The following is a 57,543-nucleotide window of genomic DNA, read 5'->3' as shown; positions in this document are numbered from 1 at the left end:
GAGACGTACGGCAGCTACCTGTCTGTGGCCTCAGCTCTGTATTGCATGGTGCCGATGCTGACTCTATTCCTGTTGACCACCAGCATTCACCCGATGATGGGAGCGTTGAAAAATGTCACACCTGATGCCCCAAACAATACCGGCCACGTCACACCAGACGTTTGGTCGGCGGGGAATGCGGGTAAACAGTCCTTTGGTGACCAGACACACACCGCAGCCACTACAACAGGTGGTGGCATGTCGTCAGGAGGGCTTCTGGATTCTCAGACCAGGATGATGCCAACTCTTGGGTTGGGTGCATCGCTGAGTGATACAGTCAGAGCATCAGGCCAGAACTCGATAGGGACCGACAGGACCTCCACTCTCAGCTCAAAACAGGCGTTAAATGAAGCCTGGGCCAGTGCAACACAAGGTAATCGAACACAAACAGCAGGTTCAACAAACCAGGGCGGAATGAAACTTGTCGATGATGTAGCGGCCGGGATGACCAGAAATCTCGGAAAAGATACTGGAGTATCATCAGATGCCCTTAAATCTATGGCGGCCTCTGCCATCCTTAGCGGAATGGCAGACTTAGGTTTAAATTTGGGTGGTAAAGGTGGTGCAGGGAAAGGCGGTGGCGAAGAGGGGGGAGCAGGTTTATCAGGAAAACTTTTAGGGCAGATAGCAGCACGAATTCAAGGAAACAGTCAATTATCTGACGGTGCGAAAAAAGCCCTCACTGACAATCTGATGAGTAGCATGAAAAATGGTGATGGTTTTTCTAAGGACATAGCTAAGCTGGAGTCCAATGTGATCCAGAATGGTTTCTCTGACTCTGACAGTTACCAAAAAACGGCACAGAAGATGCAGGAACACGCCCAGGCTGTCACTAATAAAGAGAGCAATGCATTCAGTAAAACAGGTGAACAGGCTTCACAACTTTCAATGAATAGCAGTCTGAACATTGACGGGGCCAAAGTGTCTGACACCCTGAGTAAACCAGCGACAGCGCAAACTGTAGGTGATTGGGCGCAGGCTTCAGGTTTAAATCGTGAAGCAGCAGTGGGTAAATGGAACGAAATGAAAGGGACATTAAATGGCAGTAACACGCTGGGAGACACGAGAAACGGCAACGATGCATTTGTTAAAATGATGTTTAACGAAGCCGAAAAACTATCTCGTATGGATTCTGGTGAGACTGTTGCTCATAATCTGGGCGATATTAAACAAGCCTCTCAAATGCTTAAAAATGCTGTCAGTATCATGGGTGCCAATGCCGGGATTATCTCGCCTGCGACAGAGAAACTGGATCAGTTTGTAGGGCTGGGTACTGGTGGCAACTATGCCAGCGGGCAGGAACAGGCACAAACAGCTCCGGACACGTCCGCAGTGCCTTCTGCAGGACAAGTTTCTGGTAATGTTTCTAATCAGCAGGGTGCTGTAACCGGTGGGCTCGCTCAGCGAGAACAGGCTGCGAAAGCACAACCAACAACGGAAGTTGGTGGAATGACAGCTGGCACACTTAATGAGGGCGATGGCAGAGCTCACGTAGCTAATACCAACGGGGAAAATAACGGACAAGTCCATACTCAGGCAGATTCGCAAAAACTTCAAAGGGTCGAAGATACGTTACCTTTGGGGAACGTCAATGAGACCATAGACAAGGCTAAACAGGCAGCGGATACCGATAGTCCATTACAATCCGTAGTTGCAGGCACACAAAGTACAGTTCTGGGTGATGCAGAAACAAGTGATATCAATGCCTCGACTCAGCAAACGATGAGAGACATGCAAACGCATGATATGCCGAGAAGTGCGGAGACTTTCAGCCCGTCCGGGAACAAAGAGAAAGACTCCAAAAACGCCTTAAGCCAGGCGGCGTTACACTCCGAAGTTGCCCGCAATCAGACTGGTGAGGCCAGAGAAAACAGCCTTAAAGAAGCTGAAGCATGGCGTTCTACATTCAACCAGCTATCAGGTCAAAATTATTCATCATCCGATGTTGACCGTGTTTCCCGGTTAGCTATGAACGGGAAAAATAATGGTTATGAAAATGGGCTTTCGGATGTTGTGAATAATGCCGTCAACAATACCGGCACCACGGCCACCAGAGTACCGACTGGGTCCTCTGATTACGAGCTGGGCGGAGATATGCGCGACAGTAACAGTAGAAGCCCGAACCTGAGGGATAAAGGGCAGGCAGCCAGAGAACAGGTGTTTGATAGCAACCGAACAGTAGCAAAAACGTTTACTGGAGCCGGTTCAGACCGTTATGTCGGTGATTCAATGAAGCTAGAAAACGGTTCATCCGGTCAAACGCTCATCGGCAACATGAGCAACAATATGCAGTTAAGACAGGCCAGCAATTTAGCTGAAAACAAACCTGGTATGACGGACGATAAATTAACCCAGCTTCGGGACGCGCAGGACACAGCAATGAGGACTGTCCAGAATAAACTGGCTGAAAACCCAAGATATGGGCCAGAAGCAGCAGCCGCTTACCCTGCATTTATCGCAAGCTTACCGGAAAGCATCGGAACCACACAAGGCCAGGATTTTGCGAAAGAGTTCTTGGATAAGCATCGAAAAAACTAATTAAAAGGCCCGTTTAAAAGCGCTGATCCCCATCACACACTCAGCGCTAATAAACACCATATTTCGGTTGATTTTGGCGAGGTGATTTGAACGGTGCTGAGCACCGTTCGTTTTAATATTAGCGAAGTATGGCGTAAACACGCTCCACTACAGGGCATACTGAAAGACTCGTTTTTACTCTGGCGAATGATTTATCTGATGTAGACAGGGAAAATGTTAAGAGAAAAAATGGCTATTTATAACGATTTGCGAAGACTCTTTGTTCTTAAGTACAAAACTGTCCAACAATATCAAGGCTAGTCATCATGTCTCTGATTTTGTTCTTGTTCATAACACCAATATTCAGTCGAACGTAAATCTGTAATATCATGTTGATCATATTCAACCGGATTACGATAAGTATTGTTTGACGATTCCGAGACAACCCTATCGGTATCTTTCTCACGGGTACCGAAGAGCGGGTATTTGCGTCCTACAGTGATGTAACGATATACAAGCACTGCTAGGCAAAAGACATAGAAGAGCCCTTTGAAGTCGGAAAGTTCAAATCCAAACAGTTCGTACATCATTGGGTAGCCCTCTGTTATCTCTCATTTGATTAGATTATAAACTATTTAAACTCTCCTCCAACCCACTATTTTCATCAAGTCCGGATGCCGCCTTATCTCAAAAGGGGGCTTTACAGCCCATATCCTATGGTGTATCCGTTGATACAGAACCGTTTTTATCCATTAAGGGCAGGGGTAACCTGGCATAGCCCCGGAAAGTTACTTTTCAGCCAGAATGCGTGAGGGCGGGTTGAGTTAATGCGGTATATAGCTGCTTTATGACACAGGGATCGCGTCCCTACATAAGCCTGGACAGATGAATGAGGTTTCAGTGAAGGAAAGCTTACAAAAGGTGCAACATGTCTTCCGCTTCTGGAAAGCTATTGAGGCACTGACGCCACAAAGTATTGATAAAGAAAATGCTCGTGACATAGATAATCCAGCGTACATGGTGACATTCGACGGGCTGCTTCCCTGGACGGATACAGAGCATGTTCGAAAACCCGTCCCCTCAGGCAAGGTCTGGCGTTACTCCGCTCAATGCGGGATCTACAATATTTCGGTCGTAGCCGATCAGCTTGAAGAAAAGCTTGGTGCCCATGATGACGTCGCTGAAAGTCGGAACACTGGCAAAAGCCGGTTGTTCGATGTCAGTTTCAGCAATAAAGGTATCCCCCAGGCCACATCATTCATGTTGTCAATGCCCGCATGGGCTGCTTCACAGGTGTTAAATCATGACCAGGGTGTGAAAGCGTTGAAAACACCCGTCAGTCCGGACTTGACGGGGCTTCCCGCGCTGTCAGATACACTCCCGATGATGGACAGCGGATTCCCTGAATTTGATCAGCTGACCCTGCATATTATGCAATGGATTGATGCTGAAGCTGTCCGTTTACAGCGTGACGAGCTGGCAGCTGATGTTTCCTGGATTAAGACGCTTGGCGAACTGGTACTGGAGAAGACCGGTTTCCCTTATGAGGCAATGGAGCAGCATGCTATCTGCCTTGTTAAGTGCGCCACAGTCAGGATCTCACAGAATAGCCATGAGGTGAATCTCTCCGTTGAGAGTACCAAAACGAACTCAGCCAGCAGCAGAACAGAGGGGAAAGGAAAGGAAAAAACCAAAAGTGCTGTACCGGATGATCTGATAAACAGCTTTTACATTCATGAGATGGAGGCGCTCGAAGGACACTGGAAAAAGAAAAATGTTGGCAGAGGTTTCTTTGACTACATGACGTCCGTGTCCCGGGAGAACAGGCAGGTAACGGATGTTCGAACCGGGGAGGGGTTAGATGCTGCATTTGACAGACTGCGTCCCACGCAACCGCCGGTCGGCACATGGCCCTCTCTATATCCGTTAGCGTTCAGCCAGCAGTTAGCCGTTAATGAGCTGTGGCGTAAAAATGCTGAGACACCCGGTATTTTTGCTGTCAATGGGCCACCCGGCACAGGAAAGACAACACTCCTTCGTGATGTGGTGGCCGCAGTCGTCACCGCGCGTGCCGGTAAACTGATTGAGCACAAGAACAGGGTTTTCTTAAACAAAGGCACTTTTACATGCGATAAGAAAACCATCCCCTTCTTTCCGCTTCACGATTCCATTGCAGGGACATCCATCATCGTTGCCTCTGCCAATAACGGCGCAGTAGAAAACATCTCGCTCGAACTCCCGGGTATTGACGCTGTACCTGAATGGGTACCAAAACAGTCAGATTATTTCAGCGAACTGGCTTCGCACCTGATGGGTAAACCAGCATGGGGGCTTCTGGCCGCAAAACTGGGTAATAAAGAAAACCGGGAAAATTTCCTGAATACTTTCTGGTGGAAAAAGCCCGATGAGCGGAATCAAAAACCGACAGTGCCTCCGGAGACATTCTCACCCGCCCGGGGTGAAGGGTTGCATTACCATCTTAATTTACTGAAGCCGACGCAGGGAGCCCGTAAACCCGCAATGTCCTGGTCAGAGGCTGTTATTCGTTATCAGAAAGCCACAGTCATCGAAGATGAAGCACGTCAGGAGCTCGTCAGGTATTCAGAACTTGAAGAACAGATAAAAAATCAGGAGCAGGCACTCATCCAGTGCGGGGAGAGCCGGGCCTCGATTAATGCCGCTCTGTCAGAACAGAACGGAATATACCTGGCGCTTTCCTCTGATGTTGCCGGACAGGAAGAAGCTGGTACCCGGTTACACCGGGAACTGGCGGAAGCCGATAAACGCGTCCACCAGCATGAGGCGAATAAACCAGGCATACTGATGGCGATTTTCTCACTGGGTAAAATACCGCGAGAGTGGTGGGGGCGTTATCAGCGACTGACCGATGAAATGGATTCACTGCGTACAACACTCGCCGAACATATTAAGGCGTTGACGAGCTCGCAAGCCCTCCGTGATGAAGCGCACAGTCAGACTGAGGCGCTTAAATCGGAGCTGGCGCTTTCTGTCAGCAGAGAGACAGCAATCAGGGAAAAGGTTGCCCGGGATATCTCGGAACTGGCAGAGGCCAGGACCATGATGGGGGATGCCTGGCCGGACCGTAACGCAACGGATGAACAAAGGGAACTGTCAGCACCATGGCTCAGTAAGAGATGGCGGGATACGCGGGAGAGGATGTTTCTTGCGGCACTGGATGTTCACCGCGCATTTATTGAATCTCACCCCGTTGAAATGTCAGCAAACCTGAATCTGGTGAGTGACTGGCTTAATGGTAAGGAGATACCAGATAAACAGGCAGCGCTTGCCCTTGATTCACTGAGTCTGGTTGTCCCCGTTATCTCCACAACGTTTGCGTCTGTTCCGCGCATGTTTAAAAAAATCGGCAAAGAAGCCATTGGGTGGTTACTGATTGATGAAGCAGGGCAGGCCCTTCCGCAGCAGGCAGCAGGAGCAGTATGGCGGGCAAAACGAACGGTTGTCGTGGGCGATCCAAAGCAACTGGAGCCGGTGAGTGGTATTCCTTCCTCTGTCGAAGGGGCACTTGCACAATCCTATGATATTCCAGCCAGCTGGTGGCCGGGTAAAATATCGGCACAGGTGCTTGCTGATCAAACGATGGAGCTGGGAACCTGGCTACCGGATGTTGAAAAAGGGCAGGTATGGGTAGGCTGTCCTTTACGAGTACACCGGCGTTGTGACGATCCCATGTTCAGTATCAGTAATAATATCGCCTACGGCGGGCTCATGGTGCATGGGAAAAAGCAAAGCACGTCGTGTTTGCCTGACAGTGGCTGGCTGGATGTTAAAGGTAAATCATGTGAAGGGAACTGGATCGCTGAGGAAGGTACTGCAGTAGAAAAGTTACTTTTGACACTGAAAGAGCAATACAGCATAGCACCTGACGACGTATTCCTGATTTCGCCATTTAAGGACTGCGCCATGAAGCTCAGAAAACTCGCTTCCCGGACCGGTTTCCGTTCCAACCGAACGGGGACCGTGCACACGACACAGGGTAAGGAAGCGGCCGTGGTCGTGCTTGTGCTGGGGGGAAACATTCAGAAAAATGGGGCAAAGTCCTGGGCGGCCAGCAAACCTAACCTCCTGAATGTGGCCGTGAGCAGGGCCAGACAGCGGCTGTATGTTATCGGGGAGCGTTCACTGTGGGAGAAACATGCCTACTTCTCATCCCTTTCACGAGAGTTAGGGCCACTGCAGGAAAAGATGCATAAGAATGCTGTGACAGAGCCCTGATTTGAACATTTAACGATGTCCATGAGGGAACCGGGCCCCCTGTTCTGGACTGAATGGGGCGTCCGGACATGGCGACACGCCGGTACCGGCACACCCTGCAACGGTGAGATAAAAGTGACTTTTACTGATTGCATCGTTCAGGGTTGTGGCGGTGAGTTGTTCGCGAGCTTACCCGATATCTCTGGCGTTTGTGGTTTTACGCGATCAAGCCCTGTCCATGCATTGAGTTGCATCATTTTCCCGTTACGCTGAAGACGCCGGTTATATCGTTCCATGAACTTGAAAATATAGTTGGCTCTGACGCGTGGGGTTCTGCTGTTATAGTCTGCAATTCCTTCAAAAACATTCCCCTTCCGGTCGATAATTTTCCGGTGCAGCCACCATGTACCCACCCAGAAAGAAGCACAGGGATCGTAAGCAAGCTCACGCCAGGTTATCGCGGGGAAGTGAGATTTTACCTCAGCCAGATTTGATGAATTGATCTGCATCGGGCCAATATCCCATGACCCATTGGTGTTGAGTACAAATGAACCAATCTTCCCACCTTCATTATCAAACAGAGTGAAAACCAGGTCACTGTCGATACCAAAAAAACGGGCTGCATCCGTTAAACACTGGTTCTTTACCGCCTCAGGTACGTTTTGGGGCCTCGGGCGATCCTGGGGCGGATTGAATGTGGTGCTGGCATTGACGGTGAATGTTGCGAACAACGCTGCGCCCAATAAAGATTTTGTCATCAACCCGCTCCTCAAAAGTAACTTTTACAGGTTACACGACCTCAAAAAGATTTTTTTCTCTCCCGGGGTAAAAACACCGCCTGGTCGGAAAAATATTTTTTCTTGTTTGGTACAGTAATTCAGGAGGTAGGAAATGATAAAACCTGTTGTTATTGCACTGACATTATTATCCATACCAGCGTATGCCGACGTTGAATTACCCGCTGAAGTTAAAGTAAAACTGGAAGCCCTCGGTATTGATGCTGTCACTGCTGAAAAATCACCGGTGGAGGGGATTTATTCGGTTTTCTCTAAAGAAGGTACCAGTTATGTCACTTCTGACGGTGCTTACATATTTACCGGTAATTTATTCCGGGTGAAAGGTGCTGATGTTGAAAACACAACTGACGAGTTTATCAGTAAAGGGATGAGAGCCTATATTGAAAAACTCGATACTATCACCTACAAAGCGCCTGATGAAAAATATGTCATAGGGATATTTACTGATATCACCTGTGGTTTTTGCCAGAAGCTACATAACGACCTGCAGTCCTATCTGGATAAAGGGATCACCATAAAATACATCGCATACCCTCGGGCCGGTATGAACTCCATGATTGCGCGGAACATGGCTTCAGTCTGGTGTACGGAAGATAAACCGGCCGCGTTGACTAAAGCAATGAAAGGGGATGGCCTGCCTGATAAGCAGCCAACAAAAGCCTGTATGGATTCGGTTCAGGACCAGTTCAATGCAGGGAACATGTTCAGACTTTCAGGCACGCCAGCGGGTTTAAGCCTGAAAGGGGAGCCTATGGTATTTGCGGGTTTACGAGACCCGGACCAAATGCTTAATAGCCTGAAAACGGCCAATCAGAAAAAATAACTCTCCGGGAGAGACGATGAAGAAATTTATGGCAATTGCAGCGGTCGTGGTTGTGTCATTTTCAGCACAGTCCAGTTTTTGTGATCAGAGCGGCTGCAAAGTTACTTTTGTTGATGTCGATGTCGACGGTACCGAAAAACCGATCATGCTGCTTGATGCTGCGGGAACTCCGACGAAGAGTTCTATGGGCCGGGTGTTTGATGATGTAAACACTACCGGTAAGAAAATACAGACCGAAATGAACTCATCAGTATCAGCATCAGCATCAGGGCATTCAGACAAATCGTCGCCAGTGCAAATTAACAGGGTGTTAAGCCCGATAACTATCTACAGCGCATAATACGGAGCCTGTCATGGGATTAATAAGAACTGTGGTTTATGTGGGTATCATCGGCGGTATCTTTGCCTATTCACAAACAAAAGACAGCCTTGAAAATATTTCATTCCCGGATGCGGAGTTACCTTCATCAATCACCAGCAATAACCTGATGAAATCATCAGGGCTGAGTGACCATTACGCCTCACTGAAAAACAGCGGCCTTCCTGAACGAATGTCCGCATTACTGGATGATGCGCCTGATATCCGGGGTTCAGTCAATGATGTCGTCATGACGGCCGGAAATATCGATATCCAGAAAGTTATTCAGGATGCCGTGGATGAACTTGAAAGCAGCAGCCGAAAGACCAGTAAATAAATTGTCTGTCGGATGCATCAGTTGCATCGCGTAAAATTAAATAACGCACAGAGATAAATCATGGAAAATAAACAAAGCTCTAAAAAACGTACTTTGATTAATATTGCCCTGGTGGTTGGTGGCTTTGTAGCCGGTTCGGTGATCTGGGGACCTGGCAGTAACCTGATGAAATCGAATGATCGTACTAATGAGTCTATCAATAAACAGTCTATTGAGCAGACTAATATGATCAATACTTCAGCACTTACAGAGCCTCAGGCGAATCAGCCAGCCGGTTTAGTCCTGACAGAACAGGACAAAGAGTTGATTGGAAAGACGGCGGCTCAATATTTGATCGACCATCCTGAAAACCTGGTTGAAGCAGGTAAACGCCTGGAGTCTAACCGCGATGGGGAGAAAATGTCTAATGTAGTGAATACAAAAGACGTTCTCCTGGAATCAACCTACACACCAAACTACGGTCCGGATAATGCGGATGTAGCCGTAATCGAGTTTTTTGATTACATGTGCCACTTCTGCCAGCAATCCAGCCCGGTTCTTGAGAAGGCCATTAGCGCGAACAAAAATGTGCGAACGTTCTTTAAAGATTTCACTATCTTTGCAGACCGTACTCCGATTTCAGGTATGGGCGCGAAAATTGGTCTTTATATTTTCCGGACATACGGTCAGGATAAATATTATGAGTTTCATAATAAATTAATGAACGAGACCGGAATAGCGCTTCAGGCCAGAAAGGATTACTCACCGAAAAATCTGGCAACGCTGGTTCATGGGCTGGGGTATAAAGATATTCTTGACGAACACGGTAACTTCCTTCTGGCTGCAGAGCTACGTGACCAGCTCCAGAATGTGCTTGATGCGAACATGATGCTGGCTGATAAGCTCAATTATAGTGGTACTCCGGTATTCATCGTCATGAACATTAAGAATCCGCAAAACAAAACGACCACAGTAATGCCTGGTGCTCCCGAACTTTACAGGCTTCAAAAAGCCATAGACCTTGCTGCCGGTAATTAAATTGTAAGGGTTCTGTTTTTGTTATTTTATACATGGCAATAATTTACAGGGTGGTTTTTATGTTCGAACAAAATAATATTTTCTACAGTATGTTACTTTTGATTATTTTCTTATCGTACATGCTTTATAAAAGCATTAAGTCAAAAAAAAGATTGCATAACCGGTATGAGGAAGTCTATAAGGCTTTTCATCTGGCTGATTCAGAGTACAACGGCGGCATGAAAGACGCTTACAGAAACTTATCTTTAAGCAATGCGCATTTGAAGTTTTTGGCAGATTACTTCAACCAGGAGACGGTTAAGTTTGATGGCAGAAGCATAATCTGTGAAAGAGAAGATGACGTTCAGTATGTTTTTTCACTTATGTCGGAAAGTCATTTTTGGTTGAATAAAGCCATGAAAGACATAGATACAGTAGTTAATAATACAGATGTAATCAAAGATATTAAATTATCAGTGCCTCCGTTTTCTTCATTGGGTGGGCTGAAATTAATAGCGGATGAATTTAATCTTGAAAGTAAAGAATTTGATGGATTTTCCACTCTTAAAATCAAGTATGAAGAGCAAAAGGGGGAGAGATGACAGGGGCTTTGTTTTCACTTTCTGCTGGTGGGGCGGTGTTTGCCGCCTCTGTGATTATTCTCATTCTCAGTGCTATGCTATACGACAGTTTAACTAGAAGTCGTGTTAAAAATACACAATTATATGAATTTACAGCTTCGCCTGAAGTAGCAATTGCCACTCATCCAGACGGAGCTGTTCTGCTCTATCTTGATTTTGACGGCGTCCTGCATCGAAGGATGAATGAGTCCTTTGAAAGAATGCCCCTGCTTGAAGAAATTTTAACTCAATGTCCAGAAATCCTCATCGTGGTCTCCAGCAGCTGGAGGGAAACGATGTCTTTAGAGGGGCTAAAGCATCTTTTCCCAGTATCATACCGGAACAGAATCATTGGCGTTACACCTTCACTTCAGAGTGTACCGGATAGTGAATATATCCGGTACAGGGAATGTCTTTCAAATTCCCAACATCTGGGTATCAGTAATTTTATTATTATTGATGATGAGTCGCACCGTTTTCCACCTGGGTGTGAAAATCTGGTGTCAACAAAATATAGAGAGGGGATGACTGACGAAACAGTATCCGAAGTCATCATGAAGTATCGTCAGTATTTCTCCTGAAGGCGCGCGTTTCATATTCTGAATATGATGAAATAAACGCCGATTATGAAACGCAGAAAGTTACACCAGGGGTAAGGAGCTGGCATCAACGGATTACCGGGAAGGTTTAACAGAAAAAACAGCAACACATATTGTCCAGCGATCCCCGTCCCCCCTAGAATAAACACTCTATTAGAGTCACCTGCTGATAAGGATGAACATACATGCCTGAAGAGTTTGCCATGAGAAGAGGAGGGGCAATATGTCGCTGATTACCATTGTTCTTGTATTCATGATAGCGATAGTTGTTACTGTGTTTATATCTCATTTGTTGCCCGTAAAAATTCCATTACCTTTGATCCAGATAGCTGCGGGGGCTGGTCTCGCTGCCGGAGGCTTCCAGGTTGATTTCGATCCGCATATCTTCCTGCTGTTGTTCATTCCCCCTCTGTTGTTTCTGGATGGCTGGCGAATACCAAAGGATGCGTTTTTCAGTGATCTGAAACCCATCCTGTCACTGGCGATTGGACTCGTTCTGGTCACCATTATTGGCATTGGCTGGTTTATTCACTGGCTTATCCCGGCGGTTACGGTGGCCGCCGGATTTGCGCTCGCTGCGATTCTGTCACCAACTGACCCGGTGGCCGTTTCTGCCATGACTGCAAACTCTCCGCTGCCCTCACGAATGGCGCATATCCTCGAAGGCGAATCCCTTCTAAACGATGCATCCGGCCTTGTGGCATTTAATTTTGCGATTGCTGCAGTGCTCACCGGTACCTTCTCCCCGGGAGAGGCGGTGACTAAATTCTTCCTGATGGCCTTCGGTGGCATTCTGAGCGGTCTTGTGGTCGTCTGGGTAACCGGTAAGTGCAATAATTTTCTGGTGAAACGGACACGCGAAGAACCGGCCATTCAGATACTGATTAGCCTTCTTATCCCGTTTGCGGCGTATATTCTCGCTGAGGCATTCCATGTCTCGGGGATCCTGGCTGCCGTAGCCGCAGGCATCGCTATGCACTATGAGCAGCTGTCGGGGCCTCGTTTACCGGCCACACGCATGAAAAGCAGTGCCGTGTGGAATATGCTTCAGACCACGCTAAACGGGATGATTTTCCTGATGCTGGGCGAGCAGTTGCCACGTATGTTACTGACCCTGCCAGATGTGGCACAACAGGCAGGCGCTTCATCCCCGTGGTACTTACTGCTGTATGCTGTGGTTATCACACTAGCCCTTGGCGTGATGCGTTTCATCTGGGTATGGCTGTCCATAACCCTGACGGTATTTCGTCAGAAACGACGGGGTAAGGTCACGACTGCGCGCCCCCGGTTCACTGCGATGGCCGTGATGGCTCTCGCGGGTGTGAAGGGTTCAGTCACTCTGGCGGGGATACTGACGCTTCCGGTCGTACTGGATGACGGGTCACCATTCCCGGGCAGAGAGTTGCTTATCTTTCTCTCAATGGCGGTGATCCTGTTATCACTTATTGTGGCAGCTGTAGGACTTCCCTTCATGACACGCTCTCTCGGAGAGGATTTGCCTCATGACGCCGGTAGCGGCAATATCGGTGCAGCATTGACTGAAGCGGCCATCAACCGACTGAGCGATTTGCTTAGCCAGCCTGTCGATGATCCCGATGAGCAGGCATTACGAGCTGATGCCGGAAATATGCTCCTTGAGACATACCAGCGGCGGCTTCACTACAACTACAGCGATGAACAAACCGACGTCGGACTGGAGTTGATGAAACGCACCAGGCTTGAGAAGTTTATGCAACGTGAGGCTATTATCGCGCAACGTAATGAGCTTTTCCGTATGCGAAAGGCCCGTACCATCAGCGATACCGAATTCCATCAGACGCTCAGGGCGATCGACCTCAAAGAAGAGAGTCTTCATTAACAGGTGTCCGTATCAGTCCTCTCTGTTCAGCGATGAGTGGGGAGGCTGAAGGCTTTGTTAATTCAACACTCATTATCAATTATTGTGCCTGGGGAATTATTCATGTCTGAAAATATTGTTTTATACCACTGTAACCATTGTTCGGGATCCGGGACATGTAGCAATGGAGCCAACGGGAATTCATGTGTGGTATGCGTAAAAAGAAGGCAAGGTATGGGAGAGATACCACGTTACTGGGGCTTCCAGCGAAAAAGGTATCTTGAATCATTCACCGGGCTGGCATGCGGTTGTTGTGGGGGGATCGGTAAGGCTGAAATCATGACCGCAAGAATAAATGGACGAATAACTTCGGTATTAGGGATCATAATGCCATTCTTTCTAATACTCCTGACATTTTTGTCCTCGGCCTCTGGAAATACAAGGCTGTTTGATGTTTTTTCAACACTGGCTTGTTCCGTCACCGGCACAGTTATTGGGTATTACTTCTCATCGAGTAAAAACAGTTCGTAATGGTGTTAATGGGTCAGGTGGTTCAGATACTGGGAGTTACGGAGAAAAGTTACTTTCAATGCTTGTTTCCGAGTGAAGAAGTATGGGGGGATTAAAGCGCTTTCCTGCGCCGGGGCTTCAGTCCGGGTTCTGACAGTTGCGGGACAATGGCCTAGTTTCGCAGGCTGGTTAGTCACTCGAATGCCCCGTAAGATAAAAATTTTAAAGCGAGTGAAGCAGGAGAATGTTTTATCCCGGGGCTGAGACAGTTTGTTAGCCCGCCTTGCTGATAAGTACAAATATTTAATTTTACAGAAGAGTTTTCCTGATACGAACTTCCTGGATGAAAAGGGTAATAGAAGCCACAATGATAATGGAAAAAAATACGATTTTAGGAATATCGTAATTGAACACGGTGGTGAACTTATCATTGTTATATAGATGGTTGTTCCTGTAAGAGAACGTTTCGTAGATATTCCCCCAAATTTCGAGGGCAGATCCGACAGATAAAACAATAAATAAAAATGAGCAGTTAACTCTTATGCTTTTTCGTTTCCTTCTTCTGTTGAAAAATAAGGCAGTAATAATTACCGGTACAGCAAAGGCGATTAAGTCCTTGAAGCTGAAAGTTGATAAAATTTCCATATCTGAAATCCTTTAATGTACTCCTGGAAAAGTAGGGCGGTTTTCGATCGTCACATCACAAAAACAGACCACGAAACCGCAAAGGTCAAAGTTCTCGCTAGGAGTACTACTGCTACCCATATACCGTTATACCTCTTTACGGCATATCGTCAACCCGCGTACTGTAGACTTATTGAGAATTTGCAGACCACCACGGCGAAGGTCGTCGGTGCCAGCTACGGGGAAAGGGGATCATCTTGTTCGTAAATATTGACTTCGACAATAAATCGGCAGTTGCCAGTATTTCGTTAGAAGGTTGGGCTCAGCCGCTTGTCGAATTCCTCGCACGGTATTTTACCATCCATAAAGACATGCTTCATCTGGACTACTCCCACCTATCAACTGAGAACTCTGGTGTTAGGGTTACGCATTGGCTATATGGTTCGCAAACTGAGCGTGAGCACTTTATTTACGAATTCGAGAACGCGGCACAGCACGGGCAGATAGCGCTGACCTTAAAAATTCTCGGACACGGACCCACGGGGATCGAGAAGTCGCGCTCTATCTTGGACCAAACTTCTTACCGGTGCGCCCAGGAGACCTTCAGTGATTGCATACTAAATGGCGATCCCTCGGCGTTACGCGAAACCATTGTAGCGAAAATCGAGCCGCGTGCTATTTGGGTTGAATGGTTGCTCGAAAACCGTTCATGTTCTCGGAATAAATATTTGGCCGATCATCAGATCATGAAGGCGTTGGTGGTCAATACTTCCGAGGAAGATTGCATCTATGTTCTTCAACTTGTCGCCCCTACTAACGGAGGGAATAATTGGGCTTTCGATCAACTGATCCTGCAGCATTGGCAGTGTGTATGTGACTACCTGGAAAAAAATATTGACAGGTCGTCGGACTATTCAAGCAACAGAAGGCCTGAGTTCGTCTTAACTCTATTTGAGAATTCGTCGAAGGTGCAGACGTCCCGGTGGGTCTGTGAACAGGTTTTTGAACGAGCCGCTCCGGCAGTCTTTCCTGAGCTAATCGAACATTGCTGTGCGATCTTGCCGGAGGATGTACGTAATTTGTTCCTGCGCTGGAACATCCATTCGAAGAAAGAGAAGTATGACTATATCAAGGGGTGCGTTGCCAAAGCCTTCTCGAGGCTTGCTACATTGTACGTGGACACCATACCCTCGGACCTCGCGCTTGCTGCGGCCTGGCACAAGTTTGGAGACCCAGCGCGATCTAGCCAGTAAAGCGTCGCTGCCAGCCTCAAAGAATTGCCATCTCGGTCGTGGGACCGAGAATCGCTGTGGACACAACTAGGCCCGGCCGCCCGCGAGGCCTGGCGACAGGATCTGTTCGAACAGGTGAATGAGGATCCAGAATTAGCCCAGGGGCTCCTCAATTTTGCTTGCCTTTGGCTCGAGCAGACGGCATTCGCCGAAGTTGAGCCAGTGCTTTTGCGATTGATGGATGACGAGGAACATCTGGCGTTTGCGAATCGGCTTGTCAGCACTGATGTAAGGCAACTGCAACTGAGGTGCAAGGGACTACTGCGGTCCAAGCAGGGTGCACTGGACCTAGAGGGGCCGGTAGGACGAGGCGAGGGAGCCACAGAGTTGCCTAGCGTAGGAGCCCAAACTTGGCTGAGCGATCCTTCTGTGGAGCAAGTCATCTATAGGGCGCTTAGCCAGATTGAGGAAGAATTTTGTCGCGAATATTCGGAGACCTGGGGAGAGGACGAGGAGGCCCATACGGCGCGCCTCCTGACTCTGACGATGGAGGCGATCGGCAATGTGAGCAACCAGTTGCGCCAACTCTCAATTACGACGCGGGGGAGGTATCCGAGCTTAACAGTGAAGGTGCGTCAACCCAGCAAGCGGGAGGAAGGGGCGAATACACCAGCCGGTGCTCCGCTGGGGGCAGACGTGCTGTTCCTGAGCCGTATCGTGGAAAAGGGGGAAACAGTTATTCAGCGTGCGACCCTTATGCAGGTAAAAAAGCGCAGAGGCACTGATTCGGGACGGGGGTTCAGTTCGAGGGTAGGCATCAACCTGAAGCAGTGCGAGGACATACTCAAGCAGTCAGAACACGCCTACTATCTGTTCGCGACTCCGGCCTCGCCTCGCCCGGTTCTCTGGGTTGCCCCAGCGCGGCTCGTTAGGAATTTGACTCAGTTGCACACGAGCAAAACCTCGGTTTCGGCGTTGCAGGTGCGGGACGCCAGCTGCTCCTACGCGGATTTTTTTCTGCACGAGCTTATTGGCCTGTGGGCTGGCGACGAGCATGAGGACATCATCGCCGTCGCCAATGGCGATCCTCGGCTTGGGCGAACACCTCGCCACATTGTTGATATCGAGGTTCGCCGCCAATCTGATCAATCATAGTGTGTCTGGCATGATCCCCATATCATGGATCAGCATGCCAGCATGCTTTATGTTCAGAGTCGTCATGTTCGAATTAAGGTCTTTCATCATCAGGATTCCACCGTATCGCACATACTCCCTTAATCTGCCGTTGTAGGAAGCGCTGGAAGCGATTTTAAGCTGTTCTCTTGGACAGGTGAGATAAGCCATTCCTTTAAGAAGATCGTCCTCTACAGCGTTCAGATAGACGGGAGAGGCGGCGATGACAAAGCTATCATGCCGGTACAAACTTAACAGCTCCGCAAGAGAAGTTACTTTTCCCGGCAGAACAGGGTCGGAGGTCAGCATTCCCCAGATGCTGGCGCTCTTTTTTCCAGGCTGAGAAAACGTCGCTTCATAAGGGATTGCGGGGTCAGAACTGTGCCGCAGGCCCAGACCTGCAGAAATAACCCAGAGGCAGATACGAGAATGTGAGGCTGCAATAGACTTAGCCGTATTCCAGTGAGCGCCACGGTATATATTTTGGGTTTCAGTAATTTCATCTTTACCCGAAGTGTATCTGGACTGCACAAGACATTTCCATTGCTGGTACGCATTCCATATATCCGGAATATTGTAGGGAAATACAGTATCCAGAACCGGGCCGTTTTTACTTTTCGCACATGTAGTAATGAGATGTATTTTCGACATATTTATCAAGGATTTTTTACACAGGTTAAGTCACTTAAATTTACTGAATGTGCAAGAGCGGTAAGTTCAGTATGGTTAATTTTTCCGTAAAAATCATCACTCATAAAGTTCAATAAATTAAAGTCAAGCTCTGCTGGTGGGCAAAGGGTACCAGAAGCGTATTGATACTCAAGCCCTCGAACATGGAATATCCCGTGAGGGGCATCCTCTGCTAGTTTTTCACCGGAATAATACCCAACCCACATCCTGAGTCGGTAATCCAGAGTAAATTCGCCTATCTGAATCCAGAAGTGTGGATATAACTCAAAGTTTGTTTTTAGGTTTTTAACTACCCCGCACATTCGTTGATGAGAAATGCCTGCATGATTTAGAGCACTGCTTATCATTAATGTATGACCATCGCACTCAACGGGTGCATTCTCAATAGCCTGTAAGAGATTATTTAACATTACAAGGCAATCGGGCATAAGGATATTGGTCATATAAATACCTATTCCGAAATTTCTAAAAGGAATTCATTAAAGAGATTATCATCGTACAGTGGGTATAATTGCTTCATCATACCAAAACCGGAGATAGCTGCACTTCGCAAGCCGGGATAAAAAGTAGGCTTAGTGATAAGATCGCTTTCATTCTTCAGCACACCTTCGAAGCAGCCATAATCTTCCCCAAACTCCTGAACTATCATCCACCGGCCATCCTTGCATTCAACTACCATAATAGCAGATTTGGGGTAGTCGCCAGCAGGGGTCAACCAATCAAAATGGTAGTGGGTGATAGTTTGATAACTCTTATGGACATTCATAGCATTAACCCTGAAGCAAGACTTACAAAGTGAGAGGGTAGCGTCTGAAATAGTACCTGTATATATATACAGTTCGCATTTAACATAACAATGATTATGCGCACTAAGTTATTGATTATTAAGGGGATTATTTTTGTGGGTGTTCAAGTTCCACGAACTGACAATCTGCCTTTGGTGCTTCACTGAACGTCATTCGTCTTTATCAGGAATTTGGGCATCTTCTAAAAACATGTTTGTACGATAATCGTCTTTCCAGCCTAACCAAACAGAAACTTCACCACCAGAAGGAACAACTTTACGATTTCCTGTCAGATTATCAGCCTTGTCTAAGCATATAGACTGCATTTCAACGAGAACATCTGCTTCTGCGACTTCCGTGCCTCCTATTGTTTCATAGCCGGAAATCAGAACTATTGCCTCAGGGTCTCTTTCATTCAGCATGGCGATTAACTCTTTCACTTTCATTTTAAGACTCCACTAGCTTATTGATGTGTCGAGATCTAGGTTAGTTTCTACTTTAGCATTTATGTGCTCGATGAAATCCCTTCCAAAGCTACTTTCCTGACAAACATCCTTATTGATGTACTTTGATGTTAAATTTCAGCATCTAATGCATAAAAAACCACCTTAAAAAGGTGGTTTAGAATAGCGTCAGAATTTTAGTTTAGATCAGGAAGTCTTCGAGAGTTTTTCCGGCATCCAGTTGAGCTTTAATGGGTGCCGGGGTACGACCCTGACCTGTCCACGTTTTACGCTCACCAGCATCGTCGGTATATGCATATTTTGCCGGACGAGGTTCACGTTGTTTGCGTGCTTTAACGTTAACGACTGCTTGCATCAACTCACTCGGATCAATACCGTCAGCGATCATCATTTCCCGATATTGAGTGAGTTTTTCTAAACGCTCACGATTAGTTTCTTCTAGAGCCTTTAGTTCTTCACTGCGTTCAGAAACAACAGTAGTGAACTTTTCCAGTAGTTCTTCGAGAACTTCTAATGGCAGCTCTCGTGCCTGGGCGCGAAGTGTACGGATGTTATTCAGGACTTGTAATGTCTCGCTCATAGTTACCTCTTCTTGAACATCGTTATGCTGCTACACAACAACATTAAATTAACAGTAAAATTTCAGCAAGAGGCTTTGTAAGTTAAATTATTTTCATCGTAATTTAAAAAGTCTCAGCTCTCATGCTGCCTGTATGTTCTTTAGACCCGATACGTTCTGGTGTTGATAAGTTCACTATCTTGAAAGAACAGCTTACAAAAGAAAAACGGAAATTCTGCCACTCCGCTTATGACTCTAATCGTTGAGCTCATTGAACAGGTGATTTTCAAATTGTAAAGTCCATAAAAAAAATAATCAATGTTCTTTGATTTGTTTTTTACCAGAATGATATCCGACTCACCGGGATTAACCATTTCAGACAGCGGTAAGGGCTAATCAACCTGTATGAATGGTATAGATTGTTCAATATCTGCTGTATCACACAAACCCATGCTTAAACCGAGCCGCATAGGGACATTAACCCTTTGTTTTGCGTACAAGAATGCCATAGAACCCATGCAATATGATTCATGCCCTGACGTCTGATATCTGCCTGTTTCTTCTTCGATAGAAGCGCCGGTACTGTAAGTTGTTTTATGACAAAAGAACGGAATATTGTCATTTTCAATAAGCGTTGATTTGATGCCATCTAGTCGCCCCTCGCCTAAGTGTATCGGGTTATTTTTCAGAAAAGGACAATTTTTGCAGGGCCGTTTCATAGCAAAGAGTTTTTTCACATTAAGGCTCATCTCTCTCTCCCTCCGAATGATATTTCTGTACAGATTGTAAATTTAGATGACATGCTTAAGAAGCATACAATATCACGCATAACATACAGTAGTTGAAAAAGATACGGTATAAGGTCCGGTATATTAACAGTAACATAAAAATCGGACAACTCCTTATAGCGTATTACAAACTAATAATTTCATGATGAACTTGCATTAAAACCAATAAATTTCAATGCAGTGTATGAATTCAAGATAAAATAGCTTAATAATTGGTTAATTAACGGAGTGAATTTATTCATTACAATACTCCGGCATCATATGTCGGGGTATTCATTTCACATCAGGAAGGTTATTTTTCTGGTAAAAAGCCAGTACCTCATTAAGACCATCCAGTACCCTCTTATCCATAAACTTCATATGTATATTCCCGTTACCGTAAACAATAAATTTTATTTTTAAATCAGGATCGATGTAGTCAATCCTTTGATAATCATTGCATTCTCTAAGTTTGAACAGCTTTGGTGCAATCAAATCCTGCTGGCTATATGATAAACCTTCTATGTATCTGGAAATCCTGTAAAGGTCGTTGAGACTGTTCAAATCCTCATCTGTCTGGTCAAGGTAATGAGTCCCTTTTTTAAACCCATTTTTGATAACCATATTCTCATTGATAACAAAGTCACGGGCGTTCTTTTTAAAATCATGACTCAGGTTGCCAAGACAGCATACGAGACCCTCACAGAGTATTTCAGCACGATTGGTGACTGTAAGAGAGACTTTTTCTCTCGCCGCCTGGACCGTCATAATAGGTGGATTTGTGATTAATTCATCCATGAAAGATTTTAGTTGTGGGGCATTCCAGTAGATATTCAATGATGTTCTTTCAATCAGCCTTTTCCAAGACTGTTTATCAATCTGAACCCTCGCCTTCTCTATCTGCGAATCTAAGTGAAAAGGATTAAAGCGAATATATCCGATTTTAAGCTGGTCAATAAGACTGATACCCATCAATTTCTCAGCTTCGGCAATTGCAGTTAAACCGTTTATAAAAAGGTTCATTGCCATATCGCGCTCTGAAACAACGGTTTCTACAATATTCGTTTCTTTAAGTTCATGTGAGTTCATAATGTCTCCTTTTTATAAATGATGACATATCAGAACGCTTCGTCAACCCCGTGTTTTCGAAGACACACACTCATAAAGGAGTTACGATAAATTCCTGACTATTAAATATCGTGGGATAAGTAGAAAGTAACTTTCAGGAGGACAGAAACATCGTATAACGGATTCTGTCGGACGGCGATACAGAGTCAAAAATTATTCAATCAAGGGTGGCGTTATCAACGAAACCACCCTGCTGTTTCAGCGCTAGGGCAGATTAAATTGAAATGTCAGAGGCCCACAGGAAAAAACTCACCTTCTTGTAACGATTGGTTTTCATTCAGCCCTAATCGAAATCCCTAATGGTGTTATTTCATCCTTCGCGTCATTATCTTCGAGGTGGTTCGAACTCATCAGCTTCGTATGCATTTCTGACAATCCCCTTTAGATACCATGAAATTCGATATGTCATTCAGTGCTTAATTATTCGCTTTACGCCATTGACGTGGCTCAACAGCGTGTGGGTCCGACCACAGCCCTTTGCTTGCATTGCGAGCTTTCTGCTCAAGAGAGCCATATTGAGGTACAGTTAACCGGCCCTTATAGCGATATGCCCAGGCCATGCCTTCTGCGACCATGACGGCATTAAGATCCTGGTTGTTCAGATAGATGGTACCAAGAATACGTCCATATACGTCCTGCCCGTGGTCCTGAATATCAACAACCTGGTTTGCGGCAAGCTGGATCATGGTTTGCTTTGCCTTTTGGCCGAAGGCTTGCTTACTCTCCGGGGCATCAATCCCATAGAGCCGTATTCTGGTGTTTGTTGCACCATCATAAACCTGGACAGTATCACCATCAATAACTCGCACCACTTTCGCCGAGAAGGTTTCGGCAAAGGAAGTCAGTGGAACAGATAAAATAAAAATAGCCAAAGGGAAAATGGAAAATTTGGTCATCCGGATATTAATCATTGGTTGTCTCTGTGTCATAATCATTCATTGTGATTTGAACGGAAAATTCAAAATGAATTTCAAAAGTTACTTTCGAAGTATAGGTTACTTTATTAATTACATGCTATTGTGTCAATCTGTATGAAATTTATTGCCAAAAGCGAATAAAAAAGCATGTCAGCTCAGGAAAAGGGAGGGGTTATGTCTACTGTAAATGATGTTGTTGTATCTTATGGAGTGGACAGTAAAAGGTATTCAAGTGACTTCCAGACCAAAGATGAATTTAAAAAGAGCTGGTATGCCGTTTTATCTCGGGCGCACGCTTCTGTAGAAGCTAAGATCAGCTGTTCCTGTAAGGGGAAAGGACCGAAATTACTTGCCGTAAAATATCATACAGGTGGTGATACTTATTTCCTGGCACGGTACCCGAATACGGGTTGTCAGCATTCTCCTGATTGTGTTTTTTTCACGCTGGATAAAGATAATTCCGGTTTAAAATGCTATACACATGGTGTGGTCAAAGACCTTAAAGATGGTGGCTTCGGTATAAGACTCGATGTTGCATTAGCCTCATCTGACTCGGAACCTACCTCGATCGTTCCGGTAGATAACAGGAACACACCTGGTGGAGTTTCTCAAAATAGCATGTCACTGCTAGGTTTGCTCCAGTTCCTTTGGGATGACAGCGGTCTGAATCGATGGTATCCGAAAATGACCGGGAAACGTAATCCAGGAAAGGTATTCAACCTTATTACCAGCTCATCGGAAAAAATTAAAATCGCATCACATCCACTGTCCACGCATTTACTGGTTGGTGCATACCCTTCGACTCCTCAGGAAACCAAAAACATAAAAATGTCAGATGCGGTTATGTATAGCAAGGAACGTCTAATTTGCCTCAACGCACTGTCTAAGTATAACTCTGAAAAACATTCGAATGTATCAAAGCGACTCCCGTTAAGGTATTTTTCGGGTGTGCCGGTAGTGCTGATGAATACAGATAACTGGACGTTACTGGAGAAGAGATTCCCCTCTGAAATAGCAAACTGGAGAGCAGGAGGCAATGTAATCTGTATTGCTATAGGCGAACCAGGTAAATTTAAGGTTAAAGATACGTCCTATCTTAAGCCCCTCCAGATAGCACTGATGAGCGTTGATGATAACTGGATCCCAGCAGATTCGAGCTATGAACTGACTATGCTTAATTATCTTCATAATCAGGGGAGAGCGTTCATCAAGCCACTAAGATATGACGCCTCAAACAATGATGTCTTTCCAGATTTCTGCCTTACGGATACAGGTGGTCATGAACTGTTCCCTATTGAGGTATTTGGCATGGATACAGCTTCATATCTGGCGCGAAAGGCTATTAAAGAAAGTTACTATAATGAACGATATGGAAAGAACGGTTGGGCATCATGGGTTGCACCGGCTGGCCCCCTCCCGCAGCTGCCAGCTAAAGCCAGAAGTTAACGGCTACATGTTATAAGGGCTTCGGCCCTTTCCTTTTTCCCCGCTTTCACTTCTCAACTGCTTTTATTGATTTATAACCGAGAAAAACCTAATACCTCACCCTCTCATTAGTTTGTCAGTATCAGTTACACCGAATTTCAATCCTATCAATTATACTTTTACTTATAATAATAAGGTATGATTACAAGAGCTTTTTGCATGAGATCAGAAAAGTTACTTTTTGCTGACTGTACAGTTTGCTAAAAAACACTTAAGCCTTTTCTGGCTATATCGCCCTTCCCTTTTTCACATTGAATGATGATTCTTATTTAAGCCCCCCTATTTCGAACCTTAACAAATTAATCATGGTATTCTGAAGCTGAGATTATTACCTGTTTAACATCGTTAAGGAGAGCATCATGCCAACAGTAAAAACAGTAGTGACAAAACTTTTCTTTTTAAGTATCTGGGTGACGATATTACTTTACATCACCTATTTATCAATAACTAATGTCATGTTGAGAAGCATCGATCATGAAGTGGCTACAACTTACAATGATGGTGAAGGGTTTGTTTCAAGTAAACCCATATCGGTAAAGAAAGTTGATCTTTCCGAAGTCAGGAAAACAATGACTCTGGAGAGACTTACTGGCGTTAAGTGGAATTATTATAATATCGGTGAAAACGATACAATCGGGATTTTTAGTTACCATCAAGTAAAAGATGGTGACATTTTAACGATTACCTCACCCACTGAAAAGGTACAAGAAGAATTCAGAAGCGGACGTTTTAAAAAGTTCGAAGAGTTTTATTTCATCGAAAGCTTAGTTAAGAATAGTAAAAATGCGCCTTTTGCTAAAGTCTGCGTTACCAATGGAAGTTGTTTTTCAGCCATACGGTTGTAGTAAAAAGGGCCTATTGGCCCTTTTTGTTTTTTAATGATTTCAAGCCCTTATGTATTTTTTTTAAAAAATTATGGAAATCACGTTCTACAGTCAGTGCCCCCCAGAAAAACATCCATGTTACCAGGTAATGAAATAAGACCCCATATTTAAGTTCAATTCCTGCTGATAAAATAGCATTTATCGTGGCTTCAGCAAGATACGGTGAGAAGTAATAGAGAATAATCACAGGGATGATTGAGTAAGTCACAAATAACAGAGTTCTCCTGAGTGTGAGGTCGTCACTCATTTTTGATTCATAATTAAATTCATTGTCATGAGATATGGATATTTCTTTCACGTTCATGGTCGTTCCTTTATTAATGTAGAAAGTTACTTTTCTAAAGCTTAACATGCTTACTATCATTAAGCTTTTTTGAAGTAGATTAGTTGTATGCTTTTCGCTGCTGACGGTGTTTAAATAGCATCAGGGTCTTCCTGTATCGCTCCACGTTATTCCCTCGGTATATTTTAAGGTGAACCTTACAGTTGAGTTTCCTGAGAGTTTTTTGTCGATGCCACTATTATTCAAAGCAAGATTCACTTCTTTAATTATATATCACATTAAAACTACATGGCATGGTTTCAACGTGTTTGTTTTTGAAAATTATTTAATAAACCATATCAATATTGATTATTTTGAGGAGATTTTATTTTAAACATGCCTATTTTATTCCTTTATGGATAGGCCTGCATATCTTGCCCGCAAGACTATCAAACAAAAGGACCATGATGCGCACCATGGTAAACAAGGCCTGACATCATGGACGACTCCGATCCCCTTCCCGTTCCTCACACCCGCAAAGTGTAAAAGTAACTTTTGCGGTGTAAAAGGATTCAGCCCTGTTATCCTTAATCCTGCGATTTCAACATTGATCCTTAACCGGCCAGAAATCATCCAAAAATTGTATTTTACATCGCCGTGGGCTACGTGAAATCTGACGTACTCACCCCTCCGATTTTTGCCAGATTTCACGTAGCGCAACCTGTGTGAAAACCACTCCAAAAGTAACTTTTTTCTCTGATTTAAAAGACGGTTACCCACACCCCTTCAAAGTTACATAAATTTAACACATGGAATAATTGTTATTATTCGAAGTGTTAAAAAATGGGCGAATTTTAGTCAAACCGATATCCGATCTCCAAAATCCTTCAAATGTGAATTTATGTTTCCGATCTAAGCTCGATGATATTAATGAAACGCCTTTTCATTAATACACAAGCAAAGCATAAAAATAATGTTAGCAAACTAGCTGTTTCACCTGTAACCATCACGGCATGATTCTAATCAAATAGAATCTATTAAGTGACACTGTCACGTAATAATCATGGGATTGAACAAAAATCCGGCAACTCTGTCGTGTTTAAGGAAATGGTCAGGACTTAATAAGAAAGCCTGCAGATTCAGAGGTGTCGGCTTCAGGCAGGAAGAGTCAAACCGGCAAAGGGGCGAATGCTCCACATTCAACAAACCACCCCTGGTTAGTTGAATCCTTTGCCGGTTTTCAAGAAGAATACCATTTAGCTATCAAGTTGTGTTCAGTTAGGCTCGCCATTTTTATGTTCAGTTTTCAGGCCCATAGAAAATTTTTGGTTAAATGCACTTTTCCGCTCTGTGTAGAAAAACACCGGGTACTGCTGTTGCTAAGATGGTTGTCACCTGAACAAACGGATGATTTTATGAAAATTATTGAGGTCAGCTACGGCCCCACTGAGGGAGTATCCATTAGTGGTTTATATCTGCGAGAGACAACAACTACACAAAAATCCGGCACACTCTTAGGCGGTGGACTATCTCAGTCCGGCGTAGTTCTGGGTGGTGGCGGTTACTCTGGTAGCGAAACAAATCAGACGGGGCGATCGGCTATTTTTGCGCCTCCTCAGGGCAAAACAGCTGAACCGGATATATCGAGAATGCATGAGCTGTTAATGTACCTGGTTGTGGGATTCATCGCATTGAACATTCTCACTTATGGTACATATGGCATTTTCATGCTCACTGGATTTGAGTTGTCAAAGACAGCTGTGGATTTATTTGAAAGTTCGTTTTACTTTTATATGACAATAGGTATTGTCGCTGCATTATGTATAATGCTAATGGCTCCAAGGGATTATTCTCCGGTCCTGATGGAAAACAGGAAGAATGAATTGCGAAAGGAAGTTTACCTACGTCTCCGTTATGTTGATTCAGACAATATCGTTTTCGATCCTGTAACACTAACGGGTTGCCATGCTGACAGAGACTATATTTCTTCTTTAATTGAAAACCTTATCAGGTAATTCGGCAGGGGAAGCCTTAACATCTTGCAGGGCTTCCATTGTCTATTTTTGGTTTTTATTTGAACGTGATGAAATTGCCGGGGTTGATTTTAAGGTAACGTTATTGTATCGCTTTTGTAATCTATCCATGTTTTATATGCCACATATAAACATGCTTCTGGTAGATTTAAAATCAGACACATCACCACTCCATCTTTCATATTTTCCATCAGACTGGATAACCCGGCATCACTAAAGTAAATGATATAAATTAAATACCAAGAAATTATAAAGGGCATCATCAGTATGTAGTGAAATAAAACGTCGAATATGTAAAATATGCCAGATGCTAAAATGTTCAAAATACGTGAAAAGGTGGTTATCTCATAGTAATCCACGAAATCATCTTAACACTGAAATTTTCAAATGGATAGTTTTTAATTCCCTGTACCATTTCATAGACATTCAGTGTTTATCCAGGTTTTTTTCTTCCTGTGATTTCACTATTCAAAACACCCCTTACGGAACAAATAAAACCTGGTAGGATAATCATGTCAACTAAACCAGCTTTTAAATGAGGGTTAAATTTCATGGCAGGTACAGAACTTGTTCCTCTTGGCTTATATCAACACTGTGCAATGGCTTCTGTTGCTTACGTAGAGCGCCGTCGATCCATGGGCAGGAATCTGGGGGAGCTGGCCTATGCAAAAGCTTTTTTCAGAGCATTAACGGGTAAGGCTCAAATTACATCAAGTGATGTCCGTCAGGTCGATGCTTCTTATGATCCGTCAGTTCGTGGTGAGGCTACAAAAATGGATTACATCCGTGCTATCGATCTCCTGATTGATACCCGTGGAGAAGCCTTTACCCTGCCGCTCTCATGGTCTGTTGCCGTAGCGATGTATCCAGGCTTACAGAACCGGGTAACACAGCGCCGCGATCACCGTGAAAGGATTATGGAACTGCGGGACCAGCGCAAGACCACCAGCCATTCGCAATCAAAAGAAATCTCGTTTCATACCGCTAAGGCCATTTCAAGCCAGCGCCTCAATTTCTGCCGTCCTGGGGAGCACAAACAATGGCTCAGGGACTGGCACGATGAGATCCATGGTCAGTGTCTAGGTGATAGTGATATTTTCATGATGCTCAGAACATGGTGGTCAAGATTCTGGATTACTAAATATCGAAGTGACTATATCTGGTGCAACTCGTTACATGAGTTGCTTGATGAAATCGATTATGTTCTTAGCTCAATTACTTTATGGGAATACAATTTGTGTGTTTCAGCATTGCCATTGAGTATTACATTTTCAATGTGATTGCTAATTTCATCCAGCAATCAGGGCGGATAAACTCATTTTATCTTACTTTTAATTGGCTCTCATCTAAAGTTTGGTGGTGTTTTTAGTGGCGACAACCTATAAACATTCAGATAAATTGTTCCTGAATTATGAGTTTAATGCTTTTAAAAATACCCTCTTGATGAGCTAATTCTATTTGTTATGATGAGCGTATTAAAACTTCCTTGCCTCTTTATACTTAAATATTACATGGAGATTAAAATGGCTGACTATTATTCGCTTTCTGCATTTGTTATTAATACTACCCCCGTTCAGAGCGAAGTTCTACTGGAAGCAATGAATGAGTTATTTGAGCCTGACGACAATTTCATTGCTAAGCTCATCTCCTGTCCGAGCACTGAAAACCTGTCTGAAATGGAACGTGTTGTGCGTCACTGTGTGCTGAATCATCCGGACAGAACTGTTGATGAAGTTATTGATGACTGCGACTGGTCATTTGATGGTGAAATATGTTCTGAGGGTTTCCTTGTTCACAGTGATTGCGGTAATTTCAATTCAGAGCATGCAGCGCTTTTTGCTCAGGCATCACTCATTGCCTTTGAAAGAAATGAACTCATCGAGTTTCAGATATCACACACCTCCAATAACTTCAGACGCACCGATGGCTATGGCGGTGCTGCTTGTGTCGTTTCCCGTGACTTTATTCGCTGGACTGGTAACCACGAGTTCCTTGAAGCTGAGCGAACCGCATTTACAGAAAGTATGCACTATTACTTCTGTTCTTTTACCGAGATCCACGGTGAACTGGAATTTCCAGAGAAATTTATTCTTCGCTGCCCGGCTAACGTAAACGCAGAGCATCGCTTCGATGACATACTGCTTAACTATCGCACTGGCGGTGAAAAAGATACCGATGGAGTCATCAATTTTGTTTCTGGCTCCTCTATAAAAAAAACCGACCTGAAAACGCTCACTCCTGATGAATATCGGGTGTTGAAGCAGTTCCTGACGGTTATCTGACTTCCGATAGCAATATACTTTCCTGTTTCGTTAACCGCACCTGATTAAGTTACACCGGAGACAACATGACAAAACAAATTTTACCTGCAGAACTGGCCGAAATTGTAACGGCTCTTCTGGTTAAACCTGAACTGCTTGGCGAACTGGACACACGTGTAGCTCACCAGGAGTTCATGAAGGCCATCGGATGTGTTGTTGCCGATTTCTGTGGTGGTGTCGTTAACGGGGTTACTGACGGAGATATATCGAGACCCTAATCTGCATATTGAAGCAGATGATCGTCTTCCGTCACCGGATCACAATGTCTGGGCTAACTATCACATAGAGGGCTGGCAAGAAGGTGATGATATGGAGGCAGTATCTGTTCCTGTATCTGTGAAATCACAGCGAGCGGGTATTCAGGGGATTTTAAGTAATGCCGGTCTGACACAGGGTATCGAACAACAGTTACAGCTCAAAATGGTAGACTGGCGCATTGCGGAAGACAGTGAGATGCTCCCCGATGAAGACGGGCGCCCTTACACCGCTACCCTCCATGTAGCGAACCAGACATCACTGGAGCTGGTGGGCGAGACTGGAGAGCCATGCTTTGGGGTGTTGATCGAAATCAATCACGGTGTCCCTGCGCTACACCTAAACGTGGCCGGAGGTGATAACCTTCTGCATATACATGTTGCACAAGGTGGGCTGATTCTGACTCCGGACCATTCCGGGGTGCAGATTGGTTGTGCTGTACCCGATCGTTATGCCTATCACGATAATGCATCTCTGCTTGTCCGGTCATAATCTCAATACTATCCCGTTGAGCCTGGCAGATAGTTCGGCGGGATATTTTATCCAGCAACCTCGAAGAAAGAGTGCCTCACATTCAGTAAATGTAACTTTCCCGAATAGCCACCACCAGGGAAATGCCCGAATATGGACAGAAGTCCGTTAGCGTCGGTTTTTTTACAACAGTTAATTATGTAGACTCTGCTGTTCCACTTTTTCTCGTAATGATCGGATCTTGTCCGGGACAGTGTCCGCCGGTAATGCTCCAGAAAAAATGTATCCCTGTATAACCGGGCAGCCCAGCGGTAGGTCACGTCGGGATATATCTGTTATCTATTATCGCTGGAACCGTCGCCACCGGCGCGATGTATTCGGTATTAAGACTGTCTAGTGCTGCGAAGAATGAGCCGGTGACAGCCGAGCAAGAAATCGAGAAAACTGGAGGGTAAGTGACTAACTTTTGCTTTGATGAGGGAATCGAACATCATAAAAAGTAACTTTCTTAACCTTCTGGTGGACCAATACCGATATTATTGCCTGAATGGTATAGTGTTACCTGTTGGAAGCAGTTCCCCTATTTTTCCAGGAAGAACATTACGATGAATGTCATTCAGCCCCGCATGCTCTCTGTATTTGATTTTGACGGTACGTTAACGCGGCATGACAGCTTTATCCCTTTTCTGCGGTTTGCCTTTGGCAATCGAGCTTTTTCCCGTCGTATCGTCACCATGGCTCTTCCCACGTTACGCTGTATGGGGAAGAAGATGACACGTGATGAACTGAAAGAAATTCTCATCACAACCTTCCTTACTGGGGTTGACGAGAAATGGCTATCCAAAAATGCTGAGAAATTTTGCCAGGTCTACTGGAGTCGGCTTATGCGTCCTGCAGGCCTGATGGCCGTGGCGAATGAAGTGACTTCCGGCGCGGAAGTGACATTATGTTCTGCTTCACCAGAAATGGTACTCAGGCCATTTGCCGACAGGCTGGGCATCAAAGTGATAGGCACGCAGCTTGAGGTCAAAGAAGGGATACTTACCGGGCGTATCAGTGGGCATAACTGCCGGTGTAGCCAGAAAATTATCCGGCTGGAAAAAGAGTATGGTCCTCTGAAAGATTATCATCTGCGGGCATGGGGAGACACACGAGGGGATTACGAACTCCTGTCAGCTGCAACTGATCCACACTGGCGGCACTTCCATTCAACCTGGCGTCGGGGAAAAGTACCTTTCGAACTGACTATCCGGTAAATTATCGCCCCTTTCCGGGGCGAAGGCTTACAGAATACCCGCTATTTTTGCCTGCTCCAGCCAGTCTTTAAACTCTTCCAGCAGTTGCTCGTACAGTACCTCATCCTTCACCGTTGCGAAGTTATCGATGGCAAAGAAGTTGCTGTTATCGATTCGCCGATCGCTGAAGGTATCCAGTTTTTCGAGAATACCGTAATTCGAGCCGCCGAGGCCCACAAATTTCCAGAAAATGGGGTAGTTGGCCGAGCGGCGTATGGCTTCTTTGATTTCACGGGTTTTACTAATCCCACCATCCGTAATGCAGACAACATAGACCGGCAGTGTGCTGTCCTTGAAGAAGTCGATCACCTCATTCATAACCGGCGGCTCGTTGTTCGTCCCGCCCAGGCCCGGAAGAATTTCCCAGGTTGACCGGTTTCCAGTACTCTGGATCCCGGCGATATAACCATCAAGATTGTCCAGGGTGACGTCAGGGTATTTCTTGTGACGCTCAGCAAAGCCCCATACATCCATCGTGCCGTCATCGTCGAACTGGACTGACAGGACAGCTATACGGTCGAGAACGGACTGCACATGTCCCTTTTTAAACTGGCCGGTCATAGAGCCTGAGGCATCGAGAACAAAAGCCACTCGGGCTTCAACGGTATCCAGCTTATGCTTGGCAAGAGAAACACTGGCTTTTTTTGCCAGGCTGATAAGCGCGGGGGCTTTCCCTTCCAGCTTCTTCTCCAGACTGATACGGGAAGCCTCTGGCGGGGTATCAGCTGGCTGTGCAACATCAACACCATAGCTGACAGCGAGCGGCTCCAGTCCGCCGTTAAACCCCTGCCCCTGTGCTCGGAGTTTCCAGCTGTCCTTGTGTCGATAAATCTCGCCCATAATCACCGCTTTCTCACTGCGGCCATTAAGATCGACATTAAATTCAGCTGTTCCGGTTGCCGTTAGCCTGAGTTGTGACAGTGCGCTGATCGTGTCCTTTCCGTCAATCACAAGGGTTATCGCGATTTTCTGTATGGTGACAGGAATACGGTCAAGTTCAATATGAACGTTCGCATGCTGGTGGCCGGGAGATAGTCTTACACCACCACCAGCTGCACTCAGATTGTTATAGAAGATAAAGTCAGCATCGCCGGTAACCTTACCCTCTGCATTCAGCATAAATATGCATATTTCAGGTTCACTACGAAAACCGGATGATGCCGGATAGTCAAGCCTGAGGTCCAGAGTCGATGTATGAAGCGGGATATTCTGTCCTGATTGTAATTGCATCTTTTCTCTCTGTGATGATGAGCAATACCAGTGTGTCAGCAGATACAAAAAACCCCGGGCAGGCCGGGGTTTCATATGCGCTATTTGTCAGATGTTGATGCCGTGCTGTTTAGCCAGCGCACCCAGACCGCCAGCAAACCCCTGACCAACGGCTTTGAATTTCCATTCAGTACCGTGGCGATAGAGTTCGCCGAAGATCATCGCGGTCTCTGTTGAGGCGTCTTCAGACAGGTCAAAACGTGCAATCTCAGCGCCGTTATCGTTGTTCACAACACGCATGTAGCTGTTGCTGACCATACCGAAGTTCTGTTTACGGGCTTCAGCTTCATGAATAGTGACAGCAAACACCAGTTTTTTGACTTCAGCACCGACTTTAGCCAGCTCGATTTTGACCTGTTCATCATCGCCGTCGCCTTCGCCGGTACGGTTGTCACCCTGATGCTGGACCGCGCCGTCCGGGCTGGTGGTGTTGTTATAGAAAACGAAATGAGAGTCAGACAATACTTTACCATCGTCACCGACCAGAAAAACGGAGGCGTCAAGGTCAAACGCCTGACCATCGGTGACTCGTGCATCCCAGCCAAGGCCTACAAGCGCCACATTCATGGAAGGGGCTTCTTTGGTCAGGGAAACATTACCGCCTTTTACGAGAGAAACTGCCATTTTATTGCTCCTGCTAATCATTGTCGTCCGGGGTGGTTAATCACCCCGGAGTGAAAAAGAGTGTGAAAAGTTACTTTTATCAGGACGCGTTAATGCCGTACTGCGCACAAACGGAAGCCAGACCACCGGCATAACCCTGTCCAACCGCGCGGAATTTCCATTCCGCGTTGTGGCGATACAGTTCGCCAAACAGCATGGCGGTTTCGGTAGAGGCATCTTCAGTCAGGTCATAGCGGGCGACTTCTGTCTGATTGTCATCATTCACCAGGCGGATGAATGCACCGGATACCTGACCGAAGCTTTGACGACGAGCCTGAGCATCGTGAATGGTCACGACGAAAATGATTTTGTCCACATCAGCCGGGACTGCATCCAGTTTGATTTTCAGGGACTCATCATCGCCATCGCCTTCACCGGTACGGTTGTCACCGGTGTGAGTGACTGAACCGTCGACAGATTTCAGGTTGTTATAGAAAATAAAATCGGCATCCCCACGAACCTTACCATTTGCGGCCAGCAGGAAGGCGGAAGCGTCGAGGTCAAAGTCCTGACCATCGGTAGAACGGGCATCCCAGCCAAGACCGATCAGAACGTTTTTCATCGTCGGGGCTGCTTTGCTCAGAGAGACGTTGCCGCCTTTGGATAGTGAAACACTCATCAATTTATCCTCTTTCGTTAATCATTAATCAGCTGAAATCAGCTCTCTTTGTTTTCTGCTTCCGGTTTTTCCGGGAAGATGACGCTGGCAAGAATCCCCAGTGCCAGCACACCTAATACAACATACAAACTGGTGGTCGCGGACAGACTGTAGCCATGATGCCAGATATGATCTGAGGCATTGAGTCCCAGCTTAATCGCGATAAAGAACAGCAGGACGATAACGGCCTTTTCCAGCTGAGACAGATACTGCTTCAGGGCTTCCAGGACAAAATACAGGGTACGAAGGCCAAGGATAGCAAACATCATCGCGCTGTAGACAATCAGAGGTTCACGGCTGACCGCAATGATTGCCGGGACGGAGTCGAAGGCAAACATGACGTCAGAGAGTTCCACAACCGCCACGCACAGCATAAGCGGCGTCGCATATAAGGCCGCTTTTTTTACCCGACCCACAGTGACATCGTTGTTTTCGGGCTTAGCCAGCTCTGCATCCACCTCTTTTTGCGTTAACAGGAACGCATGCCCGGACAATTTCGGCCAGATGGGGAAGAAGCGTTTGACCAGACGATAGGCGAGGTGCTGGGAATAATCCTCAATTTCATCACCGTCATCACCACTTTTCAGCATCATAACGGCAGTCCAGGCGACAACCACAGCAAAGACCAGTTCTACGTAAGGTCCAAGGCTGAGGAGTCCGGTACCAATGGCAACGAAGATCCCCCTGAAGACAATGGCTCCAATGATCCCCCAGTACAGCACACGGTGACGATAACGGTCAGGCACTGAGAACCATGAGAAGATAGCCATCATGACGAAAAGGTTATCAACTGACAGCACTTTTTCCAGGGCATAACCTGTAACAAACAGGCTGGCAACTTCTGCACCGTGATGAACATAGAGGAAACCGGCAAATGCCATCGCAACGATAACCCAGAAAACGGACCATAAGGCCGCGCTCTTAAGGGAAATTGGCTTGTCATGCCGGTGCATGAACAGGTCAATAAAGATGGCACCGACTGACAGCGCAATAAAAACAATCACTGTTTCAGTCGGGAAACCGATGTGTGTTGAAACCATAATGTACCCTTAACGGATGTTTATCAGAGGCCGAATTCAGCCGGGTCGAAGCCAAGAGCACGTGCAATTTCGCGAACGGCATTTTGTTCATCTGCGTCAAAGTTACCGTCACTCTTGGCAACCGCAATCCCGACACGCAGAGCCAGTTGCGCCGCTTCTGGCTGGTCTTTCAGGGCGAGGATATACTTCATGGTCTCCCCTTTGCCGATTTCCAGATCAAAGTCGAAGCTGGTCACCAGTTTGTTGAAAAACTCGATAACCTCAGTCGTTTCGAAGACTTTCAGTTCTTCTGACGCCCGCAGAAATCCAATCATCTTCTGTTTTTCTTCTGCGCTGACGCCGTCGCTGGCAACCGCGATACGGGCGCATACAGCAACAGTACCCTGCATAAATTTCTTGTTTTTGTAACGGCCAACCTGGCGGGTCAGCTCATCACGCCCTGAGGTCAGCGCCCCTTTTACTTTGTCGAAAAAACTCATTTTCACATCCTCATCAATTCGGTTATTTGGAACCTTTAGACCAACGAAACCCCCAGCCAAAAGCCCGGTCCATATCCTCCTGGCCCCTGAAGAACTGATTGATACGTTCTACCCGGATGGACCCGTTGTCATTCACCAGACGGGCGATGGCACACATCGTGCGCTTGTTATCCCCTTCGGTCAGCCGCGTTTCAATAGGTGGCTGATCCGGGACATGGAGCGTCACAACACCATCTGTTTTATCCCAGCTGGGGACACCCTGATAAATAAAGGCGTAAATCAGTACCTGACTGATTTCCTTCCACTCCCGACCATTAATATGCATCCATTCGCCATCCGAGGCCTCCCCGGTACGATCATCGCCCTGCAGCTGAACAAAAGGTTCGTGATGATAGTTGCCAAAGGCATTGCCAAGAGCCTGGACCACGGATTTGTAACCGCCCTGAAGCTCCACGAACGCCCCCAAATCAAGATCGATCGCTTTGTTAGAGCCGAACATCCCACCCAGTAAACCACCGGAGTTGCTTCCGCGATGCCAGTTAAGGTTGATGCGGATCTCACCAAAGTTATCCTTCTTGGCAAGACTGATAGCCGGTTTTTCTTTGGTTAACGACACCTTACTCAGGCTCACTTTATTTGGAGCTGGGGGCGGTGTGGTCGGCGGTTGTGTGGACGGTGGAGGTTCATCAGAGACATTGACGCCAAAGTGTTCAGCCAGTGGCTTGAGCCCACCATTAAACCCCTGGGCAATAAACCGGAACTTCCATTCAGCGTTACGCCGATAGAATTCACCGAGGATAAGAGCAGCTTCCTGCCGTCCGGTCAGTTCGACCTGCCCGCTTATCAGTTGAGAAGCACCACTTTCAACCAGGATAGAAAGATTATTCAGAGCCGAGACGGTGTGGCTGCCGTCACAGGTCACCGTAAAAGCGACTTTCTGTACCTCTGATTTGAGGCGGCTAAGGTCAACGATAAAAGCGCTGTTATTTCCCTCGGCATGAAAACTGACAGAGTTATCGTCGTTGCGGGGCTGTCCGTAGAAGACCATATCGGTGTCTCCCTGCACTTTTCCATCGGCGAACAGACGGAAAGCTGAGGCATCGACAGAGCCACCGGAGAGGATCCGCACGCGGAGTTCCTGAGCGGGAACGGGGGCATTTCCCCCTGGTGTCAGGTTCATGAGCTAACAACCGTACTGACAATGTCCGCGTGCATATCATCAATTGTACGGCCAGTACTGGCTTTACCATGGGCAGTAAAGTCCCAGTTGCCGTTATTGCGTCGCAGTGAGGCGATAATGATCCCTGTATGTGAACCCTGTTCGGTGAGTTTGTATCGGGCCAGTTCTTTATTGGTCTGGTCTACTACGCGGCAGAAGGCGTTATCCACATCGTTGAAGGTCTGTCCACGGAAACTGTTGACCGTAAAAGCCAGGTATTCAACTTTTGCAGGCAATTTGCTGAGATAGACGTTGATGACTTCATCGTCACCATCACCGTCACCCGTCAGGTTATCGCCGGTATGCACCACTGAGCCGCAGGTCGATTTCAGTTTACGAAACCAGATTGTGTCAATTTTATTACCGGCACTGTCCAACAGAACGCAACCGGCGTCCAGATCGATAGAATCATTGCCGCCAAATAGGCCCCCGAAAATCCCTTTCTTCTTTAGCGGATCCCATCCAAGACCAAACTGAAGTTGACTGAGAGCAGTAGATTGTTTGCTGAGTGATACCGTCTGGTTTTTACTTAAAGAAACCATATTCATTCCTTAAAAGGTATTGACTAAGACAATGGGTATTTAATAGTTAATTTGGTACAATGAAAATCATATCATGACAAAGTTCTCTCGCAAGGTAAAAAATGGTAGGTTTTCGATATTTACCTTTCATTACATTGCCATCAAGGCATTAAATGGTGGATAACGCGTTGTATATATTGAATTATATATAAGTTTTCGCCATTTCAAAAACAGCCAGTGTTTATCATATTATGATTGACATGAAGCAGGCGGGTTCATAGACTCATTAATCAGAAATACACTCCCTTTCGTCTTCAGGAAAATACAATAAAAGATGAAAATGAAAATTTGGTTTATGGAAGGTTTGTCATCCCAGCGAGACATTATTCTCGCTGTTAAATCTTTTGCAGAAAAAAATAAAACAGACATTGAGGTTATTTCTTCTCACCGTAATGAAAGAAATGAAATTCTCTCTGTTTCAGATCTCTCATTAATCGAACCTAAAAATGAAGATGACCGTCTTTCTTTCATTCACTCCGTCACGATGAACCATGGCATTAATGCGATTCATACCGGGCGAAACTGTAAATGGTTTGAAAGTCAGCGAGATGTCATTCAATCCCCGTCCGTGAGTCTGACAACAGGCGCGACCGGGACTGAATGGTTCGAGCTCGCTGACGAAAAAGTTACTTTTTCGGAGTTCATGGCAAAAAAAGGTCTCCCGGTTGTACCATCTGTTCGGGTCACCTCTCTCGACGAACTTCGCAATTTGCTGAGTCACTCGCCGTTTCCTTCTGATTGTCTCTGCATTAAGCCCGTGACCGGCATTTATGGCATGGGATTCTGGCGTTTTGATGACAATGTTTCCCCTGTTGCATTTCTGAATAATCCCGACAGCCGTGTTATCCGCCCGTCACAGTATCTGTCTGCACATGCCGAAATGGAGACCTTTACACCTCAGGTGCTGATGCCTTATTTACCCGGGCCAGAATATTCCGTGGATATGGTGGTAAGTCAAGGGACGGTCCTGGCCGCTATCGGGCGGCGTAAGGAAGGCGTGCTTCAGTATCTGGAGAATGAAGGGGAAGCGATTGAACTTGCCATCGACTGCGCCCGCTTAATGAACGCAGACGGCCTGGTCAATGTTCAGACCCGCCATAATGCCGAAGGCAAACCACTGTTGCTGGAAATTAACATGCGACCATCAGGTGGTATCGGTTATACGCAGCACAGTGGCGTGAATCTGCCGGGTCTGTATGCCTTCCATACACTGGGGTTGATGGATGAGGATCAGATCAGGCAGTCAGCGAAAACTGATTTTTCGCCTGCAGTCGTCCGCTCTGTCACCGACGTCATTCGCTACCCGGCATTATTGACCAACAGAATCGATTAATGGAGATAAATATGTCAGTAATGGATGGATGTTCCGTTTATCAAAAGACATTATCTTGTGGTCGGATTGAGGTAAGCAGCGAGGTGACCGATTATCCTCTTACTGATCTCTTTGATATCGCCGAACGGCGGAATCCTAAACGCGCATTTCTGTTTGTCAGTAAAGTGCTGGGTCGCCATATTCCTGTCTCGCCTCAGGTCATGCGCAATGTTTACACACAGCTGGCGGAGCAGTTCCTTGGGACACTGGACGGGCCTGTGGTCTTTATCGGGATGGCCGAGACGGCTGTCGGCCTTGGGGCGGGAGTGTTTGATGAGGTGCGTAAGCATCACCCTGATTGTGTCTATCTGACATCAACACGCCATCCGGTCGATGGCGAACTGCTGTGCGAGTTTAAAGAAGAGCACAGTCATGCCACTGACCACCTGATCTACTGTCCCTCCACACCGGATATGCGGCGCACAGTGGCAGAAGCTCAGACGCTGGTGCTGGTGGATGATGAAGCCACGACGGGAAAAACGTTTCTCAATCTTCTGGCCTCATTACGTGCATCGGGTGCACTCCGGCAGGTACGACGGGTTATTGCTGTCACGCTGACTGACTGGAGCGGAGAAGCCCTCAGTCAGAACAGCCCCCTGCCTGTTCACGCTGTATCGCTCATCTCAGGCAACTGGCGCTGGACACCCGAACCGGATGCCCCGCTGCCCGTCATGCCCCCGGTTAATGTGACCTCCAGGGGGAACATCCCGATCACCGGCAAACAATCCTGGGGGCGACTCGGGATGCAGAGACCGGCCAGTGACCTGGGCCTTAAGGTGAAGGTTTCGCACGGGGAAAACATTCTGGTGCTGGGCACCGGCGAATTCGTCTGGGAACCGTTCCTGCTGGCTGAACGTCTGGGATCGGCGGGCGCTCAGGTCCTTTACAGTTCCACTACCCGATCACCGATTTCAACCGGCTTTGCAATCCAGTCCGCCATTGCTTTCAGCGATAATTACGGCCTGGGTATCCCGAATTTTGTCTATAACGTCGCCCACCAGCGGTTTGACCGCATCCTGCTTTGCACAGAAACTCCGGCGTCGAGCGTGGACCCCCGCCTGCTTGAGGCGCTTTCCGCCGTCGCTCCTGCCGTAGAGGTGATTACCTATGAATAAGCCCGTCGTATTCAGCGACCTCGATGACACCCTGTTCCAGACCCGCCGAAAAATGGTGGATGAACTTGCCCTTGAACCCTTCCGGACCGGCGCACTGGATCGCAGTCTCACGCCTCGCAGCTTTATGACCGAAGAGCAGGCCATGCTGGTGGACTGGTTGCTGGAGCATGCGGACCTCATTCCGGTGACGGCCAGAGGAACGGAAGAAATCAGCCGGGTGCAGATCCCCTTCCGTTCCTGGGCCGTAACCACTCATGGCGCGGTGATCCTTCGTCCTGATGGTACGCCAGACAGCGACTGGAAAGCCCATATGCTGGAGAGCCTGTCCTCCTACGCCGACCGCTTAACGTCAATGCAACATATCATCACCGAACTCATGGATGCACGGGGCATCAATGCCTGGGCACGGCTCAACTACGAATATGATGGTACGCCGGTGTATCTGGTCATGAAGCACTGCGACAGCACGAAGCTTGATGAACTGAACGCTATCGGGGATGAGATCGAGCGCGTCTTTTCGACCGAAGGGTTTTACATCCACCGCAACAGCAACAACATTGCCTGGTTACCCTGCCCGGTAGAAAAAGGACTGGCCGTTTCCTGGTTGCTGGAAAAACTCCGTCAGGAGCGCGGGGTTTTCCCGGTGATGGGGCTGGGTGACAGCCTGAGCGACCATCGGTTCATGAAACTGTGCAGCTGGTTTGGTCTCCCACGCCAGAGTCAGTTTGCCGAGGCCATTTCACATCGTATTTTTGGAGAGCATTAAGATGTCTCATTTTGCCCCGTTTTCTGGTTCTTATAAACCGGACGATGTTCAGTTTTTGCTGAAACCCATTGCCATGGAGATGACGCCGGTTGACCTGAAGGAAGAACTGATTCAGTCAGGAAAAATGCATTATTCTGACATGTTAAGCCAGGAGCCAGAGCCTACCCGCTGGCACCTGGATCTTTTCACCCGTGCGCTTGACTCGGGAGCAGCACGTCTGGCACGGGAGGTCTCTCAGCTTGCCCGTGAACTGGCCTTACGCGTCGGTGATGATCCCGTGGTTCTGGTCAGTCTGGTCAGAGCCGGTGTCCCCCTTGGCGTGATGCTCCATCAGGCACTACGGGCAATGGGAAAACGGTCTTACCATTACGGGATCAGCATTATCCGCGATCGGGGTATTGACGTTGCAGCACTCGACTACATCGAATTACACCATGGCACAAAGGGGATTGTGTTTGTCGACGGCTGGACGGGAAAAGGAGCCATTACCGGCGAATTGTCGCGCACACTGAAGGACCGTCCCGGTTATCCGGAGCAGCCGCGCCTGGTTGTGCTGGCTGACCCCTGCGGATGTGCCTGGCTTGCCGCCAGTGACGATGACTGGTTGATCCCGTTCGGTATCATGGGCGCGCCTGTCTCGGGTCTTATTTCGCGATCTGTCTGGGCCGAAGAAGGCCTGCATGGCTGTGTGGTCTGCGATCACCTTCAGTCTTTTGAATGCAGTCAGATACTGGTGGATACGGTAGCGCATTTCCGCGAACAGTTTGACGGGAGAAACCTTCCCGCTTCTGGCTGGGACGCCGGGCACAATGCCGCACGCTGGCAGCTGAGCAGAAAAGTCATCAGTGGGCTGGCCTCACGCTATGAAGTGGACAGTATTAACCGGATTAAACCGGGCATTGCTGAGGCGACACGGGCAGTGCTGCGCCGTGTGCCCGATCATGTGTTTGTCCGGCAGATGGGTGACCCGGATGTCGCTCTTCTGGTTGGCCTAGCAAAAGAGAAAGGTATCACGGTGACGGAAGCCGGGGATGCTCTCGGCCAGTATCGTGCGGTTACCATCATCAAAAAGGTACGCTGATGAAAAAACAATTTACCCCATGGGATCTCGGTGCAACGCTGTACATGCCAGCGACCCGTAGTGATCTTGTCGAAGTGGTGCTGGACGGGAAAATACCCGGCCTGCGGTCTCTGGTGGTCTGCCTGGAAGATGCCGTCAGCGAACATGATGTTCCTCTTGCACTTCAGAATCTCTCTCTGTTTTTGCAAAGGCTGAATGACGCGAAATCACCCCATGGAGACGACGAATGGCCGTTGGTCTTTATTCGCCCGCGTCATCCGGACATGGGCCGATGGCTGACCGCAAACAGGGATCTGAGTGTCGTTGATGGTTTTGTCCTGCCGAAGTTTACCCGTTCCACCCTGCCGGTGTGGTGGGACATCATGGCCGAAACCGGGTTGACTATGATGCCGACGCTTGAAACCGAAGAAGTCTATGACGTTCTGAAGATGCAGGCACTGGCCTCTGAACTGTCGGACCATGCCTGCAGGGAGCGTATCATCGCACTGCGCATCGGAGGAAACGACCTGATGAACGTGGTCTCTCTACGGCGTCCACGGGATCTGACTCTTTATGACACACCAATGGGTTATGTCATTAAAATGCTTGTCTCGGTATTTGCCCCGCGTGATTTTGCGCTGACGGCCCCGGTATGCGAACACATTGATGACAACGGGATTATGGCGCGTGAACTGGCGATGGATATCGCTCACGGGCTGGTGGGAAAAACGGCGATTCACCCGGATCAGATCAGTGTGATTGAGGGGGCGCTGAAAGTCTCTCCTGGGGAACATTCTGACGCACTGCGAATTCTGAACTCCACGCAGGCGGTCTTTAAATCACAGGGAGCGATGTGCGAACCGGCGACACACCGGCGGTGGGCGCATGGGATCCTGGCCCGGGGCCAGGTATACGGACTGACGACAGGACAGAAAACGGACGGGATGAGGCTGATCCCGTTCTCTCAGCAGCAATAAGGGGCAGAGCATGGGATTCAGATTCAGGAAGTCGATAAGCATTATTCCCGGCGTCAGGATAAACCTGAGCAATGGAGCCCCCAGCCTGAGTGTTGGACCCCGGGGGGCGTCACTGTCTTTTGGGAAGCGCGGGACCTATGCCAATCTGGGGTTGCCGGGCACTGGACTGAGTTATCGGACCCGAATTGACCGGACAGTACGGGAGCGTCAGAACAGCAGAGCTCAGGCTAATCCGGGACTGAGGGAAGAGCTGGAGCAGGAAGTGGAAAGGCTGATGTCCGCTATAACGGCCATTTCCAATATTCATGAGCTTTCCCCTTCACCCGTGGACGGGAACACATGGGCATCGCTCGAATCACATTATCTTGAGCTCCACCAGAGGACGTTCACCCTGCCCGCGCCCGTTCGTCCTGCCAAACCTGAATACAGCCCTTTCCCATCCGCACCAGATGAACGTTGCGGTCGTGGTTTTCTGGGGGGATGGTTCGAAACCGATGCGGCTCGCACCGAACGACAGAATGAGAACCAGCGACAGTGGCAACAGGAAGTGGCCGACGTTGAACGCGAAAACACACTGCTTAAACAACGGTATGAGAAACAACGTGTCGCCTGGGCTGAGCAGTATGCAAACTGGCAGTTTGAAGCTCAGGAACATGAAAAAAACTCTTCTCTCACTGCTGGCGTTGCACGCGAGCAGTTCCGATCGGATGCCCGTTTCTTTGAAGACTGCCTGGCAGAGGTGCTCTCACAAACGGAATGGCCGCGTGAAACGCTTGTGACTTTTGAAGTCAGGCCTGACGAATCAATGGTCTGGCTTGATGTTGATTTACCTGAGATTGAGGATATGCCTGATAAGGTATATGTCGTCAATGCAAAGGGAACGGATATCACTGAAAAAACGATGACACAGAAAGCGGTCCGGGAGAGTTATGCAAGACACGTCCACGGTTGCCTGATGCGATTAGCTGCCATCGTATTTCAGACGCTTCCGTTTGAACACGCCGTGCTTTCCGGCTTTACTCAGCGGATCAGCAAACAAACGGGTTACCTTGAAGATGAGTACATTCTTTCCTGCAGGATAGACCGCCATCATATGGAAAAAATAAACTACACGAACCTTAAAGACGTGGACCCTATCGCGGTGCTGAGTGTTCAGGCGTTGGTCCGAAAAATGAGCGCAACTTTCCTGTTTCAGGCTATTGACCCTATTATGATAACTGCAGGCACCAGCTGACTATGCAACTAAATACCCGACAGGAACGAATTTATACTCTGGCGAGCTTACTGGGTACGGGAAAACCCGTTTCTGCGGCAAAAATCATCAGTATTCTTGACTGTTCTGAACCTACCCTCAGTCGTGCGCTGAAGGAGCTTCGGGAGTCCTATGCAGCTGAAATAAAATACAGTAAAGCCGGTCATTCCTATCAATTAGTTAGTCACGGGCAGCTCGATAAAAAAACTTTGCGCCGAATGAATGAAGCACTCACTCAAAACGCTGAACAGAAAGCGCAGGATATTTCGACGAAAGTGGTGCTGGATAAAGATCTGAAGACGACAGTCTCTTTATCCATCCGACGCCGGGTACTCCGGAAAATAGACAAACTGGCCGAACTTACCGGCACGTCCCGAAGTGAGGCGGTAGAGACTCTCGCTGAAATGAAGGTCGAGGACTTTATTAAGGTAGTTCAGTTGAAAAACAAGCCGGAATAACAGCATTCCAGGGGTACCGACAGAAAGGGCCCCTTTTTACTTGTAGGTAAAGTCGCCCACACGTGCCTTACAGTCAGAGATATTCTCCTTCCGTATTTCCCATTTTGCCGTTGGACAAAAGAACGATGGCCGATCACCTATACTGTTTCTACAGGTTTTACCTGGCGGAGCAACTTCCGTAAATCACATTCCGGTGTAGGTAGATGTCTGCTACGGATTTTCCACCCAATTTCTTCAGCACGCGATTTATATGGTCCTGAGAAGACCGCTTTGTGATTGACAATACAGTGGCTATGTCTTCATCTGAACGACCACAAAGAACCAGACGCGCTACCGTAAATTCCCTGTCAGTCAGCCGTACAGTATTTACTGCAGGCAGATTTGCACTGCCAGATATAGTTTTCAACACGGTATAGGTAAAAATATTTAACCGTGTCGTGATGTCGATAAACTGTGTGTCATCATTTCTGACACTCTCTATCGCATGTTGCAGTAAAAAGCAGAAACGCGCACCTGAACGGTAGAGTTTACTCAGAAATTGGACGTTTTCTTCATGGAGAGGACGTTCAATGAAGTAAACATTATCCTTGCATATCACATGGTTGGAGAGGTGGTTCACCGATATTCGCGAAGCAGCTATCTCATGCGTGCAAAGAAGTAACTCAATTCCTGCGTACAGAAACTGGTTGTCCGTAATGACGTAAATCATCCTGTCTATCGCTCCAGGTATCCTACCCACTGCGTCTCTGAATGCTTTTCCGGTCCTAACAGGCAGTTAAGCTGGTAGTAGCGATCAGCAACACTAGCAGGTTAGTCCTAATGTGACTCCAGATAAATCGGCCGATAAGTACATTACCCTGGTAATGGGAAAATTCCTAACAGGAGTGCGGGTTTGCGTAGTCTGAAAAGACCCAACTTTATCTATTTTTTCATATCGTATGGATAGGTAACTATCAGATTTAGAGCTGGTATTTGTGATATAAGGGCCTATAGTCAGAGATAAAAATATCCAGAAGTGCCACTGTTCCCCCCACCTTTTATCGCAAGGAACTTTGATTATGAGAAGACTCCCCGTTTACCTGTTACTTGATACTTCAGGTTCAATGCATGGTGAACCTATTGAGGCGGTTAAAAATGGCGTCCAGACACTACTAACCACGTTGAAGCAGGACCCATATGCTTTAGAAACTGCGTTTGTGTCGGTTATTACTTTCAGTTCCTCAGCACACCAGGCAGTTCCTCTGACGGATCTGCTTAGTTTCAACCTGCCCTCTTTGACCGCGAGCGGAACTACAGCACTGGGCGAAGCCTTATCTCTGATTGCGAATCGAATTGACTCAGAAGTCATGAAAACAACGGCAGATACAAAAGGAGACTGGCGGCCGTTGGTTTTCCTGATGACTGATGGCGCTCCGACAGACGACTGGCGAAAAGGCCTTAATGATTTTAACGCAGCCAGGAAAGGCGTCGTTGTAGCCTGCGCGGCAGGCCATGATGCGGACACCAGTGTACTGAAAGAAATTACAGAAATCGTCCTACAGCTGGATACCGCTGACAGCTCTTCTATCAAAGCGTTCTTCAAATGGGTATCGGCGAGTGTTTCTGTAGGTAGTCAGAAAGTTGAAGCGGGTAAAAAAGAGGTTATCGGTCTCGATGATTTACCTCCTCCACCGCCTGAAGTGAACGTTGTTTTATAAGATACTAATAATAGAGGGGATCCCATGACAGTCAGCTTACGAAAAGGGCAAGGCGTCAGCCTGCGTAAAAATGAATTCGACCTTTCTTCGGTCACTATCGGCCTTGGCTGGGATATTAATGAAGAAAAAAAAGGTCTTCTCGGTGGGCTTTTCGGTAAGAAAGAGGAAGAGTATGACCTTGATGTCATCGCCTTCCTTTGCAACGACACCGGAAAGGTAACTGACCTCGGAAATGTTGAAAACGGCAAACCCACGCTGGTTAATGGCGATATTGTGTTCTTTAACAGTCTTCGCCATAAATCTGGGCAAATCTGGTTGACCGGCGATAACCGGACAGGTGCCGGAGACGGAGACGATGAGCAAATAATTGCAAAACTAAATAGCCTCGATCCGAAGTATGAAAAAATTGTCTTCATTGTTCAAATCTACAACGGCGAAAAATTACAGCAGCACTTCGGCAAAGTACAGAATGCATTTATCCGGGCCGTGGATGGAAGAAATGTCGAAATGGCCCGGTTTGACCTTTCAGGAGGCGCTTCCTTTAATGGTCAGCGATCGATGGTCTTTGCTGAACTCGTTCGTGAACCAACCGGCTGGAAACTGAATGCGATCGGTGAGCCGTCAACCACAGATTCCTTTGTCAGCCATCTGAGGAATTATATCTAAATGCGCAGACTACCTGTTTATCTCCTTATCGACACTTCGGGCTCGATGCGTGGCGAATCAATACATTCAGTGAATGTCGGTGTTCAGGCGATGCTGAGTGCCCTGCGACAGGACCCCTACGCTCTGGAAAGTGTCCATATCTCTATCATTACCTTTGACAATGAAGCCCGGGAATATGTCCCTCTGACAGCTCTGGCTGATTTTCAGTTTGTGGATATTCAGGTGCCCAGTGCGGGAGGGACATTTACGGGAGCTGCACTGGAGTGCCTGATGAGTTGTGTGGACCGGGATATACGCCGGTCTGATGGAGAACAAAAAGGTGACTGGCGACCGCTGGTCTTCCTGATGACTGATGGCACGCCTTCTGACGCGTGGGCTTATGGTGAAGCCGTTAAAGAGGTTCATAACCGTTCATTTGGCTCCATCATAGCCTGTGCTGTTGGTCCTAAAGCCGGGCATGAGCATCTTAAGCAACTGACTGCCAAAGTTGTAGCGCTGGAGACGCTTGATTCGACAGCCTTTTCTGGCTTTTTCAAATGGGTCAGCGCAAGTGTGGCATCAGGAAGTTCGAGCGCGGGGGTAAACGCTTCCTCAGACACGCTTCCCCCTCCTCCACCTGAGATACAGCTGGTCCTTTAAGTTCTTACCGGTATGGCAGGAGGACAACCTGACCATACTTCGTATCAGTCCATCTAAGAAATGGACGTAATTTATGGCGTGATGGGAGTTTCTTATGAGACGGCTTCCCGTATTCTTTGTTCTGGACTGTTCAGAGTCCATGATTGGTGAAAATCTGAAAAGGATGAATGATGGCTTACAGATGATCGTTAACGATCTGCGTAAGGACCCCCATGCACTCGAAACGGCCTGGATTTCGGTTATTGCATTTGCTGGTGTCGCCAGAACTATTGTTCCCCTCCATGATATTGTGTCTTTTTATCCCCCTCGCCTTCCTGTCGGAGGCGGGACAAGCCTTGGGGCTGCGCTACGGGAACTTACGGTACAAATAGATTCTCAGGTGCGTAAAACCAGCCTTGAAGAAAAAGGGGACTGGAAACCCGTGGTTTACCTGCTCACCGATGGACGTCCTACCGATGATATTTCAGGTGAAGTAAAACGCTGGAATGATTATTACGCCAAAAAAGTGAACCTGATAGCGGTAGGTATGGGGAATTCGGTAGACCTTGGTGTGCTTCGCCAACTGACTGAAAACGTTTTATTGTTTACGGAAAGCCAGGACGGAGATTTCACGCGTTTCATACAGTGGATCACTGCTTCCGTCACTGCCCACAGCAGAAGCGTAGGAGAAGATACTCAACCGCCACTGAAACAGACCGACTATATCGTCAAACTCGCCAAAGATGAAATCACCAGAGCTTACGATGATAACTGCGTGGTTCTGACCGGACGTTGCAGCAAAACACGTCGCCCCTATCTCATGAAGTATGAACGGCCACCGGCTAAGGTGTCAGGACTTGCATTTGACCTGAACCTGAACACCTTCAATATTGCAGGCTGCTATCCGATCGATGAAGACTACTTCTCATGGACAGATATGGCCGCATCAGGCGTTCAGGTTAATACCAGTGAACTCCACGGTGTACCTGGATGCCCGCATTGCGGAAACAGTAGCGCTTTCGCGATGTGCAGTTGTGGGAAACTTCTTTGCATCGATGGGCCCGATGATGTTATCTGCCCATGGTGTGAGAAGGGACTGTCCTTTCAGGACGACGGGGGTCATTCCGATTTCAACGTAAGCAGAGGACGCGGCTGATGAGCGAGTTTATAACACCTGAACATAAAATTGTTGCCCTTATTCTGGAGGCATCGGGTGAGCCAGCTGACTTTGAGCGTGTTCTCCGGCTTTGCGACGAAGATGATATTGAACAAGCTGTTCGACAGTTGAGGGAAACGGTCATAAAACGGATTTCATGTAGGAGAGTCTCTGAAGAAGCCGTTCTGACTGATGTGGACAGTTCATCTAAGCTCCTGTCAGATAGTAACTCTCACCCACAAAACACAGGCGAAAATGAAAGCACTTTCCCTGTGACAGACGCAATCCACGCAGATATTGAAACAACCGGAAATGAGGCGCATGAAACGCATAAGGAAATGCCTGATGAAGCCGCTGCCGGGGGAGTTCAGGTAAATATGGAGGAAGATATCGCTGAAACGAAAAATGAGTTGCTACTGACTCCCGACACCGTGCAGCCAAAGGAGCAGGCAACTTCCCGTTCTGCTGAAACAGATGAATATTTTCCTCCCGTCGCAGCCAGTGCTTTAAGGCCCGGAGAGGTGCCTCAGAAAGCAAGTAAGGAGGATTCCTCTTTCCTCAAGAAAACCCCAGAGGTGTCTATTGTGCTGCCAAATGCCCGGGTGGGTGAACGGTTTGACGTTTCTTTGGAGATAGTGACCGATAATGGTGTCCCGGCAGACATTACTGAGATTAATATGCCTCAGGACATTGGACTGATTTTTAATCACAACGAACGACGTCTGCAAGGGACGCCCACTCGCAGCGGAGACTTCGAACTTTCAGTGAAATGGTCCTGCAGCACACATCCTGACAATGACAAAAAGTTACTTTTTGTCGTCAACCCTGACCCAAAAAGTCTCTGGAAAGTGATAGATCCACCTTCGGATGGACCTTTTTACAAGGACAGTATCGCACATCAGGGGGTCTCCCAGTCAGGTATACATATTGCTGGTGCAAGTCGTCGTGGACGTTCCCATGAACATGTGGGCTCCTTCCGCGACGATGATTTCTACCTCAATTTCAGTGAGGTATCTGGCTGGAGTGTATTACTGGTGGCAGATGGCGCGGGTAGTGCTAAATTTTCTCGGGAAGGCTCACGAATCGTTGCAGACACCGTTGGGAATTATCTTTTCAACCAGCTGAAGGGTGAGAAGGGTCATGAAATAAAAGACAAAGTTTTACGCTGGAATAACGATGATCAGCGTATTGTTTGGGATTTCATGAATCACCACTTCAGACAGGCTGCGGTACTGGCCGTAAACAATATCAGCAGTGCTGCAATTATGGCTGAAGACAAAGTGAAGTCATTCTCGACGACTTTACTCGCGACCGTCACTTTTCGCGACGGTGCCGATTTGTTTGCCGCTTCCTTCTGGTTAGGGGATGGTGCCATAGCCGCATATGGTCCAGTTGGGAAAGTCAGAGTCCTGGGCACACCAGATAGCGGGGAGTATGCAGGCCAGACAAGGTTTCTCGATGCGGAGGCTGTCAGTGATACCGGGTTTAGTAAACGCATAAGTATAGGCAAGTGGAGTGATATTTCGCACCTGGTTCTTATGACTGATGGTGTTTCCGATCCCTGGTTTGAAACGGATAATGGGCTTCAGAACCCGGTTAAATGGGACAAGCTAATGACAGAGCTTTCTCCCCATCTCTCAGCCCCTGAAAAGGCGTCCGAACAACTGGTGGGCTGGTTAAACTTCTTCTCTCCCGGCAATCATGATGATCGCACAATCATTGTGCTCTGGTGAACTAAATGGGATCGCAGGTGGCATTTCATGGCAAATATAATTACGTGCAAAACTAAGGATGGTAAAACCATTCAGTACGTCGATGAAGTCATCGGCTCGGGCTCAATGAAAGATGTGTTTTTCTCTCCGGATAAATCTTACGTCGTAGCCTTCTACCATAAACCCCAGAATGAACAGGCCCGGGAACGTATTAATATGATCACCGGGCGGTACCGGCAGAATATTTTTGAACAGACCGGCGGAGACTACTGGAAAGGTCTCTTCTGCTGGCCCACTGATGTTGTTGAGCACGCCGATAAGGTGGGTATTGTCGTACCTGCTTATCAGCAGCATTTCTTCTTCCGATATGGTTCCAAAAACAATGACTTCCTGGGGATAAAGGGACGTGAAAAAGAAGGTAAATGGTTTGCCAGTGCTAACAATCAAAATAAATTTCTCGATCCGCGTGAACGTGGAAATACGCTCAACTACCTGAAAGTCTGTATTATGCTAACGCGTGCTGTGAGGCGAATGCATGCTGCCGGTCTTTGCCATAGCGACCTGAGTTATAAAAATGTGCTGATAGACCCGGAACTGGGCCATGCATGCATTATCGATGTTGATGGGCTGGTGGTACCCGGTAAATATCCCCCTGACGTGGTCGGTACGCCCGATTTCATTGCCCCGGAAGTGGTGAAGACAAGTCACCTCCCCAAAGACGATCCCCACCGGGTGTTACCGAGTATAGCCACTGACCGGCATGCGCTTTCAGTGCTGATTTACATGTATCTGCTTTTCCGGCACCCACTACGTGGAGGGAAAATTCACGACATCAATGATGAAGTCAGGGATGAGGCACTTTCCATGGGAGAACGAGCACTGTTCATCGAACATCCGACTGACAAGAGCAACGCGGTTAAGATCAACCAGGTCTCTTCGTTCTCACTCCCCTGGGCGGACCCTCAGAAAATCCCGTATACCATTATGGGCCCTTATTTGACACCGCTCTTCGAGCGGGCATTTATTGATGGATTGCATGATCCTTCACAGCGCCCTACAGCTGATGAATGGGAAACGGCCCTGGTAAAGACGGTCGATTTAATTCAGCCTTGCCAGAATGATGGTTGTGAACAGAAATGGTACGTTTTCTCCGGTAAGACTAAACCGGCTTGTCCTTATTGTGGCACGCCATACAAAGGTAAGCTTCCTATCCTGAACCTGTATTCATCAAGAAAGGCAGGAACCTTCAGGCCCGACGATCACCGGCTTATGGTGTGGAGCGGCCAGTCGTTGTACACCTGGCATGTGAACCGTCTTATTGCGCCGAATGAACGGACGACAACTGAACAGAAAAAAAGGGTGGGTTATTTCGTGTTCCATAACGGCCAGTGGTGGCTTGTGAATGAGGGAATACACGGACTGATGTCTCTACCTGACCGCAGAACGATAGCAATTGGTGATAAGCTACGTCTGGATGACAACGCTCAGTTTATTCTCTCTCCAGAGGATGGTGGACGTTTAGTAGTGGTTCAACTTTTGAGTAATTAGAACTTGGCTTCTTTGAAGCAGCCCGCTAATTTAGTGGGCTGTATGAATAAACCATTAATCTTAAATTTCTTAAAATACTGTTACACAGTAGGTCACATGTATCCCTTATATCTGACGTTTGAATTTCTTTTGATGTTATTATTCAGCTTATCCTTAGGCGGGGTAAAGTTAATTTATAAAGGTCAGATTGCAAAATTTTACATGTTACACCCATCGCCACTAATTTTGCCTTAAGATTATTGGCCTCAATATCTGATAAACGAGGATCCAGACAAACCTCATCAAATAATTGCATTGGCTCAATGTCTATTTTGTACAAGCCACCATCACCTTTTTTATTATGAATATCATCCACGAGAACCCTTATTTCATTTTCATGAGAAAATGCAGTTCTTTTTGTACACAGCAATTTTGCAAAACTATCATTTTGCCCACCTAATATAATCTCTGAAAACGAGCTTTTTGTTACAAAATTTATGATTTCCTGTTTTTCTTTATAACTTACTTTTCCAATGAAATATTTTAATTTTGCATATTCATCTAAGCTATTATAAACAATATCAAATAATTTCTTTGCTGTAGTCTTTACTCTTATCCCATCTTTATTTGGGCTGTATATTCGCCACATGGCATCTGTATCAATATTTTCAGTCCAGCATTGACCATACCAGTTGCTTTTTAATTCTTCAAGAGAAGCAATGGTACCGTCTCCTAAGTCAACTTCAGTTTTTAGAATGAAGTTTTCATACGGGTCATCCCACATATCAGGTTGAACTAAAACTAACTCCTTATTTGTTATCAACTCCTCGAAATATTTAATGCTGAAAATCCTATAGATAGACATATCCAAGCTATCTATATCAATGATGTTTTTTAAAATACTATCTTCACCGTATGGCATTATTACCCCCTATACAATATTAACAAATGACATTTGGTAATAAATCAATATACTCAGAAGGTAGTGTCTCATCTTCTAATAGTATAAGTTCACCATCAAGAAATTCCAGGTCGAAATATTCTCTATACAATAAAATGTATTCATTGATAGCATAACACAAGTTATTACAGATAATGCTGCAATTCTCCTCCCATAAATTGTGCTCTCGCTGAAGTTTATCATGATTCTCGTAAGGCTCATTAATCTTCCACTCTCGCGAAACTTTATATCCGTTTTTTAATCTTATGGTATATCTAAACTCCATGAAGTGCTTATTTAGAGCTAGAATCCAAGGATACATTGCTTCTATGGTTTCTTTAAATCCTGGGATGTCATACGTTTTGCCATTGCAATAACTGATGATTTTTAACATATCTCTTAGAGTGTCTTCAAGAATAAAATTGCTAGACAAGTTGGTAACAAACAGTCCAGCCATTCTTAATGGTAAATGTTTGATTACATATTTGTGCGCAACCATTTCTTTTTTATATGAAGGTGTGTTGACATTCAGGAATGTTTTTAATTTTGATGCTGGAAGTCCCATTGCAAGATGAAGAAGCATTGCCGAACTGAATACTTCTGCTCGCTCTAATTCATATTCTTTTTTAATTTCATCAAGAGTGACATATATTTCTTTTGGAAATCCCATTTCTTTATCGTTGATAACCGCATAAAACACTTTTAGTTCGCAAGATTCATTCCATGATTTTATTATTTTTCCGATGTCCTCTTTGATTTTTTTTATTGCTGTATTTATTTTGACACGATTCAATTCCTCCGGAGCGTATACTTGATAATATTCACCTCGCTCTGGAATATAACCATCGTTACCGCCATCACCTTTTTTCCCCCAAGGTTTGACCTTCCTGAATTTTTCAGGGTAAGATAACTCCATTACGGTTTCAAATAGTCTTTGATATTCTACACCGTTGCTACGGAGTATTTCTAAACGCATACGTGCCCAAAAATCTGACATATAAAAATTTCCTCGAAAAATAGCAGATCTCTAATGCTTATCTATTCCTTATCATCTTTTATTGGGAAAAACAACCTCAACGCATTAACTACCGAAAGTAAGCTTAAGCGGGTGAAAAGGCCGTAACCATTTTCATCCAGATAATGCGAGGCCATTGCTTACCACCCCTCAATTTAAAGAGGCCCAATTTAGCAATACACCACACAGAGTAAGATAAGCATCTTATGGCATAGATGCCTGCAAGCGATAAGGTGCCGGGCAGCTACGAAACCTTATTTCTAAGCCATCGTGCCAGTCCGGTGTCCAGTATGAGTTCGGCAAGCCTAATGGGGCCAATCATCGTGACTCCTTCAGCACGAAGATCCTCACTCAATGTCCCTCGATGCCAGACAAAGAACATTCGATCATAGCTGTCACTGCTCTGGAACAGTGACAGATACTCATAGAATACAGACTGGTCAGCAACAGACTTCACTTGCACAAATGCCCGTTCGCCGGTGGTGGGCAGTTCAAGCTCAATGTCGACCGTCTTCTGTGTCCTCCCAAGGCTTCCGGTTCTTTTCCATCCGCTGGCGGAAAAAATCAGATCTACCAGCAACTCAAAGTCCTGCCAGGTAAGTAAACTACACAGCCTGGTAATAGCCTTCAGGTACTGAGCTTCAGCAATATCCGCGTCTATGATTTCCTGCGATTGCTGATCGTTAATTTTACGCAGGGCGTAATCGGCCAAACGCACATCGCAGATGGTACCCCGGTAATTCTGTGTAGCGAGTAAAGCACCGCTAAGGACGCTGTGGGAGAGAAGGTTTCCGGCCAGACTATGGCTGTGCCATCCGTTCACAGTGGGGCGGATCCTGCTGCCATCATCCAGTTCTGTGACTTCCCCGGAAGGCTGACACCAATACAATAATCCCTGGCTGAAAGTTATGAACAGCATATCGGGGGTGGCTGTGTAAAATGTCCTTATCTGCCTGACATCACTGGTGGCAGTGGACTGGTTATATTTCCTCTCTTCTAACCAGACTTTATTGACTTCTTCCCACTTTCCCTCAAGACACATCTGATGGGGTGTTTTGTCGTAACCAAACCTAATAATGCCAGATGTCAGGCACTCACGTTCCCATTCGCCTCCCTCTCCCAGCTTGATATATTTAACTGCAGTTGCCCGAACCTTTTCCAAAATACAATCACTCCGTTAAACGAATCTCCAGACTGAATATTGTCTTTGTAGGGGTCGGTTTGGAGATCGGAAATTATTGTTAAGCGCATTATTTAACTACCTTGCCAGCTTGGACGTACAGGAGGTTCTGTCCAGCGCCCATAAAAAAGCCGCTTTCGCGGCGTGTGTCTTATTTTTTCGCGACCAGATGAACACCTTCCGCTTTATCGGCGGCCAGCTGAATAAGCGCATCATACTCTTCAATCACATCATCATGACCATGTACGGACCACTCACAGCTCTGACATTTAATCCCAAACCGCGCCTCTCCGGAGTCGCAGCTCACTACTACAACCTTTGACAGACTCCCACTGGGTTTCACGTTGTACTGAAGCTCGGCGTTCATATCAAACCAGACGGTAATCTCTGCACCGCATTCCGGGCAGCAATATTTTTTCTTAGTCATTCCTGCGTTCCTTTCTTTTAGTCTCAATACCTATAGCTTTTAAATTATCGCCTTAGTGGTATGGCATTTAGGTTATCCGATTGGACAAAATCAACGGAAAACGGCGTATAGCAATAGGGGGTACACACGCGCTGTGCGGATCAGTGGGAGCGAAGCTGCGATTTGACGACAATCAAGGCGCATTTTTTGCCGATCCGACCACAGAACTTCACAACACCAAAAAGCTCCTTTTGGGGGCCGTCGCATCGTCAACGCATTCATTTGAGAAAGTCAAAATCTTCCCGGCGCTGAACTTCCATACCATGATTTTTCTGAATCGCCAGAATTGTCTGGTCGGCGGCGTGTAATTTATCCTGCAATTCCTGGCCTCCCGCTTCCCCGTTATAAAAAGCTGGAGGAGTAGAGAGAATGGCCTCCATAACGTCCATCAATGACGCGACCTCCTCACCGCTCAGGGTGCCGCAGTCATATATCAGATCGTTATGCAGCTTTGAAATATGTCCTGCCATCGTCATTGAGTACGCCATTCCATTTTTCGTTCTGGGTGTTGACGATGTTTCAGTAAGCACACGCCAGTATTCAAACACAGACCGGGCAGTGGTGATTAACCTCCGAGTGTATTCCTCTGAGCTAAAAAGCCGGGAGCTGACCGTAAAGGGGAGTTTTCCGTTTTCAGCAATATACTGATAGAGCAAAGTAATGGCCTGCGTGGGGTTGGTTCCCAGCAGTTTCATTGTTTCATCCGTGCGTTGTTTGAGTTCTTCATCAATGCGAACGCTGATCTGTGACAGTGCCATACACACTTCCCGTGTAGTGAGTTTGCTATACAACATATCACAGTGATATTTGTGTAGCAACTATGCTACACGCTTAGTCCCTATCCTTGGAATTTCAGCACAATCGGAAAAAGAGAAGCGTGGGAATAAGCCGGGTATTCACATTCAGAGAGACGGGATCTCTGAGAATTTATCCATGGTGCGTTTTTTATCGATACGAGTCTGTAGCCACGCCTGAAAATCCGGGCGTGTTTCCGCCATCCTGACGGCTTCTACAGAGAAAACCTTATATTTGCCCTGCTGCTGGGGCACGCCAAGCCAGCGGCGTATGGCGGCGTCTGTCCACAGACGGGAGTTCTTAAGCCTGTAGACCGTGATCCATTTTTCTGACCATGCATCAAATTTCTGGCAACGCAGCTGATACCGTCGCTCTTCTTCCCGTCTTTTCCAGTCGCTGTCTACAGCAAACTTTCGGTGACCAACAAAAATCCCCTGGACTTTGCCCATGTCCGCTCTCCCCCGATATGCAGTCATTATCCAGGGTAACAGTTCAGAGCCGTAACGACCAGCAGCTCCGGGCAGAATAGTCCGGTGGGTACCGGCACCTTACCCCGGAGAGGTGTCTACTGTATGCGACAAGGTGGGTAAACCCGGAGTTGGCCATCTCCATAATTTCTGAATGCCGGCACGACCATCAGTCGATAAAATAGTAAACGTAAGACAACATACCTCAAAGTCTTTGGACCTTTACCGTGCCCGGCCCGCCCCTCGCCGCGCGTGTGAAAAAAAGAGAAAAATGAAAAAAAAGAAAAAAAGAATATGCCGAAAATGTGCACAGTCGTGACTCACGCAGAGCGTGACGCACCGGGGCAAAGGCTTTGCAGGGCTATGAGGTATGTTGTCTTACGTTTGTGTGTTGTTGTCGGTCCCTCCTGTTTTCGGTAATTGTTTAGCCTGACCTCCCGCTTTAACATTCACCGCTGGTGGCCCGCCGTCACGGCGAAATTTCTTACTGAGTGAGGTTTATGTGAGTAACAAAGGAAGAGAGGACAGCGTTACCGATGTTTTTAAATTCCAGGTGCAGGATGCATGCCGCCACTACGGTATGAGTGACCTCATCATCTCGCTGAACGGCAGCGACCGGGATATAAATGCAGATACCCTCTTCGGTGTATGCGACCGGTTCTTTCTGGTCGAGATGAAATCGTATAAACGTAATATCCGTGATGAATCTCTAAAACCGGCTGTATGTCTCCTCTGTAAGGGATTACTCAACAGTCAGGAAATTCGCCAATGGCACAGAGCATGTCACTTCATCATGTGGGGGCGTCTTGTTAAGGATTCGCTTGATACCCGTTTCACCATTTACCAGGACAGTGTTTGTCGGGATTCTGTCCTTCCGGGCTGCCGTGGTCTCGGTTGCACTCCTCCCCCGGAAATTTATACCGGGAAAGAATTAGCACGTAAGGCGGCTCGCGGTGAGGCAGGTCTGTCTAAACCGGACTTTTTCCATTACCTCTACTGGCTGTTAAATGACAGAGAGTCCTATGATTTTATGATCCAAAAGCCTAGTCAACTTGGATTCAATTTGTATGGAACATCAACTGCAAACGGTCATGTAATCAGCAAAACTTTCAAAACTTATGATGACCTTGAAGTATGGGCTGATGATGCATTAAGACGTGTCCTAATCCTGGGTTAATTCTCTGAAGATATTTCGCCGGTGTGATCCACGTTTTTGCTGTCGGCTAAAGTAGATATCTCCTCTGCTGCGGACAGCGCCGGGTTCCCCGCTACCGGCATCGACTACAGTAGACATTTCCCCGACTGCGGCCAGCTGCCGGGGCGTCATCACCGCGTCGACTGCAGTAGACATTTTCCCTGCTGCGGCCAGCTGCAGGAGCGCCGT

58 protein-coding genes (1 of these 58 only partly in view) are annotated in these 57,543 nt (G+C 46.8%); 33 read left to right on the top strand and 25 right to left on the bottom strand.

All coding sequences use genetic code 11. The features are described 5' to 3' along the window. Window positions 1-2,577: the 3' portion of a conjugal transfer protein TraG N-terminal domain-containing protein gene (locus ABLU95_RS10770; RefSeq protein WP_348879456.1), read on the top strand. It extends 1,350 nt beyond the left edge of the window; only the last 2,577 of its 3,927 coding nucleotides appear in the window; its start codon lies beyond the left edge, outside the window; its stop codon occupies window positions 2,575-2,577. Window positions 2,578-2,873: 296 nt separating this feature from the next. Here ABLU95_RS10770 and ABLU95_RS10765 read toward each other — a convergent pair whose 3' ends face one another. After that, window positions 2,874-3,146 carry a hypothetical protein gene (locus ABLU95_RS10765; protein WP_071532273.1) on the bottom strand — a complete coding sequence of 91 codons (273 nt, stop codon included), beginning with the start codon at window positions 3,144-3,146 and terminating at the stop codon, window positions 2,874-2,876. A 310-nt stretch (window positions 3,147-3,456) separates the two neighbouring features. Between ABLU95_RS10765 and ABLU95_RS10760 the strand changes: the two genes are divergently transcribed. Next, window positions 3,457-6,810 (top strand): AAA domain-containing protein, encoded by a 3,354-nt coding sequence (locus ABLU95_RS10760; protein WP_348879454.1) that lies wholly within the window; start codon window positions 3,457-3,459, stop codon window positions 6,808-6,810. A gap of 137 nt (window positions 6,811-6,947) precedes the next feature. On the opposite strand, the gene ABLU95_RS10755 is transcribed toward ABLU95_RS10760, so the two are convergent. Continuing rightward, entirely contained in the window at window positions 6,948-7,547 is a 600-nt protein-coding gene (locus ABLU95_RS10755; RefSeq protein WP_348879453.1) for a lytic transglycosylase domain-containing protein, read from the bottom strand. Between the two features lie 133 nt (window positions 7,548-7,680). On the opposite strand from ABLU95_RS10755, the gene ABLU95_RS10750 reads away from it, so the two are divergent. From ABLU95_RS10750 to ABLU95_RS10710, 9 genes are all read left to right on the top strand, one after another. After that, window positions 7,681-8,409: a thioredoxin fold domain-containing protein gene (locus tag ABLU95_RS10750; RefSeq protein WP_009653217.1), complete on the top strand. Its 729-nt coding sequence runs from the start codon at window positions 7,681-7,683 to the stop codon at window positions 8,407-8,409. Window positions 8,410-8,425: 16 nt separating this feature from the next. Then, window positions 8,426-8,749 carry a hypothetical protein gene (locus tag ABLU95_RS10745; protein WP_348879452.1) on the top strand — a complete coding sequence of 108 codons (324 nt, stop codon included), beginning with the start codon at window positions 8,426-8,428 and terminating at the stop codon, window positions 8,747-8,749. Window positions 8,750-8,762: 13 nt separating this feature from the next. Then, window positions 8,763-9,104: a hypothetical protein gene (locus ABLU95_RS10740; protein WP_009653225.1), complete on the top strand. Its 342-nt coding sequence runs from the start codon at window positions 8,763-8,765 to the stop codon at window positions 9,102-9,104. 60 nt (window positions 9,105-9,164) lie between these two features. Further along, entirely contained in the window at window positions 9,165-10,121 is a 957-nt protein-coding gene (locus ABLU95_RS10735; protein ID WP_009653228.1) for a DsbA family protein, read from the top strand. Window positions 10,122-10,180: 59 nt separating this feature from the next. Next, the gene (locus ABLU95_RS10730) at window positions 10,181-10,702 is read left to right on the top strand and encodes a hypothetical protein (RefSeq protein ID WP_348879450.1); all 522 of its coding nucleotides are present in this window, start codon (window positions 10,181-10,183) and stop codon (window positions 10,700-10,702) included. Beyond that, window positions 10,699-11,301 (top strand): HAD domain-containing protein, encoded by a 603-nt coding sequence (locus ABLU95_RS10725; protein WP_009653244.1) that lies wholly within the window; start codon window positions 10,699-10,701, stop codon window positions 11,299-11,301. Before ABLU95_RS10730 ends, ABLU95_RS10725 begins: the two co-directional genes overlap by 4 nt. A 241-nt stretch (window positions 11,302-11,542) precedes the next feature. Then, entirely contained in the window at window positions 11,543-13,177 is a 1,635-nt protein-coding gene (locus tag ABLU95_RS10720; protein WP_094645236.1) for a Na+/H+ antiporter, read from the top strand. Window positions 13,178-14,547: 1,370 nt separating this feature from the next. Next, on the top strand, window positions 14,548-15,543 hold the full coding sequence (locus ABLU95_RS10715; RefSeq protein ID WP_348879448.1) for a hypothetical protein: 996 nt from the start codon (window positions 14,548-14,550) through the stop codon (window positions 15,541-15,543). A gap of 114 nt (window positions 15,544-15,657) precedes the next feature. Then, window positions 15,658-16,677: a hypothetical protein gene (locus tag ABLU95_RS10710; RefSeq protein ID WP_348879447.1), complete on the top strand. Its 1,020-nt coding sequence runs from the start codon at window positions 15,658-15,660 to the stop codon at window positions 16,675-16,677. Here ABLU95_RS10710 and ABLU95_RS10705 read toward each other — a convergent pair. The 8 genes from ABLU95_RS10705 to ABLU95_RS10670 form a co-directional block, all read right to left on the bottom strand. Further along, window positions 16,672-17,346 (bottom strand): hypothetical protein, encoded by a 675-nt coding sequence (locus ABLU95_RS10705; RefSeq protein WP_042927826.1) that lies wholly within the window; start codon window positions 17,344-17,346, stop codon window positions 16,672-16,674. The two genes, ABLU95_RS10710 and ABLU95_RS10705, sit on opposite strands and share 6 nt — an antisense overlap. A gap of 5 nt (window positions 17,347-17,351) precedes the next feature. Beyond that, a complete protein-coding gene (locus ABLU95_RS10700) occupies window positions 17,352-17,828 on the bottom strand; it encodes a hypothetical protein (protein ID WP_348879445.1) in 477 nt (158 codons plus the stop codon). Window positions 17,829-17,836: 8 nt separating this feature from the next. Continuing rightward, window positions 17,837-18,151 (bottom strand): hypothetical protein, encoded by a 315-nt coding sequence (locus ABLU95_RS10695; RefSeq protein WP_044347926.1) that lies wholly within the window; start codon window positions 18,149-18,151, stop codon window positions 17,837-17,839. 189 nt (window positions 18,152-18,340) lie between these two features. After that, window positions 18,341-18,616 (bottom strand): hypothetical protein, encoded by a 276-nt coding sequence (locus ABLU95_RS10690; protein WP_009655011.1) that lies wholly within the window; start codon window positions 18,614-18,616, stop codon window positions 18,341-18,343. A 199-nt stretch (window positions 18,617-18,815) separates the two neighbouring features. Further along, window positions 18,816-19,214, bottom strand: coding sequence for an H-NS family nucleoid-associated regulatory protein (locus tag ABLU95_RS10685; protein ID WP_348879442.1), 399 nt, complete (start codon window positions 19,212-19,214; stop codon window positions 18,816-18,818). 371 nt (window positions 19,215-19,585) lie between these two features. Continuing rightward, window positions 19,586-19,942 (bottom strand): hypothetical protein, encoded by a 357-nt coding sequence (locus ABLU95_RS10680; RefSeq protein ID WP_348879440.1) that lies wholly within the window; start codon window positions 19,940-19,942, stop codon window positions 19,586-19,588. Window positions 19,943-20,254: 312 nt separating this feature from the next. Further along, a complete protein-coding gene (locus tag ABLU95_RS10675; protein WP_348879438.1) occupies window positions 20,255-21,049 on the bottom strand; it encodes a DUF4942 domain-containing protein in 795 nt (264 codons plus the stop codon). A 455-nt stretch (window positions 21,050-21,504) separates the two neighbouring features. Then, complete coding sequence (locus ABLU95_RS10670) at window positions 21,505-21,999, bottom strand: thermonuclease family protein (protein ID WP_348879588.1); 495 nt, start codon at window positions 21,997-21,999, stop codon at window positions 21,505-21,507. Window positions 22,000-22,179: 180 nt separating this feature from the next. On the opposite strand from ABLU95_RS10670, the gene ABLU95_RS10665 reads away from it, so the two are divergent. Both ABLU95_RS10665 and ABLU95_RS10660 read left to right on the top strand, forming a co-directional pair. Continuing rightward, entirely contained in the window at window positions 22,180-23,451 is a 1,272-nt protein-coding gene (locus tag ABLU95_RS10665; protein ID WP_348879436.1) for a DUF1173 family protein, read from the top strand. Window positions 23,452-23,849: 398 nt separating this feature from the next. Beyond that, on the top strand, window positions 23,850-24,335 hold the full coding sequence (locus tag ABLU95_RS10660) for a hypothetical protein (protein ID WP_348879434.1): 486 nt from the start codon (window positions 23,850-23,852) through the stop codon (window positions 24,333-24,335). A gap of 10 nt (window positions 24,336-24,345) precedes the next feature. Here ABLU95_RS10660 and ABLU95_RS10655 read toward each other — a convergent pair whose 3' ends face one another. Then, complete coding sequence (locus ABLU95_RS10655) at window positions 24,346-24,678, bottom strand: hypothetical protein (protein WP_348879432.1); 333 nt, start codon at window positions 24,676-24,678, stop codon at window positions 24,346-24,348. A gap of 1,103 nt (window positions 24,679-25,781) precedes the next feature. On the opposite strand from ABLU95_RS10655, the gene ABLU95_RS10650 reads away from it, so the two are divergent. The 6 genes from ABLU95_RS10650 (at window position 25,782) to ABLU95_RS10625 (ending at window position 30,972) form a co-directional block, all read left to right on the top strand. Next, window positions 25,782-26,651: a hypothetical protein gene (locus ABLU95_RS10650; protein ID WP_348879430.1), complete on the top strand. Its 870-nt coding sequence runs from the start codon at window positions 25,782-25,784 to the stop codon at window positions 26,649-26,651. A gap of 569 nt (window positions 26,652-27,220) precedes the next feature. Next, window positions 27,221-27,949 carry a plasmid SOS inhibition protein A gene (locus tag ABLU95_RS10645; RefSeq protein ID WP_348879429.1) on the top strand — a complete coding sequence of 243 codons (729 nt, stop codon included), beginning with the start codon at window positions 27,221-27,223 and terminating at the stop codon, window positions 27,947-27,949. A gap of 243 nt (window positions 27,950-28,192) precedes the next feature. Then, entirely contained in the window at window positions 28,193-28,951 is a 759-nt protein-coding gene (locus tag ABLU95_RS10640) for a hypothetical protein (protein WP_348879428.1), read from the top strand. 65 nt (window positions 28,952-29,016) lie between these two features. Further along, window positions 29,017-29,208 carry a hypothetical protein gene (locus ABLU95_RS10635; RefSeq protein WP_348879426.1) on the top strand — a complete coding sequence of 64 codons (192 nt, stop codon included), beginning with the start codon at window positions 29,017-29,019 and terminating at the stop codon, window positions 29,206-29,208. A gap of 91 nt (window positions 29,209-29,299) precedes the next feature. Then, a complete protein-coding gene (locus ABLU95_RS10630) occupies window positions 29,300-29,737 on the top strand; it encodes a hypothetical protein (protein WP_348879425.1) in 438 nt (145 codons plus the stop codon). A gap of 584 nt (window positions 29,738-30,321) precedes the next feature. Continuing rightward, window positions 30,322-30,972 (top strand): HAD family hydrolase, encoded by a 651-nt coding sequence (locus tag ABLU95_RS10625; protein WP_044348228.1) that lies wholly within the window; start codon window positions 30,322-30,324, stop codon window positions 30,970-30,972. A gap of 27 nt (window positions 30,973-30,999) precedes the next feature. On the opposite strand, the gene ABLU95_RS10620 is transcribed toward ABLU95_RS10625, so the two are convergent. The 7 genes from ABLU95_RS10620 to ABLU95_RS10590 form a co-directional block, all read right to left on the bottom strand. Continuing rightward, window positions 31,000-32,241 (bottom strand): VWA domain-containing protein, encoded by a 1,242-nt coding sequence (locus tag ABLU95_RS10620; RefSeq protein WP_348879423.1) that lies wholly within the window; start codon window positions 32,239-32,241, stop codon window positions 31,000-31,002. 87 nt (window positions 32,242-32,328) lie between these two features. Next, the gene (locus ABLU95_RS10615; protein ID WP_044348232.1) at window positions 32,329-32,904 is read right to left on the bottom strand and encodes a TerD family protein; all 576 of its coding nucleotides are present in this window, start codon (window positions 32,902-32,904) and stop codon (window positions 32,329-32,331) included. 79 nt (window positions 32,905-32,983) lie between these two features. Then, window positions 32,984-33,562 carry a tellurium resistance membrane protein TerD gene (terD, locus tag ABLU95_RS10610; RefSeq protein ID WP_044348234.1) on the bottom strand — a complete coding sequence of 193 codons (579 nt, stop codon included), beginning with the start codon at window positions 33,560-33,562 and terminating at the stop codon, window positions 32,984-32,986. Between the two features lie 38 nt (window positions 33,563-33,600). Then, window positions 33,601-34,641: a tellurium resistance membrane protein TerC gene (gene terC, locus ABLU95_RS10605; RefSeq protein WP_044348237.1), complete on the bottom strand. Its 1,041-nt coding sequence runs from the start codon at window positions 34,639-34,641 to the stop codon at window positions 33,601-33,603. A gap of 23 nt (window positions 34,642-34,664) precedes the next feature. Next, on the bottom strand, window positions 34,665-35,120 hold the full coding sequence (gene terB / locus ABLU95_RS10600; protein ID WP_224262400.1) for a tellurium resistance membrane protein TerB: 456 nt from the start codon (window positions 35,118-35,120) through the stop codon (window positions 34,665-34,667). Window positions 35,121-35,142: 22 nt separating this feature from the next. Beyond that, entirely contained in the window at window positions 35,143-36,300 is a 1,158-nt protein-coding gene (locus ABLU95_RS10595; protein WP_224262398.1) for a TerD family protein, read from the bottom strand. Further along, on the bottom strand, window positions 36,297-36,881 hold the full coding sequence (locus ABLU95_RS10590) for a TerD family protein (protein ID WP_224262396.1): 585 nt from the start codon (window positions 36,879-36,881) through the stop codon (window positions 36,297-36,299). The genes ABLU95_RS10595 and ABLU95_RS10590 overlap by 4 nt, the downstream gene beginning before the upstream one ends. Window positions 36,882-37,194: 313 nt before the next feature. Here ABLU95_RS10590 and ABLU95_RS10585 point away from each other — a divergent pair, with 313 nt between their 5' ends. From ABLU95_RS10585 to ABLU95_RS10555, 7 genes are read left to right on the top strand one after another with little or no spacing between them, the layout of a single operon-like run. Continuing rightward, window positions 37,195-38,253, top strand: coding sequence for an ATP-grasp domain-containing protein (locus ABLU95_RS10585; protein WP_348879419.1), 1,059 nt, complete (start codon window positions 37,195-37,197; stop codon window positions 38,251-38,253). A gap of 11 nt (window positions 38,254-38,264) precedes the next feature. Beyond that, on the top strand, window positions 38,265-39,407 hold the full coding sequence (locus tag ABLU95_RS10580) for a phosphoribosyltransferase domain-containing protein (protein ID WP_348879417.1): 1,143 nt from the start codon (window positions 38,265-38,267) through the stop codon (window positions 39,405-39,407). Further along, window positions 39,400-40,173: a hypothetical protein gene (locus ABLU95_RS10575; RefSeq protein WP_224262137.1), complete on the top strand. Its 774-nt coding sequence runs from the start codon at window positions 39,400-39,402 to the stop codon at window positions 40,171-40,173. The genes ABLU95_RS10580 and ABLU95_RS10575 overlap by 8 nt, the downstream gene beginning before the upstream one ends. A gap of 1 nt (window position 40,174) precedes the next feature. Further along, window positions 40,175-41,254: a cysteine protease StiP family protein gene (locus tag ABLU95_RS10570; protein WP_224262138.1), complete on the top strand. Its 1,080-nt coding sequence runs from the start codon at window positions 40,175-40,177 to the stop codon at window positions 41,252-41,254. Beyond that, the gene (locus ABLU95_RS10565; protein WP_071359888.1) at window positions 41,254-42,210 is read left to right on the top strand and encodes an HpcH/HpaI aldolase/citrate lyase family protein; all 957 of its coding nucleotides are present in this window, start codon (window positions 41,254-41,256) and stop codon (window positions 42,208-42,210) included. Before ABLU95_RS10570 ends, ABLU95_RS10565 begins: the two co-directional genes overlap by 1 nt. A 10-nt stretch (window positions 42,211-42,220) precedes the next feature. After that, window positions 42,221-43,444, top strand: coding sequence for a DUF4236 domain-containing protein (locus ABLU95_RS10560; RefSeq protein ID WP_348879415.1), 1,224 nt, complete (start codon window positions 42,221-42,223; stop codon window positions 43,442-43,444). Between the two features lie 2 nt (window positions 43,445-43,446). Continuing rightward, entirely contained in the window at window positions 43,447-43,920 is a 474-nt protein-coding gene (locus ABLU95_RS10555; RefSeq protein ID WP_071359890.1) for a ribbon-helix-helix protein, CopG family, read from the top strand. Window positions 43,921-44,077: 157 nt separating this feature from the next. On the opposite strand, the gene ABLU95_RS10550 is transcribed toward ABLU95_RS10555, so the two are convergent. After that, on the bottom strand, window positions 44,078-44,629 hold the full coding sequence (locus ABLU95_RS10550; RefSeq protein WP_348879413.1) for a helix-turn-helix transcriptional regulator: 552 nt from the start codon (window positions 44,627-44,629) through the stop codon (window positions 44,078-44,080). Window positions 44,630-44,978: 349 nt separating this feature from the next. Here ABLU95_RS10550 and ABLU95_RS10545 point away from each other — a divergent pair, with 349 nt between their 5' ends. From ABLU95_RS10545 to ABLU95_RS10520, 6 genes are all read left to right on the top strand, one after another. Beyond that, a complete protein-coding gene (locus tag ABLU95_RS10545) occupies window positions 44,979-45,617 on the top strand; it encodes a VWA domain-containing protein (protein WP_348879411.1) in 639 nt (212 codons plus the stop codon). Window positions 45,618-45,641: 24 nt separating this feature from the next. Further along, on the top strand, window positions 45,642-46,283 hold the full coding sequence (locus ABLU95_RS10540; protein WP_348879409.1) for a TerD family protein: 642 nt from the start codon (window positions 45,642-45,644) through the stop codon (window positions 46,281-46,283). Then, a complete protein-coding gene (locus ABLU95_RS10535; protein WP_088168638.1) occupies window positions 46,284-46,922 on the top strand; it encodes a VWA domain-containing protein in 639 nt (212 codons plus the stop codon). 94 nt (window positions 46,923-47,016) lie between these two features. Then, window positions 47,017-48,057, top strand: coding sequence for a TerY-C metal binding domain-containing protein (locus tag ABLU95_RS10530; protein ID WP_348879408.1), 1,041 nt, complete (start codon window positions 47,017-47,019; stop codon window positions 48,055-48,057). After that, complete coding sequence (locus ABLU95_RS10525; RefSeq protein WP_348879407.1) at window positions 48,057-49,790, top strand: PP2C family serine/threonine-protein phosphatase; 1,734 nt, start codon at window positions 48,057-48,059, stop codon at window positions 49,788-49,790. The genes ABLU95_RS10530 and ABLU95_RS10525 overlap by 1 nt, the downstream gene beginning before the upstream one ends. Window positions 49,791-49,817: 27 nt before the next feature. Further along, on the top strand, window positions 49,818-51,317 hold the full coding sequence (locus ABLU95_RS10520; RefSeq protein ID WP_348879405.1) for a lipopolysaccharide kinase InaA family protein: 1,500 nt from the start codon (window positions 49,818-49,820) through the stop codon (window positions 51,315-51,317). A gap of 142 nt (window positions 51,318-51,459) precedes the next feature. Here ABLU95_RS10520 and ABLU95_RS10515 read toward each other — a convergent pair whose 3' ends face one another. The 6 genes from ABLU95_RS10515 to ABLU95_RS10490 form a co-directional block, all read right to left on the bottom strand. Further along, window positions 51,460-52,218, bottom strand: a complete 759-nt coding sequence (locus ABLU95_RS10515; protein ID WP_348879404.1) for a DUF2971 domain-containing protein — start codon at window positions 52,216-52,218, stop codon at window positions 51,460-51,462. A gap of 19 nt (window positions 52,219-52,237) precedes the next feature. Beyond that, window positions 52,238-53,233, bottom strand: coding sequence for a hypothetical protein (locus ABLU95_RS10510; RefSeq protein WP_348879402.1), 996 nt, complete (start codon window positions 53,231-53,233; stop codon window positions 52,238-52,240). Between the two features lie 262 nt (window positions 53,234-53,495). Continuing rightward, window positions 53,496-54,413 (bottom strand): hypothetical protein, encoded by a 918-nt coding sequence (locus tag ABLU95_RS10505; RefSeq protein WP_348879401.1) that lies wholly within the window; start codon window positions 54,411-54,413, stop codon window positions 53,496-53,498. Window positions 54,414-54,582: 169 nt separating this feature from the next. Continuing rightward, window positions 54,583-54,858, bottom strand: coding sequence for a hypothetical protein (locus ABLU95_RS10500; RefSeq protein WP_348879400.1), 276 nt, complete (start codon window positions 54,856-54,858; stop codon window positions 54,583-54,585). A gap of 257 nt (window positions 54,859-55,115) precedes the next feature. Next, on the bottom strand, window positions 55,116-55,655 hold the full coding sequence (locus tag ABLU95_RS10495) for a type II toxin-antitoxin system RelB/DinJ family antitoxin (protein WP_237374846.1): 540 nt from the start codon (window positions 55,653-55,655) through the stop codon (window positions 55,116-55,118). Between the two features lie 144 nt (window positions 55,656-55,799). Next, entirely contained in the window at window positions 55,800-56,141 is a 342-nt protein-coding gene (locus tag ABLU95_RS10490) for a hypothetical protein (protein WP_154975140.1), read from the bottom strand. A 520-nt stretch (window positions 56,142-56,661) separates the two neighbouring features. Here ABLU95_RS10490 and ABLU95_RS10485 point away from each other — a divergent pair. Continuing rightward, window positions 56,662-57,336, top strand: a complete 675-nt coding sequence (locus ABLU95_RS10485; protein ID WP_348879398.1) for a hypothetical protein — start codon at window positions 56,662-56,664, stop codon at window positions 57,334-57,336. Window positions 57,337-57,543 lie beyond the last annotated feature (207 nt).

Origin of the sequence: Klebsiella sp. GG_Kp146 (genome assembly GCF_040061975.1) — a bacterium.
GTDB classification, from domain to species: domain Bacteria; phylum Pseudomonadota; class Gammaproteobacteria; order Enterobacterales; family Enterobacteriaceae; genus Klebsiella; species Klebsiella quasipneumoniae.
This window is presented reverse-complemented; position numbering and strand designations above follow the sequence as displayed.

Excerpts from the sequence above, each read along its gene's own strand:
- ABLU95_RS10765 (WP_071532273.1), bottom strand. The coding sequence starts at position 3,146 with ATGATGTACGAACTGTTTGGATTTGAACTTTCCGACTTCAAAGGGCTC.
- ABLU95_RS10755 (WP_348879453.1), bottom strand. The coding sequence starts at position 7,547 with ATGACAAAATCTTTATTGGGCGCAGCGTTGTTCGCAACATTCACCGTC.
- ABLU95_RS10750 (WP_009653217.1), top strand. The coding sequence starts at position 7,681 with ATGATAAAACCTGTTGTTATTGCACTGACATTATTATCCATACCAGCG.
- ABLU95_RS10745 (WP_348879452.1), top strand. The coding sequence starts at position 8,426 with ATGAAGAAATTTATGGCAATTGCAGCGGTCGTGGTTGTGTCATTTTCA.
- ABLU95_RS10740 (WP_009653225.1), top strand. The coding sequence starts at position 8,763 with ATGGGATTAATAAGAACTGTGGTTTATGTGGGTATCATCGGCGGTATC.
- ABLU95_RS10735 (WP_009653228.1), top strand. The coding sequence starts at position 9,165 with ATGGAAAATAAACAAAGCTCTAAAAAACGTACTTTGATTAATATTGCC.
- ABLU95_RS10730 (WP_348879450.1), top strand. The coding sequence starts at position 10,181 with ATGTTCGAACAAAATAATATTTTCTACAGTATGTTACTTTTGATTATT.
- ABLU95_RS10725 (WP_009653244.1), top strand. The coding sequence starts at position 10,699 with ATGACAGGGGCTTTGTTTTCACTTTCTGCTGGTGGGGCGGTGTTTGCC.
- ABLU95_RS10720 (WP_094645236.1), top strand. The coding sequence starts at position 11,543 with ATGTCGCTGATTACCATTGTTCTTGTATTCATGATAGCGATAGTTGTT.
- ABLU95_RS10705 (WP_042927826.1), bottom strand. The coding sequence starts at position 17,346 with ATGTCGAAAATACATCTCATTACTACATGTGCGAAAAGTAAAAACGGC.
- ABLU95_RS10700 (WP_348879445.1), bottom strand. The coding sequence starts at position 17,828 with ATGACCAATATCCTTATGCCCGATTGCCTTGTAATGTTAAATAATCTC.
- ABLU95_RS10695 (WP_044347926.1), bottom strand. The coding sequence starts at position 18,151 with ATGAATGTCCATAAGAGTTATCAAACTATCACCCACTACCATTTTGAT.
- ABLU95_RS10690 (WP_009655011.1), bottom strand. The coding sequence starts at position 18,616 with ATGAAAGTGAAAGAGTTAATCGCCATGCTGAATGAAAGAGACCCTGAG.
- ABLU95_RS10685 (WP_348879442.1), bottom strand. The coding sequence starts at position 19,214 with ATGAGCGAGACATTACAAGTCCTGAATAACATCCGTACACTTCGCGCC.
- ABLU95_RS10680 (WP_348879440.1), bottom strand. The coding sequence starts at position 19,942 with ATGAGCCTTAATGTGAAAAAACTCTTTGCTATGAAACGGCCCTGCAAA.
- ABLU95_RS10675 (WP_348879438.1), bottom strand. The coding sequence starts at position 21,049 with ATGAACTCACATGAACTTAAAGAAACGAATATTGTAGAAACCGTTGTT.
- ABLU95_RS10670 (WP_348879588.1), bottom strand. The coding sequence starts at position 21,999 with ATGATTAATATCCGGATGACCAAATTTTCCATTTTCCCTTTGGCTATT.
- ABLU95_RS10665 (WP_348879436.1), top strand. The coding sequence starts at position 22,180 with ATGTCTACTGTAAATGATGTTGTTGTATCTTATGGAGTGGACAGTAAA.
- ABLU95_RS10660 (WP_348879434.1), top strand. The coding sequence starts at position 23,850 with ATGCCAACAGTAAAAACAGTAGTGACAAAACTTTTCTTTTTAAGTATC.
- ABLU95_RS10655 (WP_348879432.1), bottom strand. The coding sequence starts at position 24,678 with ATGAACGTGAAAGAAATATCCATATCTCATGACAATGAATTTAATTAT.
- ABLU95_RS10645 (WP_348879429.1), top strand. The coding sequence starts at position 27,221 with ATGGCAGGTACAGAACTTGTTCCTCTTGGCTTATATCAACACTGTGCA.
- ABLU95_RS10640 (WP_348879428.1), top strand. The coding sequence starts at position 28,193 with ATGGCTGACTATTATTCGCTTTCTGCATTTGTTATTAATACTACCCCC.
- ABLU95_RS10635 (WP_348879426.1), top strand. The coding sequence starts at position 29,017 with ATGACAAAACAAATTTTACCTGCAGAACTGGCCGAAATTGTAACGGCT.
- ABLU95_RS10630 (WP_348879425.1), top strand. The coding sequence starts at position 29,300 with ATGGAGGCAGTATCTGTTCCTGTATCTGTGAAATCACAGCGAGCGGGT.
- ABLU95_RS10625 (WP_044348228.1), top strand. The coding sequence starts at position 30,322 with ATGAATGTCATTCAGCCCCGCATGCTCTCTGTATTTGATTTTGACGGT.
- ABLU95_RS10620 (WP_348879423.1), bottom strand. The coding sequence starts at position 32,241 with ATGCAATTACAATCAGGACAGAATATCCCGCTTCATACATCGACTCTG.
- ABLU95_RS10615 (WP_044348232.1), bottom strand. The coding sequence starts at position 32,904 with ATGGCAGTTTCTCTCGTAAAAGGCGGTAATGTTTCCCTGACCAAAGAA.
- terD (WP_044348234.1), bottom strand. The coding sequence starts at position 33,562 with ATGAGTGTTTCACTATCCAAAGGCGGCAACGTCTCTCTGAGCAAAGCA.
- terC (WP_044348237.1), bottom strand. The coding sequence starts at position 34,641 with ATGGTTTCAACACACATCGGTTTCCCGACTGAAACAGTGATTGTTTTT.
- terB (WP_224262400.1), bottom strand. The coding sequence starts at position 35,120 with ATGAGTTTTTTCGACAAAGTAAAAGGGGCGCTGACCTCAGGGCGTGAT.
- ABLU95_RS10595 (WP_224262398.1), bottom strand. The coding sequence starts at position 36,300 with ATGAACCTGACACCAGGGGGAAATGCCCCCGTTCCCGCTCAGGAACTC.
- ABLU95_RS10590 (WP_224262396.1), bottom strand. The coding sequence starts at position 36,881 with ATGGTTTCTTTAAGTAAAAACCAGACGGTATCACTCAGCAAACAATCT.
- ABLU95_RS10585 (WP_348879419.1), top strand. The coding sequence starts at position 37,195 with ATGAAAATGAAAATTTGGTTTATGGAAGGTTTGTCATCCCAGCGAGAC.
- ABLU95_RS10580 (WP_348879417.1), top strand. The coding sequence starts at position 38,265 with ATGTCAGTAATGGATGGATGTTCCGTTTATCAAAAGACATTATCTTGT.
- ABLU95_RS10575 (WP_224262137.1), top strand. The coding sequence starts at position 39,400 with ATGAATAAGCCCGTCGTATTCAGCGACCTCGATGACACCCTGTTCCAG.
- ABLU95_RS10570 (WP_224262138.1), top strand. The coding sequence starts at position 40,175 with ATGTCTCATTTTGCCCCGTTTTCTGGTTCTTATAAACCGGACGATGTT.
- ABLU95_RS10565 (WP_071359888.1), top strand. The coding sequence starts at position 41,254 with ATGAAAAAACAATTTACCCCATGGGATCTCGGTGCAACGCTGTACATG.
- ABLU95_RS10560 (WP_348879415.1), top strand. The coding sequence starts at position 42,221 with ATGGGATTCAGATTCAGGAAGTCGATAAGCATTATTCCCGGCGTCAGG.
- ABLU95_RS10555 (WP_071359890.1), top strand. The coding sequence starts at position 43,447 with ATGCAACTAAATACCCGACAGGAACGAATTTATACTCTGGCGAGCTTA.
- ABLU95_RS10550 (WP_348879413.1), bottom strand. The coding sequence starts at position 44,629 with ATGATTTACGTCATTACGGACAACCAGTTTCTGTACGCAGGAATTGAG.
- ABLU95_RS10545 (WP_348879411.1), top strand. The coding sequence starts at position 44,979 with ATGAGAAGACTCCCCGTTTACCTGTTACTTGATACTTCAGGTTCAATG.
- ABLU95_RS10540 (WP_348879409.1), top strand. The coding sequence starts at position 45,642 with ATGACAGTCAGCTTACGAAAAGGGCAAGGCGTCAGCCTGCGTAAAAAT.
- ABLU95_RS10535 (WP_088168638.1), top strand. The coding sequence starts at position 46,284 with ATGCGCAGACTACCTGTTTATCTCCTTATCGACACTTCGGGCTCGATG.
- ABLU95_RS10530 (WP_348879408.1), top strand. The coding sequence starts at position 47,017 with ATGAGACGGCTTCCCGTATTCTTTGTTCTGGACTGTTCAGAGTCCATG.
- ABLU95_RS10525 (WP_348879407.1), top strand. The coding sequence starts at position 48,057 with ATGAGCGAGTTTATAACACCTGAACATAAAATTGTTGCCCTTATTCTG.
- ABLU95_RS10520 (WP_348879405.1), top strand. The coding sequence starts at position 49,818 with ATGGCAAATATAATTACGTGCAAAACTAAGGATGGTAAAACCATTCAG.
- ABLU95_RS10515 (WP_348879404.1), bottom strand. The coding sequence starts at position 52,218 with ATGCCATACGGTGAAGATAGTATTTTAAAAAACATCATTGATATAGAT.
- ABLU95_RS10510 (WP_348879402.1), bottom strand. The coding sequence starts at position 53,233 with ATGTCAGATTTTTGGGCACGTATGCGTTTAGAAATACTCCGTAGCAAC.
- ABLU95_RS10500 (WP_348879400.1), bottom strand. The coding sequence starts at position 54,858 with ATGACTAAGAAAAAATATTGCTGCCCGGAATGCGGTGCAGAGATTACC.
- ABLU95_RS10495 (WP_237374846.1), bottom strand. The coding sequence starts at position 55,655 with ATGGCACTGTCACAGATCAGCGTTCGCATTGATGAAGAACTCAAACAA.
- ABLU95_RS10490 (WP_154975140.1), bottom strand. The coding sequence starts at position 56,141 with ATGGGCAAAGTCCAGGGGATTTTTGTTGGTCACCGAAAGTTTGCTGTA.